Here is a 57,671-nt window from a genome sequence, read left to right as displayed (position 1 = left end):
GCGGGCCGTGCTCAGCGCCCTGCAGGGCTTCGGCCCCGGCGGCTGGCCGCGGCTGATCGCCGAGGCGGTCGCGGCGGTCCGGCAATCCGGACGCGGCGCGGTTGTTGTGGTGCCCGATTACCGGGACCTTGACCGGGTCCAGGCGGCCTTGGAGGAGCTCCTCCCGGCCTCCGACCTCGCCAGGCTCACGGCGGACGATGGCCAGACGCCGCGCTACCGCAGCTACCTCCAGGTCCTCAACGGCACCGCCGGCGTGGCCGTGGGCACCCGCTCGGCGGCGTATGCGCCCGTCCGGGACCTCGGCCTCGTGGTGTGCTGGGACGACGGCGACGACCTCCACATCGAGCAGCGCTCTCCCTACGCCCACACCAGGGAAGTGCTGCTCCTCCGCGCAGAGCAGGACGGCGCCGCCTGCCTGCTGGCCGGGCACACCCGCAGCACGGAGGCGCAGCGCCTCGTGGACGCGGGCTGGGCCATGCCCGTCGATGCCGCACGCCCGGTGGTCCGCAGGACCGTTCCCCGCGTCCTCAACACCGCCGACAGCTTTGAACAGGAACGCGATCCCCTCGCCCGGATTGCACGGCTGCCCGGCGCGGCCTGGCGGACCGCCAAGGATGGCTTGGAACGCGGCCCAGTCCTCGTCCAGGTGGCCCGCTCCGGCTACGCACCGTCCCTTGTCTGCGACAGGTGCCGTGAACCGGCCCGCTGCCAGTCGTGCCAGGGGCCGTTGGCCATTGCGGGGGCTTCCGGCAGTTCGGCCGTGCCGCAGTGCCGGTGGTGTTCAGCCCCGGCCCCGGCATGGCGGTGCGGCCACTGCAACAACACCCATCTGCGCCGCGGCGCCACCGGGGTCCTGCGCACCGCGGAGGAGCTGGGACGGGCCTTCCCGGGAAAACCCGTGGTGACGTCCTCGGGCGACCACGTCAAAGCGAGCGTTCCGGATGCCGCATCGCTCGTGGTGGCCACCGTCGGCGCCGAGCCGGTGGCCGACGGCGGGTACGCGGCGGCCCTGCTGCTCGACGGCGACTCCCTCCTGCGGCGCGAAAACCTCCGGGCGGGGGAGGACGCCGTGCGGCGCTGGTTCAACGCAGCGTCGCTGGTGCGGCCTGCAGCGGAGGGCGGGGTGGTGGTCATCACGGCTGACGACACCGCTGCCGTGGGTGCGCTGCTGCGGTGGGACCCCGCGGGTTATGCGCAGCGCGAACTGGGGCTTCGCACGGAACTGCAGCTCCCGCCTGCGGTACGCGTTGCGTCCGTGACCGGCGGCCGGACCGCCGTCGGGCATTTCACGGCCTCCGTGACCGGACGGCTGAAGGCGGAAGGAGTGGAGCTGCGCGTTGCCGGCCCGGCGCCGCTGCTGACGGGACAACCTCCTTTTCCGGCGAAGGCGGCCGGGAAGCCGGCGGTGGATGCCGGAAGTGAGGACGTCCGGACCCTGCTCTTCATTCCGTACGGGCAGGCTGGCACGGTAACCCGGGTCCTTCGGGCGGTGAAAGCCGCCAGCGCGGCGAAGCGCACCGACGATCCCGTCCAGCTGAGGCTCGACGGCGTGGACGTTCTCTAGCGGAGCTGCTTCTTGCCGCGCAGGGCCATGACTTCCGCCGCCACCCCCACCAGCTGCCGCGCTGAGGCGTCCCAACTGAAGTCGCGGGCCCGTTGCACCGAACGCCGTGACACGTCCTGCCAGTGCCGGACGTCGTCGAGGCTGCGCGCAGCAGCGGCGAAGGCCGCCGGTGAATCCGGATCCACGTAACTGGCGATGTCGGCGCCCACTTCGCGGAAGATCGGAATATCGCTGGCGATCACAGGGGTGCCCAGCGCCATGGCCTCCACGAGCGGCAGACCATAACCTTCGGCCTTCGACAGGCTGACCAGGGCGGTGGTGCGCTTGAGCAGCGCGGTGTACTCGTCGTCGGTCACGCCGTTGTGGAAGACCACCTTGGCGCCCGCCGGAATCAGGGCCTCCAGCTCGGCCCGGCGCTGCGGGGTGATCCGGCTCAGCAAATGCAGTGTATGACCGGGCAGCTCCGCCATCCCGGCAAGCATGGTCTCGACGTTCTTGTACGGCATGAACGAGCCCATGTAGAGCAGGGTCTTGTCCGCGCCCGCCTCCGGGTCGCGGGGGAGCTGCGAGGGCTGCGGCGCGTTGCTGACGATCCGGACCGGACGGTTCGTCAGCCGGTACTTGGCCATCAGTGCCTCGGTGGTGCGGCTGATGGTAGCCACCACATCGGCGCGGTTGAGCAGCAGCCGCTGGGGCCAGAACGCCTTGTGGTAGAGCCTCCACAGGATGCGGACCGGGGCCGGCAGGAAGCCGGGCGGGGCCGGGTGCTCGTAGTAGATCAGGTCGTGCAGCGTCAGCACCAGGCCGTACTTCCGCCCCCACGTGCCCATGGTCTGCATGGGGCAGACCACCACGTCGGCGCCCAGCGTGTTCACCGTCCTTGCAACGAATAGTTCCAAGGGGGAGAGCGGGCTGTTGATCAGCGTGTAGGGCACATCGGGCAGCAGGGCGAGCTGCCGGGGGTCGCTGATGAGCATGGACACGTCCGCGATTTTTGCGGTTGCGGCGATGAGGCTGGCACCGTAGCGGCTGATGCCGTCATGGTGGTCGGTCCGGGTGAAGCGGGCGTCGATGACAATTTTCACGCAGCGTGGTCCTTAAGGAAGCGGCGGATGAAACCCGCGGCGGGTTCCGGAGTTTCGTAGTGGATCAGATGCCCGACGCCGGGAATCACCTCCAGCCTGCCGTCCGGCAGGGAGCCGGCGAGTTTGTGCTGGTCACGGAGAAGCGCGATTTCGTCTTTTTCCCCGGCCACCAGCAGGACAGGCAGCGTGAGCTTGCCTGCCACCTCCGTGACATTGCTGCTGACGGACGCTGTGAAGGATTCCAGCAGGCTCTCGCGGTTGGCGAACGCGCTGAAGTAGGCGTTGTGCTGCCCGTGGATGAACCGCAGGAGCTCCTTGTCCTTGGTCTTCGCCATGGCCACGCTCATGACGCGGACAATGAGCCGGCTGCGCAGCAGCTGCAGGCCCATGCGGCGGGGGAGGCGGGCGGCGAGGCGGTAGTACAGCACCGCGAGCCGAGTCATGAGGCCTTTGGGGCCCTCGAGGGCCGGCGCCGCGATCGGGTTGATCAGGATCAGCGGCCGGATGGCCTGCGGATGGTCGGCCACGAAGTGGGCGGCGATGATGGATCCGAATGAGTGGCCCAGCAGGACCGTGTCCGGCCCCAGTCCGAGCGCCTCCATGAAGTCGCCGATGAACTGCCCGTACCGGCGGACGCTGTGTTCGCCGTCGGCAAATGCCTCAGAGCTGCCGAAACCGGGAAGGTCCGGCATGACCAGACGCATTTCAGGCAGTTGGTCCGCCACCCGCAGCAGCCCGTGGTGGTCGCCGCGGAAGCCGTGGATGACCAGGATGGTGCGCGTCTCCGGGGTGGTCCGGACCGGCTCGTAGGTCCAGTACGCCACAGTGCCGCCCGCGAGGCCTATCTCGGAGGCCCTGGTCCGGGCAGCAAGGCTGCCGCTGAAGAGGGACGGCGTGGTGGACGGCTCGGAGTCTGCTGTTTTCATTGCTGGAGGAATCCTAGTTGACGTTGTCGGGGTGGGAGCCGGTACGGTGGCCGCGGTCCAGGCCGGCGATATCGGCCATGTCCAAGGCAGACAGCTCAAAGCCGAAAATGTCGAGGTTCTGGCGGATCCGGTCCCAGGAGCTTGCCTTGGGGATGGCGACGTTTCCCAGCTGCAGGTGCCACCGCAGAATGATCTGGGCCGCCGAAACCCTGTGCTCGGCGGCGAGCGCCAGAATGTCCGGGTCCTCCAGGATCTGCCCGCGGCCCAGCGGGCTCCAGGCCTCGGTGAGAATGCCCAGCTCGCGGTGCTTTTCCCTCAGTTCCGCCTGCTGCAGCCACGGATGGAGCTCGATCTGGTTGACGGCGGGCACTACCTCGGCGGTCTCCAGGAGGCGGTCCAGGTGCTGCGGCTGGAAGTTGCAGACACCGATCGCCCGTACCTTGCCCTCCCGGTAGAGCGTTTCGAGCGCACGGTAGGTTTCCTGGAACAGTCCACGCCTGGGGCACGGCCAGTGGATCAGGTACATGTCCACATATTCCAGCCCCAGATTGATCATGGAAGTGTCGAAGGCCCGCAGCGTGGCGTCGTAGCCGTGGTCGTCATTCCAGACCTTCGTGGTGATGAACAGGTCTTCCCGCGACGTGGGCGGCGAAGATTCTCCGGAGCCGCCCCGCACGGCCTCCACGCCGTACAGGGAAACGATGCCGCGCGCGACGCCGGATTCGTTGCCGTACATTGCGGCAGTGTCGAAGTGCCGGTATCCCGCTTCGAGGGCCATGGTTACCAGCTTCGCTGTTTCGTCCCGCGGGACCTTGTAGAGGCCGAATCCCAACTGGTCGATCAGCACGCCGTTGTTCAGGCTGAGCCGGGGTGAGGTAGTCATGGCTATGACTCTACCGATACGGCCGGGCTGCCGCGCGGAGTCCGGCTCGCCACCCGGTGGCCGTGGCGCCGGTATCCTTGATAGATGAGTGACACAGCCCAGTCAGCCGTCACCTTTGGCGGCCGCTTCGCCCGGGAGTTCGCGGAGTTGGCCATTCCCTGGCGGGCGGAAGACGCTCCGGACCCGCAACTGCTGGTGCTCAACGAACCACTCGCCGCCGAACTGGACCTCGACCCCGCATTCCTGCGGAGTCCGGAAGGCCTGCTTCTGCTGATCGGGACCGAGGTTCCCGCGGAGGCCACTCCGGTGGCGCAGGCCTACGCCGGCCACCAGTTTGGCTGGTACGCCCCGCGTCTCGGCGATGGGCGCGCACTCCTGCTGGGCGAACTGGCGCACGCGGACGGCCAGCTGCGCGACATCCACCTCAAAGGCTCGGGCCGCACACCGTTCGCCCGGGGCGGTGACGGCTGGGCGGTCGTCGGACCGATGCTGCGCGAATACGTCGTGAGCGAGGCGATGCACGCCTTGGGCATTCCGACCACACGATCGCTCGCGGTGGTGGCGACAGGGCGTCCGGTGCAGCGTGAGACGGTCCTCCCGGGGGCCGTGCTCACCCGGGTCGCGAGCAGCCACCTGCGCGTTGGCAGCTTCCAGTACGCCCGGGCCACGGGCGACGTGGGCCTCGTTCGCCGTCTCGCCGATTACGCCATCACCCGCCACTACCCGGCCGCGATGGAGGCCGAGGACCGCTATGGAGCCCTGTTCCGGGCGGTGGTGGCCGCCCAGGCGAAGCTGGTGGCCCGCTGGATGCTGGTGGGGTTCGTGCACGGGGTCATGAACACGGACAACATGACGATCTCGGGGGAGACCATCGACTACGGGCCGTGCGCCTTCATGGAGGCATTCGACCCGGCCGCCGTCTACAGTTCCATCGACGAGGGCGGACGCTACGCCTACCGCAACCAGCCGGTGGTGGCGGAGTGGAACCTTGCCCGGCTCGCCGAGTCGCTCCTGCCCCTCCTCCACGAAGACCAGGAGAAGGGCGTGGAATTCGCTGTGGAATCACTCGGCGAATTCCGCCGGCAGTACAGTGCCGCCTGGTTCGCGGGAATGAAGGCCAAGCTCGGACTGCAGGAGGGCCTCGACGACGACGTGGCGTCGCCTCTCATCGACGACATCCTGGCTCTCCTGCAGGAGGGGGAGGTCGACTACACCTCGTTCTTCCGGCGCCTCGGCAGGGCCGCCCGCGGCCAGGCCGGACCTGCGCGTGACCTGTTCCCCGAACCGGCAGGGTTCGATGCCTGGGCCGAGCGCTGGCGCGCGCTGGATCCGGACGCCGGCGCGTTGGACCGGGTCAACCCTGCATACATTCCCCGAAACCACCTCGTGGAGGAGGCCCTCACTGCCGCCACCGAAGGTGACCTGGATCCGCTCCGCCGGCTCCTGGACGCGGTGTCCTCGCCCTTTGACGAGCGCCCCGGCCTGGAGCGCTACGCGGCCGCCGCCCCGGAGGACTTCGGCACCTACCGGACCTTCTGCGGAACCTGAGCCTCAGCCCGGTTACCCGCTCCTCGCCGGGCTTGCTCAGCATCGTGCGAAGATTTGCGCAGTTTGGGAGACGCTCAGGGCAAGATTTTCCGAGCTTATCCACATACGCGGCCAACGTGATTCCACCGGCCCGCCCAGCATGGTCCCATGGTAGAAACGACCGCCACGCAGCAGCATCCAGGCGGCCTTCATGGGGGAGATTCCGTTGGCAAAACATCTGGCACAGGCCGCTGCCCGGCGCGCTGCTAAGCATCGTCGACACGCCATTCGGCTGGCCGTGGCCGGCACCGCGGTCGTTGCGGCACATGCCGTTGGATTCCACGGCAGCGGCCCGGCACTTTCGTCCGGGGAGGTGGCGGCCCAGATGCCTGACACCATAGCGGTCAGATCGCCGCTCGGCTCCGCCGCCGTTGCGATGGCTGGCCGGGACTCCGTTCCCGGCGCCGCCGCTGTCTCGGCCCCGGCGGGGGCAGTCTTGTCCTACAGCCGGACCGAAGTCCTTACCAGGCCGAAGGAAGTGGTCAGGAAACTCGATGCCGCGCAGGCCCAACGGCGGCGCCCCTCCGCCGGAACCCTGATGGCGCCACTTGAGGTTCTTCATCGCAGCTCACGCTATGGGTTGCGGAAGAGTCCGATCACTGGCTCGGCAGGGGAGTTTCACTGGGGTTTGGACTTTGCCGCCGCCTGCGGAACCCGCGTTTACTCAGTGGATGCCGGCGTTGTCCGCGCAGTGGGATGGCATCGATGGGGTGGCGGCAACAGAGTGGAAGTCGATCACGGCAACGGCCTCATTACTACCTACAACCACCTGGAAGGCATCGCCGTCAAGAAGGGCCAGCCGGTAGAGGTCGGGGAAGTCATTGCCAAGGTCGGGACCACCGGTTCCTCAACAGGATGCCACCTCCATTTCGAAACGGTTTTGAACGGCAGCCATACGGATCCCGAGAAATGGACGCTGCTGCCGCTTCGCCAGGCGGAGCCCTTTGCCGACATAGCACTGACGGACTATCGGAAGGCCGGCAGGACGACGGACGAGCCCGCGTGGGCGGTTCCCCTCACAGAAAGCCACCACCATGAGGCGGCGGACCATGAGAATGAAACGCCGAAGAGCACCGCGTCAAAGAGGAAGTCCTCCTCACCCTCGGCCGCTGTCCCTGCACCGGCCCCCGTAAAGGCGACGGCCCCTGCAAAGGCGACAGCCCCTGCAAAGCCGGCCCCTGCGCCGAGCGCACCGGCTCCTGTTGCTTCTGCTGCTCCGACTCCCACCCCTTCGCGCCGGACCGCCCCGAGCTCTGCCCCGGCTCCAACGCCTGTTCCTGCCGGGGAAGTCACGCAGGAGCCCGCAGAGGAACCGCAACAGAAACCCGAACCAACCGCTGTGCCGGCCACCGCTAAGGCAGTCGCCGCGCCGGAACAATCGGCGGCGGCGCCGGCGGGTTCCCAGTCCGCCGTGCTGTGAAAGCCGTGCCGTGAAAGCCGTGCCGTGAAAGCTGGAGGCGCGGACCGTGCCGTTCAGCTGCCTTCGTCGAAACTGACCAGCCGGCGGGCGGACGCCTCGTCCAGGATCAGGTCGGTGGCGAGACCCGCCGCCAATGCTCCACGCAGCCCGTTGATCTTGGACGCACCGGACACCACGCAGATCCGCCGGCGGACCTGACGCAACTGGTCAAGGGAAGGTCCGGTGGACCGTTCGTTCAGCGTGATGCCGTCGGAGGAACCGTCGGCCCGGAAAAACACCGTGGCCACGTCGCCCACCACGTCGGAGCTGGCCAGGACGTTCAGGTCGTCCTCGTCGAGGTAGCCGCCGGCGTACACGTGGCTGGGGTAGTCCGCGTCCACGGACCCGACACCGAAGATTGCGATGCTCATCCGGGACTGCAGATCCAGGATGCGCTGAACGCTGCGCTCATTCCACATGGCGGTCTTGGTCGCCGCGTGGTCAAAGAAGGCCGGTACGGGAAACTGCTCAACCCGGGCACCGTAGGCGCTGCCGAAGCGGCGCATGATGTCGCTCGCGTACGTGATGCCCGTCGTCTGCATATTGCCCGCACCGTTCAACTGCACAACGATGGTGTCATGGGTGATCTTCCGGGTGAGGTGCCTGCTGACGGCGCTGAGCGTGGCACCCCACGCCACGCCAATGATGGCGTTCGAATCCACGAGGGGACCGATGGTCCGGGCGGCCTGCATTGCCACGCGGTCCAGGGTTTCCGCCTCATTCAGCGTGTCCAGCACCGGCACCACGTGCACATCCACCCCGTATTGGGACCGGATCAGCCGCTCCAGTTCGGGGCCGGTGTCCAGCGGACTGCGGATCTGGATCTGCACCAGTCCCGTCTCCCGGGCGGCCGAAAGGAGCCGGGAAACCGTGGACCGGGACGTGCGCAGTTCACGGGCTATGGCGTCCATGGTCAGGTCCTGAAGGTAATAGAGCTGGGCTGCCCGAAGGGCTTCGGAATGGCGTGGACGCGGCATCGCTGCTCCGTTCTGCACGTTTGTGCATTGTGCTTGACTACATTTTCCATTGCTTCGAAGAATAGGTGATGAAAGGCGGTCCGCTCCACAGCGTGCCGTTTGTAACAGCCCAAGGACCAAACCCAAAGGAGCAGTTTTGGGACTCAAGGATTCATCCGGCCATCCGTTCACCTCCGGTGCAGCGCACAGCACAGCGCGTGCATCCGTGGCCAACCTGCGGCATCGCCCCAACGCCCGTGTGCTGATCGTCGGAGGCGGCATCAACGGGGTCGGCACCTTCCGAGATCTGGCCCTGCAGGGCGTCGACGTGGCGCTCGTGGAGCGCGGCGACTACTGCCAGGGCGCCAGCGGCGCATCCTCGCACATGATCCACGGCGGCATCCGCTACCTCGAAAACGGCGAGTTCCGCCTCGTGCGGGAATCCGTGGTGGAACGCAACCGCCTCCTCCGGATCGCGCCCCACTACGTCAAGCCGCTGCAAACCACCATTCCGATTTTCAGCACCTTCTCCGGGGTCCTCGCGGCGCCGCTGCGTTTCCTGACCCACAAGCAACACGGCAAGCCCAAAGAACGCGGTGCCTTCCTCATCAAGCTCGGGCTCAGCCTGTACGACTCCTTCTCCCGCGACGGCGGCAGCGTCCCCCGCCACCAGTTCCGCGGCCGCAAGAAGGCGCTGGCTGAATTGCCACTGCTGCACCCCGGGGTCAAATACACGGCCACGTACTTCGACGCCTCCGTCCACAACCCGGAGCGACTCACGCTGGACGTCCTCCAGGACGGGGAGAGGGCCGGCGCCGCGGCGGAAGGCAGCGCGCGTGCCAGCAACTATCTCTCGCTGGCCTCGGTCAAGGCCGCCTCGGCGGGCTCAAGCACGGTGGAGCTCCGCGATGAACTGACAGGCGAGGTCTTCGACTTCACCGCGGACATCATCATCAACACCACGGGCGCCTGGGTCGACCTCACCAACCAGGCGATGGGTGCGCCGTCATCCTTCATGGGCGGCACCAAGGGCTCCCACATCGTCCTCGACCACCCTGGCCTGCTGGCGGCGTGCAACGGCCGCGAGATCTTCTTTGAGCACACGGACGGCCGGATCGTCCTGATCTACCCGATGGGCGACCGCGTCCTGGTGGGCACCACGGACGTCGACGCCGACATGTCCGAGGACGCCGTGTGCACCGACGATGAGATCGACTACTTCTTCGATCTAATCGGGCACGTCTTCCCCGACATCGCGGTGAACCGGCAACAGATCGTCTACACCTTCTCAGGCGTCCGCCCCCTTCCGCGGCACGACGCCACCCAGCCCGGCTTCGTCTCCCGCGACTACCGGATCGAGCGGCGCGCCCCGGAAGCCGGCGGCAGCGGCGCCGTCGTCCTCAGCCTCGTGGGAGGCAAATGGACCACGTTCCGGGCACTCGCGGAACACCTGAGCAACGACGTCCTCGCCGAACTGGGCATGGAACGGAAGGTTTCGACGGCGAAACTCGCCATCGGCGGCGGCGCCGGCTTCCCGGACTCTGATGCCGGGATCCAGCAATGGATCAAGGCGCACATGAACGGCTCCCGCGACGCCGACAGGGTCACCGGCCTGCTGACGAGATACGGCACCCGTGCCGAGGACGTCATCCGGTACCTCGACGGGGGCCCCGACAGCCTGCTCCGTTCAACCCGGGAACTGAGCGTCCGGGAGCTGGAATTCATGGCGGCACATGAGCAGGTCGGCCACCTCGTGGATGTCCTGGTCCGCCGGACGTCGCTGGCGTTCCGCGGGCTGGTCACGGGCGAGCTGCTGAACGAGGTCGCGGACACGTTGGCCGAACCGCTGGGCTGGGACGCGTCAGAGCGCGCCGCCGAGATCCACCACGCGGAGGAGGTGCTCAAGCGGTCCCACGGCGTCGAGGTCCACAGCCTGGTCGCCTAGGCCCGGTGCCCGGGCAGGGCAGCCCGGACACATGTGCCGGGACAGGTCACGCAGCCGACCGGTCCCGGCCGCCGCCAAGGCCAAAGCATTGGCGGCACACCCGTCCTTCAAACTCACGAAGGACCCACAACAGAAAACAAGGAGTCAAAGATGTCTCTTGGATTGGTTTTTCTTTCCGAAGTCTTCGGAACCGCGATGCTTACTCTGCTGGGTTGCGGCGTCGTGGCCAACGTCGCGCTCAAGGGCACAAAGGGCAACAACGGCGGGTTCCTGATGGTCACCTGGGGATGGGGCATCGCCGTATTCGCCGGCGTGTTTGTTGCCGCCAGGTCCGGCGCCCACCTGAACCCGGCGGTCACCCTGGGCTTGCTGGTCAACGGCAAGCAGGAGTACGCTCCGGGCGTTCCGGTGGACGCGGCGTCCACGTTCACGTACTTCGGCGGAGAAATGCTCGGGGCCTTCCTGGGCGCCGTGGTCATGTGGCTGGCGCACAAGCAGCACTTCGATGTGGAACCTGAACCGGCCAGCAAGCTCGGTGTCTTCTCCACGGGCCCGGCCATCCGCTCCACGCCCTGGAACCTGGCCACTGAAATCATCGGCACCTTCGTGCTGGTCTTCGTGATCCTCACCTTCGGCGGCACCCCCTCGGGGCTTGGCCCGCTGGCGGTGGCGCTCCTCGTCGTCGGCATCGGCGTATCCCTGGGCGGTCCCACCGGCTACGCCATCAACCCGGCCCGCGACCTCGGACCGCGCATTGCCCACGCCCTGCTGCCCATCAAGGGCAAGGGCTCCAGCGACTGGAGCTACTCGTGGATCCCCGTGGTGGGGCCGCTGATCGGCGGAACTCTGGCAGGCCTCGCCGGGCTGCTTCCGATCGTCTTCACCGCGGCCACGTAATCGCAACACGGCGGCCCTGAATTACAGCACTACCCGACCCACTCCAACTCCCAGACATACTCCACAACGACAAGGACGTCATCATGAGCCAATACATCATCGCCATTGACCAGGGCACCACCAGCACCCGGGCCATCGTGTTCGACCAGTCCGGCAACATCGTCTCCTCCGGACAAATGGAGCACGAGCAGATCTTCCCGCAGGCAGGCTGGGTGGAACACGATCCGGCAGAGATCTGGAACAACACCCGCGAGGTCATCGCCTCCGCACTGTCCAAGGCGAACCTGACGAGGCACGACATCGCCGGCGTCGGCATCACCAACCAGCGCGAGACCTCGGTGGTCTGGGACAAGACCACCGGCAAGGCCGTCTACAACGCCATCGTGTGGCAGGACACCCGGACCCAGCCGATTGTGGATGAACTGGCGAGGGACGGCGGGGCGGACCGCTTCAAGCAGAAGGTGGGCCTGCCGCTGGCAACCTATTTCTCCGGCACCAAGATCAAGTGGATACTGGACAATGTGGAGGGCGCCCGGGCGAAGGCTGAGGCCGGGGACCTGATCTTCGGCAACACGGACGCCTGGGTGCTCTGGAACCTGACCGGCGGCGTGGACGGCGGAGTACACGTCACCGACGTCACCAACGCCTCCAGGACCCTGTTCATGGACCTGGACACCCTGCAGTGGGACGAGGAGATCCTGGGCATCTTCGGCGTCCCCGCCACCATGATGCCGGCCATCAAGTCCTCCTCCGAGGTCTACGGCACCGTCCACACGTCCCAGCTGTTGCGCGAGGTTCCGGTAGCGGGCATCCTCGGGGACCAGCAGGCGGCCACCTTCGGCCAGGCGGCATTCGAGACCGGCGAGGCCAAGAACACCTACGGCACTGGCTGCTTCCTCATCTTCAACACCGGCGAGGAGATCGTCCATTCCAAGAACGGCCTCCTGACCACGGTTGGGTACAAACTGGGGGACGCCGCGCCGCACTACGCCCTGGAAGGCTCAATCGCCGTCACCGGCTCGCTCATCCAGTGGCTGCGCGACAACCTTGGCATGATCAGCAGCGCACCGGAGGTGGAAACCCTGGCGGCATCCGTGAAGGACAACGGCGGCGTGTACATTGTTCCGGCTTTCTCGGGCCTGTTCGCTCCGTACTGGCGGTCCGATGCGCGCGGCGCCATCGTGGGCCTCACGCGGTTTGTCAACAAGAACCACATTGCCAGGGCAGCGCTGGAGGCCACCGCCTTCCAGACCCGCGAGGTGCTCGATGCGGTCAACGCAGACTCGGGCGTTCCGCTCACCGAGCTGAAGGTCGACGGCGGCATGGTCGCCAACGACGCCCTTATGCAGTTCCAGGCGGACATCCTGGGTGTCCCCGTCATCCGGCCGAAGGTCGTGGAGACCACCGCGCTCGGCGCAGCCTACGCCGCCGGCCTTGCCGTCGGGTTCTGGAAGGACCTCGGCGAGCTGTCCGCCAACTGGTCCGAGGACAAGCGCTGGGAGCCGACGATGGACAAGGCGGAGCAGGACCGCCAGCTGCGGTTGTGGAGGAAGGCTGTGACCAAGTCCATGGACTGGGTGGACGAGGACGTGAAGTAGCGCTGCCGTGAGGTAGTTCCGGGCCTGGCCCCGGGCGGCCCCGGATCCGTGGAAGCCACGGGTCCGGGGCCGTTGCCGTCACTCAGTCGTCATCCTCCGGCGTCGAGACCTCGGCGCGCGGCGTCTTTGCGTACACATTCTTGCTGACCGTGTACCCATGCTTGTCAATCTTGAGCGCCTGCCGGTTGATCTCCCGCAGCTTGTCGTCGCTGAGCTTCTTGATCTTGACGAGGTCCATGGTTTCCCGTTCCACACCGCCCACGGCCGTCACCCTAACCAGCCCTATGCCTTCCGAGTAGAACTTCCGCTGGTGGCCAGCGCTGGCCGGCTCGAGCGGATTGTATTCGTCAATGACCAGCACATCTTTGTAGTGGCCGGTGGGCACCCGGACCTGCTGGTGCTTCTTCAGGACATCACCGCAATCCAGGAAATCCACTTCCGGAGCGTAGGCCTGGACATAGTGGGGAGCATTGATCCGGGGCTTGGCCTTCATGGCAATTCCCGCCTGCGCCTTGTCGAGCCCGTGGATGAACGTGCTGGGCGCGCCCACAAACTTGCCGTTTTCGAACTCTTCCGGATACTCCCCGAAGAGCCACACGTCGCCCTTCCTGGTCTGGGCGAAGAAGGCAAGTTCGGACTCCACGAGCTCGCCGTCGCTGTAGTCCCTGTCCCACATCACGAGAGTCTTCACGCCGTCCACGACCTTGGTGAGGCCTGTCACGGTGTGCACAACCGTCCGCACCGTGGTTTCGGTGGCGGTCTTAACCGTGCCGGTGGTCGTGTACTGCATGCCCGGCTTGAGTGGGAACCAATCGTTGTCGATTTTCGGTTTCTTGGGGAAAACGGAGCGGTCAAACCTGATGGCGGACCCTGGCCCGCAGAACTCCGGCGCGGCTGCCTTCGCGGCCGCCGCGGCCCCGGACGTTGACGTGAATGTGGCCAGAAACAGCATGAGCACTGAACCTACTGCAGTGAGGCGTCTCTTGTGCTGGAACATCTCGGTTGCCTTTCTCCATGGGGGATTTTGGTGCGGTTTAGAGCGGGAACTCAGGCGGGATGGGCGGCGGTGTGGGCAGCGGCGTCAACGACGGCGGACCCCAAGAGGGCAGGCCCAAAGACATGCGGGCGGCCCAGGGCGCGGCAGAATTCTGCGGGATGATTCGTTCGGGAAACGGGCAAACGGTCCACTGCAGGCTCCTCAAGCCGAGACCTTCGCCATACCCCCATACGCTTTGTTGAAATGGTGGACCCGCTTCCGCGGTTTGGCAATGGCTTTTCCGTTGCCCGCAACGCCATCTGGGGAACGCGTCCGGACGCGACTGTTTCAGCACGAATCCCGCGGAGACGCTAGAGTAGGTCTATGCGTGCGATCCTCCTGCTTAGCTAGCCGCCCGGTATCCCGGAACTACGGACTACCGAGCGGCCGCCCCTCCATGTCGAGGGGCTTTTGTGTGTCCGGGGCTCATCCCCGGCAGGCGGCAGTGGATCAGACCGTTGTGACAGACAGACGTCATGACAGAACAGAAGAGGGCAGCAGTGAGCGTTCAGCCGGAGACCGAGACCGGAACAACAGCAGGTGGAGCGGAAGCCCCCGAGGAGCGTGTCTACAGCTTCGCGGCCATGGAGGCCCGGTGGCCGCAAGTGTGGGAGGACCTGAAGGTTTTCACCCCCGCCGACGACGGCTCCCGTGAGCGCCGCTACGTCCTGGACATGTTCCCCTACCCCTCAGGCGACCTTCACATGGGCCACGCCGAGGCCTTTGCCATGGGCGACGTCGTGGCGCGGTATCTGCGCCAGCAGGGCTACGATGTCCTGCATCCGATCGGCTGGGACTCCTTCGGCCTTCCCGCCGAGAACGCGGCGATCAAGCGCAACGCGCACCCGAGCGAGTGGACTTACGCCAACATCGATACGCAGGCAGCGTCGTTCAAGCGCTATGCCATCTCGGCTGACTGGTCCCGCCGCCTGCACACGTCGGATCCCGAGTACTACCGCTGGACCCAGTGGCTGTTCAAGCGTTTCTATGAGCGCGGCCTCGCCTACCGCAAGGACTCGCCGGTCAACTGGTGCCCGAAGGACCTGACCGTGCTGGCCAACGAACAGGTGGTCAACGGTGCCTGCGAACGCTGTGGCACGGCCGTGACCAAGAAATCGCTGAACCAGTGGTATTTCAAGATCACCGAGTACGCGGACCGGCTGCTGGATGACATGTCCGAGCTTCAGGGGCACTGGCCCGAGCGGGTACTGGCCATGCAGCGAAACTGGATCGGCCGTTCCGAGGGCGCGCATGTACGCTTCGTGATCGAGGCCACAGACGGACGTGCCGAGCGGGAAGTCACCGTCTTCACCACGCGCCCGGACACGCTGTACGGTGCCACCTTCTTCGTGGTGGCCGCGGATGCGCACCTGGCCCTGGATCTGGTCACCCCCGAACACCATGACGCGCTCATGGCCTACCGCGAGAAGGTCAAGGCCCTCTCGGACATCGAACGCCAGTCCACCGAGCGCGAAAAGACCGGCGTGTTCACCGGCCGCTACGCCATCAACCCGCTGAACGGTGAAAGGCTGCCCGTCTGGGCCGCGGACTACGTCCTGGCCGACTACGGCACGGGCGCCATCATGGCCGTTCCCGCGCACGACCAGCGCGACCTCGACTTCGCCAAGGAGTTCGGCCTGCCCGTGCGGGCGGTGCTGGACACCGGCGAGGATGACCCCGGCGTCTCCGGCAAGGCAACGGCCGGGGAGGGGACGCTGATCAACTCCGGCCCGCTGGACGGCAAGCCCAAGGCAGAGGCCATCCCAGCCGCCATCAGCATTCTGGAAGAGCAGGGCACCGGAGAGAAGTTCGTGAACTTCCGGCTGCGTGACTGGCTCCTGAGCCGCCAGCGCTTCTGGGGCACCCCGATCCCCATCATTCACTGTGCCGAGTGCGGCGAAGTGCCGGTACCCGACGACCAGCTGCCGGTCACGCTTCCCGAGGACCTGCGTGGCGAGGCGCTGTCCCCGCGAGGCACCTCCCCGCTGGCCGCGGCCGCCGAATGGGTCAACGTCGAATGCCCGAACTGCGGACGCGCCGCCCAGCGCGACACGGACACCATGGACACTTTCGTGGACTCCTCCTGGTACTTCCTGCGCTTCGTCTCCCCGCACTACACTGACGGTCCGTTCGATCCCGCAAAGATCAACGAGTGGATGCCGGTGGGCCAGTATGTCGGCGGCGTCGAGCACGCCATCCTGCACCTGCTCTACGCCCGGTTCTTCACCAAGGTCATCCATGACATGGGGCTCCTCGCGGCCGACGAGCCCTTCAGTGCGCTGCTGAACCAGGGGCAAGTGCTGAACGGCGGCAAGGCCATGAGCAAGTCCCTGGGGAACGGAGTGGACCTCGGCGAGCAGCTGGACAAGTTCGGTGTGGATGCGGTCCGCCTCACCATGATCTTCGCCTCCCCGCCAGAGGACGACGTCGACTGGGCGGACGTCTCGCCGTCCGGATCTGCAAAGTTCCTGGCCCGTGCCTGGCGGCTCGGACAGGACGTGACCAGCGCGCCCGGCGTGGACGTCACCACCGGCGACCGTGCCCTGCGGTCAGTGACGCACCGCACCATCGCGGACGCCGCGGAACTCCTGGACAACAACAAGTTCAACGTTGTGGTGGCCAAGCTGATGGAACTGGTGAACGCGACGCGCAAAACCATAGATGCAGCCTCCGGGGCCGGCGGTGCGGACCCCGCGGTCCGGGAGGCTGCCGAAGCGGTGGCCGTGATTCTGAGCCTGTTCGCTCCGTACACCGCCGAGGACATGTGGAACGTCTTGGGGCACCCGGCCTCGGTTGCCAACGCCGGCTGGCCCGCCCACGATGAGGCCCTGCTGGTGCAGGACACCATCACGGCCGTGGTCCAGGTCCAGGGCAAGGTCCGGGACCGGCTGGAGGTTTCGCCAGCGATCTCCGAGGATGAGTTGCGCGAACTGGCGCTGGCTTCAGAAAACGTCCAGCGGGCCCTCGACGGCCGCGGCATCCGGACGGTCATTGTGCGTGCACCTAAACTGGTGAACATCGTCCCGGCCTAGCCGGGCCCAACTCGCTAGCAGGACTCCGGCCGCCGGTATTCCGGCGGCCGGCCAGAACCGCAGGAGGTGCCGTGATTGACCGTGAGCCCGGCGCCTGGCTGTGGTTGAAGGACCACCTGGCCCGCCTGCGCCAAGCCACCGTTCCCGGGCGGGTTCCGTCCGCGGCGGAACCGGCCGTCGTCGTACGCACCGCCGTGGTGACGGACTCCGCCGCCGCGCTTCCCGCTGACTGGGTGAGGGGCTTCTCCCTCGACGGGCGGCTCGCAGTGGTGCCCATGCCGGTTATGGTGGGCAATGAAATTTACGGTGAGGGCGAAGACGACATCGCCGAGACCATCGCGGTTGCCCTCGCAGCGGCCACGCCGGTCAAGACCTCCAGGCCCTCTCCCGGGCAGTTTGAGCAGGCATACCTGGCGGCCGCCCGGCACGGCTACGAGGCCGTCGTGTCCATCCACATCTCCGGCGACCTCTCCGGCACCGCAGACTCCGCCCGGATCGCATCCGCACGCGTGGGCATTCCTGTCGAGGTGCTGGACACCCGGACCGTCGGCATGGCCCAGGGGCTGGCCGTGCAAAGCGCTGTCGTGGCGGCAGCCGATGGGCGCAGTGCCGCGGAAGTGCGGCGGTTCGCCGAGGAGCGCCTCGCCAAGACCAAGGTCTACTTCTACGTCCCGAGCCTGGAACAGCTGCGGCGGGGTGGACGGATCGGGGCGGCCGCTTCCCTTCTGGGAACCATGTTGGCCATCAAACCAATCCTCGCGGTCGACGGCGGCAAGATCGTCCCGCTGGAAAAGATCCGTTCCGCTGCGAAGGCCGTTGCCCGCCTGGAGGAGCTCGTGGTGGCCGACGCCGCGGAGAGGCCGCATGGGGAGGCCCGGCTGGCCATTCACCACTTCGGGAACCAGTCGGAAGCCGAACTCCTGGCCTCGCGCCTTGCCGTGGCGCTGCCGGACACCCCGCCTGCACAGATCAGCTCCCTGCCGGCGGTGCTCGCGGCCCACGCTGGGCTGGGGGTCCTTGCCGTGATCGTCAGCGAAAGCACCGTCTGCGGCGCCAGTGCCCTCAGTCAAGGACCGGCCGCCGATGAGCCTTCTCCGCCCCCTCCGGCTGGTCAACCACGCCAGGCAGGTCAGGCAGGTCAGCCGGTCCAGGCGGATCCCGGGAAAGACCGCTGACGCTCTATCCACATACGGCGGTCCGGGCCTGTCGGGCAGGAAACTGCATCTCCTACGGTGGTGCGTATGTCACGCCGGACCGCTGGACCTGCAGCCAGCGCTGCGTCACGCCCCGGCGCAGGCAGGCGTTTGGGGCCTCGCAAGTCCGCGGTCCCCGGCCCTGAGCACAAGGATCCTGCCGCCAGCCGCCAACCTGCCACCCGGCTGGCAGCGCGGCTGGGTCCGCCGCAGGGGAGCGGGACCGGCGCAGGGGCCGCCGGCACGGTGTCTACTGGTGCGGTGGCTGCAGGCGCAGAGCCGGAGGGCCTGCTGCAACTCGGCGACGGCGGGGGATTCACCTACGGAAACGGACACCCGGCCGGTGACGGAGCAGCGGCGCCCCGGGCCACGGTGGCAGAGCGCGTCAGGTGGCGTCTCGGACTTCGGGCAGCCGTCCTGCTCGGCGTAATTTCGCTCGTGGCGGGCGGATGGTTCTGGTGGCGGGTTGCGGCTGCTGCTCCGGAGGTTATGCCTTTGGCTACCGTCAGCCAAACAGCCAAGGTTTCCGGTGCCGGCGCGGTGCACCCGGAAGGCGGGCAGGCGGCAGGCGGGCAGGCGGAAAGCGGTGCGCCGGGGGAGGGCGGCGGTGACGGCGGTCCGGCTGTGGGCGAGGCTGCGGGCCCGGGCATGTCCGCGGGGACGGTGGTCGTTCACGTCGCCGGAGCGGTCAAGAAAGCCGGGGTAGTCAAAGTCCCCAAGGGGAGCCGCGTCCACGACGCCATCGCAGCCGCCGGCGGCGGAACTGCCGCCGCGGACCTCAACCGGCTCAACCTCGCAGCCGTGCTGGAGGACGGCCAAAAAATCTACATACCCCGCCACGGTGAGCCGGGGCAGCCGGAGGCGGTGCAGCAGGGGGCGCCTGCTGGTGGAGGGCCTGCAGCGGCGCCGGGGGCCGGGGTCGAAGGCGGGGCCGGGGGTGCAGGCGGCGGGTCCGGCGAATCCGGGAGTACCGGCAAAATCAATCTGAACACTGCTTCCCTCGAGGAGCTGGGCAGCTTGCCGCGCGTGGGGCCGGTCCTGGCCCAGCGCATCATTGACTGGCGAACCGAGCAGGGGCCGTTCAAGACGGCCGATGAGCTCGACGCCGTGGACGGAGTGGGACCCAAGATGCTGGAAGCCCTGCTTCCGCTCGTGACGGTCTGAGATGGAACGCGGCCAGTCACGGCGAACCAGCACATGGCACCGCTATGTCGAGGCTGCCGTCAGCGACACGGCCGGGCAAAACCGGACCAGCACGGCTCCGCCGGCAGCGGCTTCGGCGCCAGGCGGGACGGCAACGGCGGGCCGCCCTATATCCGTGCCCCTGCACCGTAGCCGCGAGCTGATCCGGAGCAGGCTCTTTCCCGAGGAACGGGCTGACTCTCTGGCTGAGGGGAAACGGCGGCGGGTGGACCTGCGCTTGATTCCGCCTGCACTCCTCGTGTGGGCTGCCGCGGGCGCCGGACCCTGGATCAGTCCCGCATGGCTCCTTGGATTGTGCTGCGCCATCGCCGCGGGCGCGGCCTGCCTGGTGGTCATCGTGCTGCGCCGGCACAGGCCAGACGGGCGTGCCGGCCGAAGCTTCCTGCTCACCATGGCGGCCGCGATGCTGCTGGCCGCTGCCGCCGCGGCGCACTCGGCCGTATCGTCGGCGCAGAAGCATGACGGACCTGTGGCAGCGGCCATCGCGGCCCGCGCGCCGTGCCTGGCAGAGGTTGAAATCGCTGGTGCCCCGCGCGCCCTGACATCGCAGGGCGGCTCCGACCTGTCATCACGCTGGGCAGTGGAAGCAACCATCACATCGTTGAGCACAGGGGGCCGGCTGCTCCGGGCCGAGGCCCCGGTGGTGATCCTGGGCGGCGCGGACTGGCAGCACGTGGTTCAGGGACAGCGGGTTCGTGCCGCCGGGAACCTCCGTCCTCCCGCACCCGGCCAGGTGGAGGCCGGCATCCTGGCTGCGTCCGCGGCTCCCATAGCGCTCGAGCAAGCCAGCGCCTTGACCTCGGGGCCGGCTTCGCTGGGACGGCAGTTCTCGTCCGCCGCGGGCTGGCTGGACGCCGATGCCAGGGGGCTGCTGCCCGGCATGGTGGCCGGCGACACCAGCGGTCTGGATGAACAATTGGAGATAGCCATGCAGACCGTGGGCCTCACCCACCTGACCGCGGTCAGTGGTGCCAACTGCAGCCTCATCCTTGGAGCCCTGCTGCTGGCGGCGCGCAGCCTGCGGCTCGGACGGCTTCCCGCGGCTGCCTTGGCCCTGGCGGGCCTGGGGCTCTTCGTGCTGATGGTTGGGCCGGATGCCAGCGTCCTGCGGGCCTCGCTGATGGGTGCGATCGCCCTGGCGTCCCTTGCCGGCGGAAGGGCGGGCCGTGGACTGAGCTTCCTGTGCCTGGCCGTCATTGGACTTCTGCTCCTCGATCCGGGGCTCGGCACGAGTTTTGGATTCTTGCTGTCCGTCCTGGCCACCCTCGGCATCATCGTGCTGGGCAGGCAGATCGTGGCGTGGATTCCGCGTGCCATCCCGCGCTGGATGGCAGCCGGGGCGGCCGTGCCGTTGTCCGCCCAGCTGATGTGCGGTCCCGTCATCGTGGTGCTGCAGCCGCAGTTCGCCACGTATTCCCTGCTCGCCAACGTGCTGGCGGCCCCGCTCGTTGCCCCGGTCACGATCCTGGGGACGGCCGCCGTGCCGTTGGTGCCGCTCCTGCCGTGGCTGGCCACCGCACTGATCGGCGTGGCAGGGCTTTTCGCGGCAGGGGTGGCCGGCATCGCCAGGTTCATGGCCGGGCTGCCGGGCGCGGCGCCGCCGTGGCCCGAAGGCCCGTTCGGCCTGCTGACCATGGTGCTGTTCTCCGTCCTGAACGTGCTGCTCGTCTGGCTGGCGGTCCGTCCGGCCCGGACGTTGAGGTTGGTCTTCGCCGCGCATGGCGCCATCGCCGACACTCTGGAGCGGGTCCTGCCTGCGACCAGCCGGCTGCCCGGGCCATCCCGGCTCCGCAGGCCTGCCGCGCGCGGCTTGGTGCAGCGGGCGCGCCGTCGCAGGCTTAGAGTCTGCAATACGTACCCCGGGAGAAACCTAGAGTGGCGGCTGCCCAGACCCAACGATCCAGGACGACGTGTCCGTTATTCAGCCGATGCCCCGCGTCATTGCCGAACCATTCCAGAACCTGTTCTCGGCGATGGAGGACATCGTGGACCAAGCAACAGAACCGGTCAAGCAGCGCCTGCGGGCCTGGGCGAAGCAGCAGAGCCCGCAGGTCATCAGCAGCTGGGAACTCCCGGAACTGATCCACGCCGCTCACTTCACTGCGGCCTCGAAGGGCTGTTGAATGAACCGCGTCTCGGGGGCGGGCAAAGCTGATACTCGATGCTGGTTTGTTCAGCGGGCAACCGCGGTGATGGCCCTGTTTGGTTGCGGAGCGGGCGGCTAGGTTCGGAAGCAGAGAAGGGCGGTTTCTCACCATCGTCGCAACAGGTTCGATTTGAAGGTAACAGAGTCCCCGTTTAGCCGAACCTCGTCGCGGTCAACGGCCGAGCCTTCCGTCCAGTCAGGAACCCTCTTTTGGGACCGCGTCCCTCTATCGGACACCGCGATACCGAGGGCCCTGGTATCAGTCGGGTACGTGGTTTGCGCGCACCCGTCTCGGGACACCACGTTGCGTCGCATCGCCCGGCCGAACCCGGTGACAGCGGTTGCGACCCCGGCAGGGCCGGAAGGCTGCCCGGTCTATGTGGTTGACGATTGGCAGCGGCTATTGATCGGTCGGTGATATTTGACGGCGGCAATCTATGAGTGCAGCTGTAATATGGGCGGGCGTGCAGCATCGCTCAAGATGCGACCGTCGCCCACATGACGTCGGCGATAAGGGGGACCACCATGACAGCGAGTTCGATCATCGAGTACATCGACCGGTACGACGGTGATGTACGGCATCGGCTGCTGACCGTGTACGAACTGATCCGGTCGGCCGTGCCCGATGAAGCGGTAGAGTCGATCAGTTGGCGTATGCCGACCTTCAAACTCGGCACCGAGCCGCTGTTCTTCTTCACCGGAACAAAGCGCCATATCGGGTTCTATCCGACTTCAGACGCGATCGCGCATTTCTCGACAGAGCTGGCCGCATATGGAACCACCGAGCACGCTATCCAACTGCGCCATGATGCCACGCTCCCGACCGAGCTCATGCGCGAGATAATCGCGTGGCGGCTGCAGCAGCTGCCTTCAGACAGGGTTTTAGTCAGTCGCCTCGGCGCACCTCACCGCTCCGCCGCCGGCTAGCTGAGTGACTCGTCCCTCACCGGGCAGGTTCGATGGCCGACCGTCGAATACTCTTCGGCGCGATCGAACCAGAGTTCAGCTCGAAGTAGCCCTCGTAAGATCGTGTTCGATCAGAGAACGAACCCCGCTTACAGTTCTTCCTGGTAGTTCTGCCCTGTGGTGCTGCGTCGGGAAATGAGCATTGGACCTTTGGCATGGTGAAGGACTGCGTGGGCGGTGGAACCGATGGTGCCCTTTATGAGTCCGTGGCCTTTGGTCCCCACGACTGTGAGGCGGGCGCCTTGGGACGCGTTCAGGATGCCTCGGGGGACGGAGGTATTGGTGAGCAGCTGGCTTTGGACGGTCGTTCTGGGGGTCAGGTCGCGGGCAGTGCTGAGGGCTGAGTCCAGAAGTGCCTCTGCTGCGGGGTGAATGTCGACGGGATCCCGAAGCAACCTGTAGCCGGTCGGGGCATGTTGTACGTGAACGATGATGAGGTTCGCTCCCGTCACGGCGGCCGCGGTGCAGGCATCCTCGAGTGCGGCGGGAGAGCCTGAGCTGTCGATGGCGACGACGACGGGCCCGTCCGGGTGTTCGTCGGATCGGATGACGGCAACGGGACAGGCTGCGGTGGCTGCCATTTCCAGGCTCACGGACCCGACGAGCAGTCCCGTAAACCCACCGAGGCCGCGGCTTCCGACGACGAGCATTTCTTCGCCGGCGGAAATTTTGGGCAGATATACGCTGGGCCATCCGTAAAGAACGCTGGTTCGGACTTCCACCTCGGGTGCGGCGTGCTTCGCCTGTGCTAGGCCCTCTTCGAGGGTGACTTGCGCGGACCGTTCCAGTCCGCTGTCTACGACGCCGGGGACGGGGCCGAGGTCGTTAGTCAGCAGGGGCCACAGTGAGCAATGCACCAGATGCAGCGGACAGCTGCGCAGGGCCGCTTGTTCCGCGGCCCAGCGGACGGCCTGGGCCGCTTCAACCGAGCCGTCATAACCCACAACGATTGTCTTGGGCTCATGCATCGTTTTCCCCCTTGTTTGGTGTCTGACTCTTGGCTGCCGGATCTGGCTTTATCGGCGGCGTTGCGGAGAGCGCCGGCGGCAGTTCGGCACCATGAGCGACCAATACAGGGCATTTTGCATGTTCGGCAACCGAAGTGCTGACAGAGCCCATCAGCAGCCCCTCGAACCCTCCATGACCGCGGCTCCCGAGGATCAGCAGCTGTGCCTGCCGGGTCTCATCAATCAGGACCTTAGCGGCGGGGCCCTGTCTGATGACCTGCTCAACAGCCGGAGAATTGGCGGCGCCCAAGCCCTGCTCGACAGCTGACGAACACACCTGTTGTGCGATGTGATCCGGGTTCTGCACAGCGGGCGTCAGTCGGCCGAAGGGAATATCGAACTCCCAGGCCGTCACAGCCCTGATGCCCGCGCCCATGATGGGTGCGAGAACGACCGCCCAGCGCAGGGCGAGTATCGACTGTGGACTCCCATCGACCCCAACAACGATCGTTGGCCTATTCGGGTGTTCATTCATGGCCTGTCCTTCTTTGTGCAGAGTCGGCTGGCGGGGAAACCTCGTGTGAGGTGAGTTCGGGAGTCCAGAGCGCACCTCGAAGTCCATGTCTCATCCTATGGGCGGACGATTCAAGAAGTTTCACTGGATGCTGATGGAACGCCGCCCTAATCATCCGCAGCTGCAGGCCAGGGCCTCGAGCATCTCCCGCCTGCACGAAAAGGGACCCGGGTGTGGGAATGGCCGACGCGGCAGATCAAACGCAGCGAAGTCTAACCCCACCACCCAACCAAAGCATCGCCAAACAGCTGCTTAGACCACCATCCCCTGCCGCAAGATCGGCCTGGTGTGTAGGCTCAGCCCCATGAGCACCTCGGAGCCAGGACCTGAAACAGATGATCTCAGCGTGCATGACTGCTGGAAGTACCTTCGCTCGGCCTCTATCTGCCGGGTTGCTGTACTGAGCGGCGACAGGCCAGATATCTTCCCAGTGAACTACGTGCCCAACTACGGGACCATCATCTTTAGGACAGGCCCGGGAACCAAGCTGGATGCATTGCTGGCCTCACCTATGATCGCGTTGGAAGCGGACGGGTTGAACAGCTACGGCACTATTGCGTGGAGCGTCGTGATCAAGGGACATGCTGAGCTCGTATCAAACAACAAAGACGTCCAGGAGGCTGTAGAGGCGGGTTTATCCCCGTGGGAACCGGGCGCCAAAGACCACCTGGTCCGGGTCACCCCGGCAGAGGTCAGCGGCCGCCGCTTTGTTATCAGCCCACCATCAAGTTGGTGGCCTCCTCTGGACTCCATGTCTTCGGGGTAGGGAGACGCCGGCGAGGCCAGGTGACAGGCCAGCTCGGGTTCTTGGTCCGAACTTAGGGCGCCGTTGGCGCGGGGCATGCGTGAAAGATGTGTGCGCCGATTTGGACGGCAAGGCCGAACGTATGCTGCCGGGGTATGTTTCAGGGCCGATGACCAGGGTTGGGCTGCCTTGCGTGGGCATCGTGAGCCGACCCAGGGGCATGAATAGCAAGCGTTGAACTGTGACCGAGACCGGCATTGGCGGCAACGGTGGCCGCTCGTTCATTACAGGCTGTAGAGGGAAGCATCAATGGACCGTACTATTTGCTCATGAATGGTTCACCGAAAGACCGCAAGCTCGATTTCGACGAGTGCTGGGATCTGTTGGCCTCTTCCGTTGTGGGAAGACTGGCGCTCATCGTGGACGGCCATCCCGAGATCTTCCCCGTGAATTTCGTCCTGGAACGCCGTAGCATCGTGTTCCGCACAGCCCCAGGGACGAAGCTGTGGGAATCCAGGAAGGAAGAACCAGCGGCCTTCGAGATCGACGGCTACGAGCCGGCGACCCAGGAAGCATGGAGCGTCGTGGCAAGGGGCGCCACGGCCTTGATCGAGAACGCGGATGAACAATCCGCCGCGGACGCCCTCGGCCTGGAGCCCTGGGAACCGGGAACAAAAACCCACTACGTGCGCCTGTCACCGAACGCCCTGACCGGCCGACGGTTCAGGGCCAACGCCCCCGATGTGTGGAACACCCGGCTCAACGATCAGCGCCGCGCGTCCTTCGAATAGCCCCCCAAACGCGGGGTTGGTGTCCAGGCATAGGAATCGTTCCGAGCGGACCGTCTTGACTTCCAACTCCCAGCCGGGGGAACCGCGGAACGCTGCACCCGGGCGAGCATGTCGGCAGTAACCCTGTCCTCGGCGGACCGGACTAAAAACAAGCACCAAGATCAATGCCAGGACCAGCCCCGTTCTGACCTTCACTGGAACCCCCAATCCGTCCTTGTTCCGCGAGACTGGCCCTGCAGGACTCCTGTCTGGAGGACACGCCGAACGGCTCCGCATTGCTGTCAGTGCCCGGGAGGATGATGGATCTATGACGGCACCAACGGTGGACGCAGCGATCCATGAACTGATGGATCTCGTCTGGAATGTGGTCTACGACCTGCTCGAGGAGCGGGATCTGCTCGGTGACGGGTTCTTCGTCGAGGAGTACACCGGAATCCACTCCTGGCTGGACGGGTCTGTCCGGTACACCGTGGTCCACTCCCGGACTTTGGCTGTCCTGTTCGTAGACACCCGCCCGGTAGACGCCATCGTGTTCCACCACGAACTCCTGGGCGCCGACGACCCGGCGAGCTACTTCACACTTCCTCGGTAGAGGTACCAGCGTCAGTGCGTACCGGAATACGTGCCACTCCATCGCGGCTGGTCTCCGCCGCACATGGGTCCATCGCCGACACGCCGGAGCGGGTCCTGCCTCCGACCGGCCGGCGGCCGTGGTCGTCCCGGCTCCGCAGCCCTGCCGGGTGCGGCTTGGTGCAGCGGGTGCGCCGTGGCAGGCTTAGAGTCTGCAATACGTACCCCGGGAGGAACCTAGAGTGGCCGCTGCCCAGACCCAACGATCCAGGACGACGGCGACGAATTCGGCCACCTGGCGGGACGTGACGCCAGCCGCCGTCGTGCTGGTCACCGGCCCGGAAGAATACCTCGGCATCCGGGCCATGGACCACGTCCGGTCGCAGGTCCGGGCCGCAGCTCCGGACGTCGAGGTCACCCGGCTCAATGCTGGGAACTATGAGGCCGGGTCGCTGGCGATGAACGTCAGTCCGTCCCTGTTTGGCGAGAGCAAACTCATCGAGGTCGAAGGCCTCGAATCCATGAACGATGCCTTCCTGGCCGATGCGCTTGGCTATCTGCAGCACCCGGAGCAGGACGCGGTGCTGGTTCTTCGGCATGGAGGCGGCGTCCGGGGCAAGAAGCTGCTGGATGCCGTCAAGGCAGCGGGCTGGCCGGTTGTTGACTGCCAGCCGCTGAAGAAGGACGCAGAAAAGACGGCCTTCGTGGTGGCGGAATTCAAGGCGGCGTCGCGGCGCATCGAGCCGGACGCCGTCCAGGCGCTCGTGAACGCCGTCGGCGCCAGCCTGTCGGAGCTGGCGGCAGCCTGCAGCCAGCTGATCGCCGATGCGTCCACGGCTGTGGACGCAGCCATGGTTGACCGCTACTACGGAGGGCGGATCGAGGCCACGGCATTCAAGGTGGCGGACGCCGCCATGGCCGGCAACGCCCCGGTGGCACTGTCCACGCTCCGCCACGCCCTCGCCACCGGAGCCGACCCCGTGCCGCTGGTGGCGGCGCTGGCCGCGAAGTTGCGGACAGTGGCCAAGGTCGCCGGCGCCCAGGGATCATCGGCGCAGATCGCCAAGCAACTCGGCATGCAGCCGTGGCTGGTCGAACAGGCGCAGCGTGATGTCCGGCGGTGGACGCCCGAAGGCCTGGCCCGGTCCATTCAGGTGACGGCCGAAGCCGACGCCCAGGTGAAGGGGCTGTCCCGCGATCCTGTCTACGCCGTGGAGCATGCGGTGACCGTCATCGCCACGGCAGCCCGCGGCCGCTAGGTCCGGCCCCCGTTCGGCCCAAAGGGCGGAATGCTTAAAGAGATGTGGCCGGCACCATTGGTGCCGGCCACAAGCATCAGTTCAGTTGAACTGGAAAACCTTAGAGTGCGTTGACCTTCTTGGAGATCGCCGACTTGCGGTTTGCAGCGTTGTTCTTGTGAAGAACACCCTTGCTGACAGCCTTGTCCAGCTTACGGCTGGCAGTAACGAGCGCAGTAGCAGCGGCTTCCTTGTCAGTGGACTCAACGGCGGTGTTGACGGCGCGGATGGCAGTCTTCAGCTCGGACTTGACTGCGTTGTTGCGCAGGCGAGCCTTTTCGTTGGTCAGGATGCGCTTCTTCTGGGACTTGATATTTGCCACGTGTGAACTCTCTTTTTAATGCGGAAATGGTCTAGAGGGCTTTCAGGTTGGCCATTGACTGAGCGGCGTGGGGATACCTATGGCGGCCAACCATCAGTGGCCGTCGACCTGCACGGACACACAGCTATGAATAATAGCAGAATCCGGCCGGACGGCGCGATTTACCTGGGTGCGGCGCGTCCGGCGCCTCACTTCCAACCGCGCAGCCGCCTCAGCGCATCTTCCACGAGGGAAAACTGGTTCCGGTCCAGGATGGCACCTTCCCGCCTGATGTCCGCGGGGCGGATCTGCAGAACGCGGTCCAGCTTGGCCTCACTGGGGCGTCCCTGCCGGTCCCAGGGCCCGCTGCCGATATCGACGTAGTCGCGCTGCCCTCGCGGATGCCCGTCGTGGTCCTTGCTGGTCAGCATCAGGCCGAGGAGGTACTTCCCGTGGCTGCCGACCAGCAGCACCGGGCGGTCCTTGCCGCGTGAATGGTCCTCTTCGTAGGGCACCCAGGTCCACACGACCTCGCCGGGATCGGGCCGGCCATCGGGGGAGGGGGCATACCGCAGGGTCGCCGTGCCGTGGAAGTCGCCGGGATAGGTTCCTGACAGGCTTGTCGTGCCGGCCCGGGCCGCGGCCGTCCGCGGCGACTTTCCGGAGGCCGCCGGCGCCGCTTTGGCGGATCCGTGCTTCGACCCGCTCCTGCCGGGGCGCTTGGGGTCCGGGGAGCCTGCGAGGAAGCGCAGTGATGCGCGGACGGCGTTGCCGATGCTGCGGAGGGTCAGGGCCATGCCGCCAACGATACCGCCGGGTCATGCCGGCGTCCGGCCTCCCGGCAACCGCCGCAGCTGCAGATGTGATGCGGCTCGGAATGTATTGCGGCTTCGAGTGCGCCGCTGCTTCGAATGCACTGCCGCTTTCAATGTACTGTGGGCGCCCCGAACGTGGGAGACTAGAGGTTCAGATATGCGGCAGCAGCAGGATGGCCCGAGTTCGGCCCGGAATGACGCCGCGGAAATGCCAACAGTAAGGACCCTGCGTGTCTCCCATGGCCCGCACCGCCCCGGTGCCCGCCGCGACAGATCCGGCCATCATTCGGAATTTCTGCATCATCGCGCACATTGACCACGGTAAATCCACCCTGGCCGACCGCATGCTTCAGTACACCGGCGTCGTGCAGTCCCGCGACATGAAGGCCCAGTATCTGGACCGCATGGATATCGAACGAGAACGCGGCATCACCATCAAGTCCCAGGCCGTCCGCATGCCCTGGGACGTCGACGGCGTCAGCTACGCACTGAACATGATCGACACCCCGGGCCACGTGGACTTCACCTACGAGGTGTCCCGGTCCCTGGCCGCCTGCGAAGGCGCAGTGCTCCTGGTGGACGCGGCCCAGGGCATCGAGGCCCAGACCCTCGCCAACCTCTATCTGGCGATGGAAAACAACCTCACGATCATCCCGGTTCTGAACAAGATCGACCTGCCGGCGGCGCAGCCCGAGAAGTATGCGGTGGAACTGGCAAGCCTGATCGGCGGCGACCCCGACGACGTGCTCCGCGTCTCCGGCAAGACCGGCATGGGCGTCGAGGTTCTGCTGGACAAGATCGTCCGCGATCTTCCCGCTCCCGTGGGAGACCCGGACGCCCCCGCCCGTGCCATGATCTTCGACTCCGTCTATGACACGTACCGCGGCGTTGTCACCTACGTCCGCGTGGTGGATGGCATGCTCCACCCCCGGGAGCGCATCCAGATGATGTCCACCCGCGCCACGCACGAGCTCCTGGAAATCGGCGTCAGCTCCCCGGAACCCACGCCGTCCAAGGGCCTCGGCGTCGGCGAAGTCGGCTACCTGATCACGGGTGTGAAGGACGTCCGCCTGTCCAAGGTGGGCGACACCGTCACTAACCTTGCCAAGCCGGCCGCAGATTCTCTCCCCGGCTATGCCGATGCCAAGCCTATGGTCTTCTCCGGCCTGTATCCGCTGGATGGCACGGACTATCCGGTGCTCCGCGATGCCCTGGAGAAGCTGATGCTCAACGATGCCGCGCTTGTGTACGAGCCCGAAACATCCGCCGCGCTGGGATTCGGTTTCCGCGTGGGATTCCTGGGCCTGCTGCACTTGGAAATTACCCGCGAGCGGCTTGAGCGTGAATACAACCTGGACCTGATTTCCACTGCCCCCAACGTGGAATATGAAGTGACGCTGGAAGACAAGAAGGTCGTCCACGTCACGAACCCCAGCGAATACCCCAGCGGCAAGATCGCTGAAGTCCGCGAGCCGATGGTGTCCGCCACCATCCTTGCGCCGAACGAGTTCGTCGGCGCCATCATGGAGCTGTGCCAGAGCCGGCGCGGCGTCATGGGCGGCATGGACTACCTCTCGGAGGACCGGGTGGAAATCCGGTACCGTCTGCCCCTGGCCGAGATCGTCTTCGACTTCTTCGACATCCTCAAGTCCAAGACCCGAGGCTACGGATCGCTCGACTGGAAGGCTGACGGCGAGCAGGTGGCCGACCTGGTCAAGGTGGACATCATGCTCCAGGGCGAGCAGGTCGATGCCTTCTCCGCCATCACGCACCGGGACAAGGCCTACGCCTACGGCGTGATGATGACCGGCAAGCTGCGTGAACTCATCCCGCGCCAGCAGTTCGAGGTACCCATCCAAGCCGCCATCGGATCCCGGATCATCGCCCGCGAGTCCATCCGCGCCATCCGCAAGGACGTTCTTGCCAAGTGCTACGGCGGTGACATCTCCCGGAAGCGCAAACTGCTGGAAAAGCAGAAGGAAGGCAAGAAGCGCATGAAGATGGTGGGCCGCGTCGAGGTCCCGCAGGAAGCCTTCATCGCCGCGCTGACCACCGAAGAGTCCAAGGACAAGGCCAAGAAGTAGTGATGACCGTGGCCGGAACCACCGGAGGCCGCACCCGTGCCTAGCGTTCTTCCCCTGGGCGACCCCGCGCCGTCGGACGGTCTGCTGCCGCAGCAGGCGGCGGACGGTGCGGCGGAGCGGGCCTTCGGGCTCTACGTGCACATCCCGTTCTGCGCGGTGCGCTGCGGCTATTGCGACTTCAACACCTACACCGCCACGGAACTCGGCGGCGGCGCATCCCAGGACGCCTACGCCTCCACGGCCATTTCCGAAGTGGAGTTCGCCGCCCGCGCCCTGGAGCAGTCGGGCCTTCCTGCCCGCAAACTCCGCACCGTGTTCTTCGGCGGCGGGACGCCCACGCTGCTGCCCGCGGAGGATCTGGCCAGGATCCTCCGTGCCGCCATAGACACATGGGGGATCGAACCCGGTGCCGAAGTGACCACGGAGGCCAACCCGGATTCCGTCACTCCGGAGTCCCTGCAGCTGCTCGCCGACGCGGGCTTCACACGCGTCTCCTTCGGCATGCAGTCCGCGGTGCCCCACGTGCTGAAGGTCCTCGACCGCACCCACACTCCGAGCCGCGTACCGCAGGTGGTGAAATGGGCACGGGAAGCTGGACTGGCTGTCAGCCTGGACCTGATCTACGGCACACCGGGCGAGTCAATCGATGACTGGCGCTTTTCGCTGGAGACCGCACTGTCGTACGGTCCGGACCACATCAGCGCCTACGCGCTGATCATTGAGGACGGCACCAAGCTCGCCGCCCAGATCCGCCGCGGCGAAGTTCCGGAAATTGACGACGACGACCACGCCGACAAGTACGAACTCGCCGACCGGATGATTTCCGACGCCGGCCTGCACTGGTACGAGGTCAGCAACTGGTCCGCGACGCCGGAGCAGGCGTGCCGCCACAACCTGGCCTACTGGCGCGGGGACGACTGGTGGGGGATCGGCCCGGGCGCGCACTCGCACGTCGGCGGTGTCCGGTGGTGGAACGTGAAGCACCCCACCGCCTACGCCGGCAGGCTCGGCTCCGGCGTGTCGCCGGCGGCCGGACGCGAGACCCTCGACGCCGAGACCCGGCGTGTGGAACGCGTCATGCTTGAGGCCAGGCTGGCATCAGGGCTGGCGGTCAGCACACTGTCCGACGACGGCAGGCACGCTGTGGCCGGGCTCATCGCCGACGGCCTTGTGGTGCCGGCCGACGCCTTCCGCGGCCGGCTGGTCCTGACCCTCAAGGGCCGGCTGCTGGCCGACGCCGTGGTCCGCAGGATCCTGCCGGACTGAATCTCCCGCCCGCGGCCGCACCACCGGGGCATGGCTTAAAACCAAAGCAGCGGCCCCAGAAGCGAACAGGTCTGGGGCCGCTGCCTTGGGCGCTTACTTAATCCAGCGGAGGTTGAACTGGTACCGGTGCGGCTGGCCCCGGTTGACGTGGATGCCGGCGGACACCGCGAAGCACGTCAGTGCGATCCAGATCAGCGTGGCAATGACGGCGAAAATATTGCCCACCACCGGGAGGAGCACCAGGAGGTTGGCAAGCACGGCCGCGATGGTGGGCGGCAGCGTGAAGTTGAGGGCTTCCTTGGATTCCTGGGCCGTGAACGGACCCCGCTCCCGGAAAATCAGGTAGATCAGCAGCGCCGGAACGCAGCCGAGGATGCCGCCGAAGTGGGCCAGCGTGGCCCACTGCCGGTCCTCGCTGGCTGTCAGCGGAAGCGCATTGGCAGGCACGCCATGGTACTGGGGCACGTCAGGGCCGGACTGGTGGTCCCTGCGGTCACGAGCGTCTTCTGCCACGGTGAGTCTTCCTTAAACTTGCGTTGGTGCGTTGGTGCCGGTATTCGCCGCCAGCCGGTAACCCGGACGGCGGCAGCGCGGAAGGCGCCCTTCCAAGAATACTGGGTCGGGCGCGGAATGAACGACGCGCCGCCGAGCCGGCTCTAACCGTGTGCCGGGCCCAAGCCCTTGGCGTACGCGGCCTGCCCCACGTGCTGGAGGCAATCGGCAATAGTGCTGACCAGCCGCACGCCGAGGGTGACCGGCGGGTCCCAGTGGTAGTCGACGACGCGGTCGAAGTCCTCGTCGCCGAGAGATTTCAGAAACTCCACGGTCTGCCGGTGAACGGCGTCGTAGTATGCGCGCAACAGCTCCGGCGTGGCGTGCACGGCGCCGACCTGGTCGCTCGAATGGCCGTAGCCTGTGTCGCGGTCGGGCAGCGGCAGGCCGAAGCGGCCGGCAAACCCCTGCGAGAGCCATACCTGGTCCAGGCCGGCGGCGGCGGCGACCTGCGAGTCCTCTATCCGGCCGAGGTGCCAGACGAGCCACGCAATCGAGTTTCCGCTGCCCGCGGGCCGGCGGATCAGGGACCCGTCGTCGGTCCCGTCCAGGGTGGCGGTCACGGTGTCATGGATCCGGCCGAAGGCGTCCAGCAGCAATTCGTTGGATTTCATCGGGTCCCCTTACTGATCGCCGGCTCGCCCGCCGGTGTGTAACCGGTCACGTGCGCAGCCCACAACGGCGGACAGATCGAGCCCGTAGGTTGGTCCCTCGCCGGAACTGTACTCCTCGAGCCGTGCCGCGCCGCGCTCGACGAGCCGGAGCGCGCCAACGCTGTTCCCGCGGGCGGCGTGGGTGAGCCCGACACAGATCTGGGCGAGCCCCTGCCAGAGGTTGCGTTCTTCGGCCGGCCCGGCTTTCCAGCGCGCCTCGAGTACTTCATGGGCGGCGAAGGGCCGGCCGGCGTCCACCAGGCTCCGGGCCGAGACTAACGTCTGCTCCGGCGGCAGCGGCTCCTCCGGGACCGGCTCGACTCCAACGCTTCCGTACGGCAGCGGCCGGCCAAGTGCGTCACGTGGCCGGGCCTGCCGCGGGCGCCGGAAAGCATCCCGATCCCGGTCGCCGGTCATTGCCGTTTCCGCCCTGAACGTCTCTGCTGCCTGCCCGCCTTCATACACCCCATGCTACGGTCCGCCCCTTCGAAAGGTCCCGACGGAATTGTTGATCCGTGCTGCGATGACAAGCCCGGCTCGACTAAGGCACGGTGAGGAAGTCGATGACCTCCTCCACCCGCCCCAGCAGGGCAGGCTCGAGATCGGCGTAGGTCCGCACCGCACCCAGGAGCTTCTGCCAGCCCAGGCCGACATCCTCCTTCGTGGCGTGCGGCCAGCCGAAGGCGGCCAGGATCCCGGTCTTCCAGTCGGTGCCCCTGGGCACCACCGGCCACTGCGCGATCCCCAGGACGGAGGGCCGGATGGCCTGCCAGACATCCACGTAGGGGTGGCCCACGATGAGCACGTTCCCCGCGGCGCCGGGCGAGGCCATGACGGCCTCCGCGATACGGGACTCCTTGGAATCCGGGACAAGGTGGTCCACGAGGACCCCCAGCCTGCGGCCCGGTCCCGGCCGGAACGCGGCGACCGCCCCGGCCAGGTCGTCGATGCCGTGAAGGGGCTCGACGACGATTCCCTCCACCCGGAGGTCATCGCCCCAGACCTTCTCCACGAGTTCAGCGTCGTGCTTGCCTTCAACCCAGATCCGGCTGGCTTTGGCCACCTGGGCGCGCTGGCCCTCCACGCGGACGGAGCCCGACGCCGTCCGTCCGGCCGGGCCGGAACCTGGCCGTTTGGCGGCCGGGGCCGGCGGCATCAGCCGGATGGGCTGGCCCTCCAGCAGGAACCCGAAGCCAAGCCGGAAGGAACGGGACTTGCCGCGGCGGTCCTCAAGGGCCACCACATGCATCCCGCCGGACTTCTCGACCCGCGTCACGGCCCCCACCCAGCCGGACTGCACGTCTTCCAGCACCATTCCGCGCTCAACCGGCACTTCCGGCAAATTGTTCTTGGCGGGCGCGGCAATCTCCTGCGGACCCCAGGTCTGGTACTGCATAGTTAAACACCGCTTTGCGCTAGGAGGCTGCCGCCTGGCCGGTAAACAGCCTCCGGCCGGACGCGGGCCCGGAATTTCGCCCGGAGCGGTACCAATGCTAACAACGGGCCGTCTCATATTAGACTTGTTAGCACTTAGGGATGTCGAGTGCTAACCATGCGCTGCCTGCCCTTGCCCGCAAAAACAGTTGATCGGAGGTGGATTGTGAGCGAACCACGCAAGCTTGAGGTGCTGCGCGCCATTGTGGAGGACTACGTCCATTCCCGCGAGCCTGTCGGATCCAAGGCGCTGGTCGAGCGCCACCATTTGGGGGTTTCCAGCGCCACCATCCGCAATGACATGGCTGCGCTCGAGGACGAGGGACTCATCACCGCCCCGCACACGAGCGCCGGCAGGATTCCCACCGACAAGGGCTACCGGCTTTTTGTGGACCAGATTTCGGCGGTCAAGCCACTGTCTCCGGCCGAGCGCCGCGCCATCCAGTCATTGCTGGAGGGGTCCGACGATCTCGACGACGTCCTGGAGCGCACGGTAAGGCTCCTGGCGCAGCTGACCAACCAAGTGGCCGTGGTGCAGTACCCGCACCTGAGCCGGGCCGTGGTGCGCCACATTGAATTCGTCCAGTTGGCGCCGCGCAAGGTCCTCATCGTGCTGATCGCCGACTCGGGCAAGGTCGAGCAGCGCGTCGTCGACGTCGGCCAGGAACTCAGCGACGACACGCTGTCGGCGTTGCGGACCAGGTTCCTTGCAGGCGTCGCAGGCACGGCGCTGACCATGCTGCCCCAGTACCTCGCCGCCGTGGTGGCCGGCTGCGCTCCGGCCGAGCGGCCGGCTGCCGTCGCCCTCAGCAGGGCTCTCGAGGCCCTCTCGCACAGCAGCAGGGAAGACCGCATGGTCTTGGCCGGCACCGCGAACCTGGCACGGTCCAACGTGGACTTCCCCCTCAGCATCGGACCCGTCCTCGAGGCCCTCGAGGAACAGGTGGTCATGCTGCGGCTCCTCAGTGACATGGCACAGGATCCCCGCGGAGTCGCCGTGAGCATTGGCCGGGAGAACCCCTACGACGGACTCGCCGAGGCGTCGGTGGTTGCCACCGGCTATGGACCCGACGCCACCGCCAAGATCGGCATCCTTGGGCCCACCCGCATGGACTATCCCACCACAATGGCCGCCGTCCGCGCGGTGGCCCGCTACCTTTCGAGGATTCTCGGTCCGTGATCCCGCGGCCGAACGAATCCGATACCCAGGCACCATAACCAGGAAGAGATACGAACTTTGAGCAGCCACTACGACGTTCTCGGAGTCTCCCCGGAAGCCACCGGAGAAGAGATCAAAAAGGCCTACCGCAAGCTGGCCCGCACCCTGCACCCGGACGTGAACCCGGGAGCTGAAGCGTCTGACCGATTCAAGGCCGTCACCCATGCCTACGAAGTGCTGTCCGATCCGCAGAAGCGCAGGGTTTATGACACCACGGGCAACGAGAACGGCACGGACAACGGCTTCGGCGGCGGCAGCTACGCCGGCCAGGGATTCGCGTTCCAGGACATCTTCGACACCTTCTTCGGGGCAGGCGGAACCGCAGGCCCGGCGTCGCGGGTCCGGCGGGGGCAGGACGCCCTCATCAGCGTCCGGATCGACCTGCGCGACGCCGTCTTTGGCGCCAACAAGAAGCTCGAAGTCGATACCGCCGTCGTTTGCCCCACGTGTGATGGCTCCTGCTGCCGCGAAGGCACGCATCCCGAACGCTGCGACATCTGCGGCGGCAGCGGCCAGGTCCAGCGGGCCGTGCGTTCCATCCTCGGCCAGGTCATGACGTCCGCACCCTGCGGATCCTGCGAGGGCTTCGGAACCGTCATCAAGGATCCCTGCAACGAGTGCAGCGGCCAGGGCCGCATCCGCAGCCGGCGGTCGCTGACCATCAAGGTTCCCGCCGGTGTGGCCACGGGCACCCGGATCCAGCTGTCCGGGCAGGGCGAAGCCGGTCCGGCCGGCGGTCCGTCCGGCGATCTCTACGTTGAAATCCGCGTCAACAACGACCCCACCTACGTCCGCGACGGCGACGACCTCCACGCCACGCTCAACATCCCCATGACGGCTGCGGCCCTGGGTACCGAGCTGAGCCTGGACACCTTCGACGGCAAGCAGGACATCGACGTCAAGGCGGGCACGCAGTCGGGCGAAGTCATCACCCTCCGCGGGCTCGGCGTCACGCACTTGCGGGGCTATGGCCGCGGGGACCTCAAGGTCCACCTGCAGGTCGAGACGCCTGCCAAGCTCGACCCGGCTCAGGAAGACCTGCTGCGTCAGCTCGCCAAGCTCCGCGGTGAACAGTTCTCCGAGGGCAAGCTCGCCGCGAGTGGCGGCGTTTTCGCGAAGCTCCGGGACCGCCTCGGTAACCTGTAGCGGTGAGCAACCCCGTATTTTTCACCGCTGCCGGAACACTGGACAACACACAGCCCGGCTCGGTTTTTGTGCTGGACGGCGCCGAGGCGCGCCATGCGGTGACAGTCAAACGTCTGGGTGTGGGGGAGCCGGTCGACATCGCCGACGGCGCGGGCCGGCGCATCACCGGATCCGTGCAGCACACAGCGCCCGCGGAACTGACCGTGATGTGTACGTCCGTCACGGTGGAGGACCGGCCCGGTGTGCGCCTGGTGCTCGTCCAGGCCCTTGCCAAGGGCGACCGGGACGAACTGGCCATCGAGACGGCCACAGAGCTCGGCATCGACGCCGTCATCCCCTGGCAGTCGGAACGGTCGATTGTGCGCTGGAAGGGCGACCGCGCCGCCAAAGCCCACGCCAAGTGGCAGTCGGCGGTCTCCGCAGCGGCGAAGCAGGCACGGCGGGCATGGATCCCCGAGGTGCGTCCCGCCGTCGACACCCAGGGCCTGGCGGCTCAGGTGGCGGGCGCCGCCCTGGCGGTGATCCTGCACGAAGACGCAGTGAAGCCCCTGCGCGGAGTCCTCGAGGGATGGCACAGCGCAAACCAGTCCGGGGAGGCGCCCCGGGAGATCCTGCTGGTCGTCGGACCGGAAGGCGGCATCAGCCCGCGGGAGGTCACCAAACTGTGCAGCGCCGGCGCCGTGACGGCACTCCTGGGACCGCACGTGCTGCGGTCGTCCACGGCCGGGCCGGCCGCCGTAGTTGTCGCCAGTGATGTGCTGGGGCGCTGGTAGCCGCCGCGACCGCTGCTAGCGGACCGAGAAGCCCCGCGTGTCCACGTTCGGTTCGTCCTCGGCGCGTCCGGGATCGATCTGCGATATCCGGATCTCGTAATTGCCGGGGCCGAGCTTCACGGCGAGGCTGAAGATCCCGGAAGAGTCAGCCTCTGCTGCCGCAGTGGCCTCGCCATTCAGGTACTTCTCCTTATCGCCGTTCTCCTGGACCTTCAGGATCTGCCAGCGCAGCTTGCCGCCTGGATCCGTGCTGCGCCCGTTGATCTTCACCCGTCCGTCGGCAACTTCGATGCCTTCCTGGGGGTCAATGATCCACACCGGGGCCACCATGCCCACACTGCGCGACATGGGGGCGCCCAGCTTGACGTGCTTGAACGCCTGGTAGTCGGTGTGCCCGTCCACCAGGATCGCCACCTCGATCTGCTGGGCGGCGTCGACCAGGCCAGAGCTCGCGCCGGCGGCTGTCGCCGTGTACACGAGCTGCTGGATGGCCCGCTGCGCCATGTCCGCGTCAAGGTTGCTGTTGAATGCGTCGGCCGAGACATCCACGGTAATCACGTTCGTACCGGAAATGGACGTGGCAAGGCTCTTGGGGTTCTGCCAGGGCGTGAAGTAGTCCGGGTCCAGCGGGGTCTCGGACATCATGGCCCGAAGCGCCTTCGTGATCGGATTGTCCTCGCCCGGCACGTCCCGGAATTCGCGGTAAAGGTACACGTCCGTGTTGCTCCGGCCGATCCAGTACACCGGGGCTTTATTAGACGATTGCATCGTTTCCAGCGGCGCGCTGGTGGTCGGAGCGCTGTCAACGCCGGCTGACCGCCGCGCCTGGGACGGAACATCCGACGGGGCGGCCGCGGGATCAGGGTCAGCGATGCATCCGGTCAGGAGCAAAGCGGCAGGAAGCAGCCAAAGCGCCAGCACGGAACGGATCCGCGCAGCTGCTTTCGGGCCGGACAATCCTGGCTGCCTGATGTCGATGCTCCCTCCGGAATAGCGTTGGACCGCCCGCCGCGACGCGGCAGGCAGCGGGTCTTCCCCACGGCGGCGGGCATGCCTCACCGGTGCCCGCTCTCTGTATTTCCAGCATTACACAAGGCCGCGGGGCGCCGGGCGCCCATTGCGCGTCGGGGCCCGAACTGCAACGGGAACGATATGAGGCCGAGACAAAGTTGATACCTAATTGCGGGAACCCGTCATCCAAGAGCCGGCCTGCCGGGCTGCTGGCTGCCGGACGGCACTGCCAGACGGCGCTGCCTGGTGGCGCGGCCGGACGGTGAGTGCGGCCGCTTGCTGGCGTAAGATAGAAGGACTTTGAGGGGTAATCCACAAAGGGTAATCCACACTGGAGGGAACCAGAGGCCTGCGGGCCGGCACCATGACTGAATCAGCAAACGGAAAGCGCCGCCTCAACACCGGGGACCGCACCGCGGGAGAATTCCCGCATACACTGCCCGGTATCCGAACGGAGGTGGTCATCTTCGACAACTCTGATCAGATGGTGCAATCCCTCGGCAGCCACGACGAAGCCCTCCGCTTTATCGAGGACCAGTTTCCGTCCGTCAGCTTCCATGTCCGAGGCAACGAGCTCTCCATCAGCGGACCATCGGCCGACGTCCCCCGCATCATGCGGCTCCTGCACGAAGTGCGGGGCCTGGTGGCGCGCGGCACCGTGATTACGCCCGCCGTGCTTCAGCAGCTCGTCCTGTTGCTGCGCAGCCAGTCGCTGCAGAATCCGGTTGACGTTCTAACCCACGACATCCTGTCCAGCCGCGGAAAGACAATCCGCCCGAAGACGCTGAACCAGAAGAACTACGTGGACGCGATCGATGCCAACACGGTGATCTTCGGCATCGGCCCGGCCGGCACGGGCAAAACCTACCTGGCGATGGCCAAGGCCGTGCAGGCGCTGCAGCAAAAGGAAGTCAGCCGGATCATCCTCACCCGTCCGGCAGTGGAAGCGGGGGAGCGCCTCGGGTTCCTCCCGGGCACGCTCAGCGATAAAATCGATCCCTACCTGAGGCCGCTGTACGACGCCCTGCACGACATGATCGACCCCGAATCCATTCCGCGGCTCATGGCGGCCGGCACCATTGAAGTGGCGCCGCTGGCGTATATGAGGGGCCGGACGCTCAACGACGCCTTCATCATCCTCGACGAGGCACAGAACACCACGCCCGAACAGATGAAGATGTTCCTGACCCGCCTGGGCTTTGGCTCGAAGATGGTGGTCACCGGTGACGTCACCCAGGTGGACCTGCCGTTCGGGACGCGCTCGGGCCTGCGGATAGTCGAAGAAATCCTGCAGGGCATCGACGACGTCAATTTCTCGGTTCTGGACGCCGCGGACGTGGTGCGCCACCGGCTGGTCGGCGACATCGTCAACGCCTACGGCATCTGGGACGAGGCACAGCGAAACCGGGTCAAGCATTCCGTTCCCCGGGAGAAACGGGGAGAGCACGCATGAGCATCGAAGTGAACAACGAATCAGGCGTCCAGGTGGACGAGGCCCAGCTGGTGGCGCTGTCCCGGTTCATCTTCGAACAGCTGTACATCCACCCCCAGGCCGAGCTGTCGATCCTGCTCGTGGATGAGCCCGCTATGGAAAAGCTCCACATCGAGCTCATGGATGAACCCGGCTCCACCGACGTGCTCTCCGTTCCCATGGACGAACTCACGCCGGGCACCCCGGACAAGCCGACGCCGCAGGGGATGCTGGGCGACATCGCCATCTGCCCCCAGGTGGCGGAGGTCCAGGCACGCAACGCCGGCCACTCCACGCAGGATGAGATGTTGCTGCTGACGACGCACGGCATCCTGCACCTCCTGGGCTACGACCACGCGGAACCGGAAGAAAAAGAAGAAATGTTCGGCCTGCAGCGTGAGCTGCTGGCAGAGTTCACCGGCAAAGAAGCTCCCTCCGAGACCATCCAGTGACATCACCGCTCCTTGTCTGCATGGCGCTGCTGTTCCTTGGTGCCGCAGCGTTGCTGACGGCCGCCGAGGCGGCGTTCAGCTTCCTCCCGCGGCACGATGCCGAGCAGGCGCTCCTGAAGAGCCGCGGGACTGCGCTCCGCCGGATCCTGGACCAGCCGATGACGCACATGCGCGCGCTCAGGTTCTGGCGTATCTGGTTCGAGACTGCGTCCGCGGTTGCCGTGGCGGTGCTCTTCTACAGCCTGCTGGACAATGTGTGGCTCGCAGGCCTCGCGGCTACGGGCATCATGGCCGTCCTGGGCTTTGTGATCGTGGGCGTCTCGCCCCGGCAGTTGGGCCGTTCGCATGCGGCCGGAGTGGTGCTGTTCTCGGCTTCCATGATCAGGTTCCTGGCCTGGGTCCTCGGACCCATTCCGGGCTGGCTGGTCAGGCTCGGCAGCACGGTGGCTCCCGGCTCGCCCGGCGGAGACGACGCGTTCTTCAGCGAGGAAGAATTCCGGGAGCTCGTGGACAGGGCCACCGAATCGGACATGATCGAGGACAACGAGGCCGAACTCATCCAGTCGGTCTTCGACTTCGGCGACACCCTGGTCCGTTCCGTCATGGTGCCCCGCACGGACATCCTGAGCATCGACGCCGGCTCCAGCCTGCACCGGGCCATGTCCCTGTTCCTGCGTTCAGGGTACTCACGCATTCCGGTCATCGGGGAAAATTCCGACCAGATTTTGGGGATCGTCTATCTCAAGGACGTGGCCGCTGTCCTCCACGGCCTGGCGCCGGATGAAGAGCCGCCGCTGGTGGAAGAGCTGGCGCGCGACGTGCGGTACGTCCCCGATTCCAAGTCGGTGAGCGACCTGCTGCGGGAGCTGCAAAAAGAGTCCACGCACGTCGCGATAGTTATCGACGAGTACGGCGGAACGGCCGGGCTCGTCACCCTTGAAGACCTGATCGAAGAGCTCGTCGGTGAGATCGTGGATGAATACGACACCGAAAGCGCCGAAGTGGTGGACCTGGGGGACGGCACGTACCGCGTCAGCGCGCGAATGAGCATCGACGACCTCGGCGAACTCTTCGACCTCGAGCTCGACGACGACGAAGTGGACACCGTGGGCGGCCTGCTGGCCAAGGCGCTGGGCCGCGTGCCGATCGTGGGCAGCGCCGTTGAAGTCGACGGCGTCTCGCTCCGCGCGGAGCGGCTGGAAGGCCGCCGAAACCGCGTCAGCCACATCATTGCGGCCGCCGTTCCCAAAGACGCTGTTCCAACCAATGCCGTTCCGATGAATACTGACCTTGAAGACCTTCTCGACGAGGCAAAACAAATGCAACAGGGAGTTCCACGTGAGCAAGCAGAATAAGGCCGACGGCGGCGCACCCTTTGGCGGCTACCACGCCGGGTTCTCGGTCCTGGTGGGCCGGCCGAACGCCGGAAAATCGACGCTGACCAACGCCCTGGTGGGCAAGAAGGTCGCCATCACCTCCGCCAAGCCGCAGACGACCCGGCACACCATCCGGGGCATCGTCCACCGGGAGGACGCCCAGCTGATCCTGGTTGACACGCCAGGTCTCCACCGGCCGCGGACCCTCCTCGGAAAGCGCCTCAACGACCTTGTCGCGGACACGCTCGCCGAGGTGGACGCCATCGGCTTCTGCCTTCCGGCCAATGAAAAAATCGGCCCCGGCGACAGGTTCATTGCCGCGCAGCTCGCAGCAGTGGGCCGCAAGCCGATAATCGCCCTCGTCACGAAGGCCGACCTCGTCGACCGGCAGGCACTGACCGAGCAGCTGCTCGCCGTCGCGGCCCTGGGCCGCGAAGTGCTGGGCGAAGAAGGCTGGAAGGACATCGTGCCGGTGTCCGCCACGGACGGTTTCCAGGTGGGCACGGTGGCCGATGTGCTGATCAGCCACATGCCGCCGTCGCCTCCTCTTTACCCGGACGGCGAGCTGACGGACGAGCCGGAAGCGGTCATGGTGGCGGAACTTATCCGCGAGGCGGCGCTCGAGGGCGTACGGGACGAGCTTCCGCACTCCCTGGCCGTGGTGGTTGATGAGATCGTTCCGCGCGAGGGCAGGGCGGAGGACAACCAGCTTCTCGACGTCCGGGTGAACCTCTATGTGGAGCGGCCCTCGCAGAAGGCGATCATCATCGGCAAGGGCGGAAGCCGGTTGCGGGAGGTCGGCACCAACGCCCGCAAGGGCATCGAAGCCCTGCTCGGCACGCGGATCTACCTCGACCTCCACGTCAAGGTGGCCAAGGACTGGCAGCGCGACCCCAAGCAGCTCGTCAAGCTCGGGTTCTAGTCCGCACCACGCTCTTTTCCCGGCGTTCCCACGCCGGAGCTGGGTGCGCTTACGGCGTTTTCCCAGACTCGGCTACTAAAATAGGCCGGATTTCGTTTTTAGAGGAAGGTACACCCTTTGGTGCTACGCCGCGACAACCGCGCCCAAGGGCCGGGCACACCTGCCCGGTCCCAGCCAGCTGCCCGGCATGCCGGAGACGCCCGCCTTGGCGCTGCCCGGCATCTGAACCCGCGCCACAGGCCCGTGTGGCTGAAAGTGACCACCGCCGTCGTCGCCGTCGTCCTGCTGGGCGGCCTCGCATTCGCCGGCTACTGGTACTTCAGGCTGCAGATGAACATTTCCTCGTCTGCCCTCGGGGCGGGCAGCAACAAGACCGACACCGTGGACGATGCGACGGGCCGCCTGCAGATTCTTATCCTGGGGTCCGATACCCGGGACGGCAAGAACTCCGGTTACGGCACCGCCGACGATTCGAAGGGCTACGGCAAGTCGGATGTCATGATGCTCATGGACATCTCGGAGGACAACAAACGCGTCAGCGTCGTCAGCTTCCCCCGCGACCTCCTCGTCGACATCCCCCGGTGTACGGACCAGAAGACGGGCAAGGAGTTTCCGGCGCGCACCGGAGTCATGATCAACGAGGCCATGGGTGAAGCGGGCATCGGCTGCGCCGTGGACACCGTGAACAAGCTCACCGGACTCGAGGTGGACCACTTCATGATGGCCGACTTCAACGCCGTCAAGGAGCTGTCAAACGCCGTCGGCGGTGTGGAGGTCTGCATCAGCGACGCCGTGTATGACCCGGACTCCCGGCTGCGGCTTCCGAAGGGCAAGTCCCAGGTCCAGGGCGAGCAGGCCCTTGCCTACCTGCGCACCCGTCACGCCTTCGCCGACGGCGGCGACCTTGGCCGCATCAAGGCCCAGCAGGGCTTCCTGTCTTCGCTGACCCGCAAGATCAAGGACGACGGCACCCTGTCCGATCCGGTGAAGATGCTCAATATCGCCGACGTGGTGACGCAGAACCTCACCGTCGACGAAGGCCTTTCGTCCGTGCCGGCGATGATCACCATCGGCAACCGCCTCAAGACGATCGATGTCAGCAAAGTGGCGTTCGTTGCGGTGCCGACGGTCCCCGCCGCAAGCGATCCCAACAGGCTGGAGCCGGCCCAGCCGGCTGCCTCGCAGCTTTTCGCCGCGCTGAAGAAGGACATCGACCTGACGGATCCGGACGGCAAGCAGAGCCCGTCGCCGTCCGCCTCGCCGAAGCCGACCACTCCGGCGGCGCCTTCCGCCACACCCACGCCCACCACTCCGGCAGCGCCGTACGACAAGTCGCTGCAGCCGGTTACCGTAGCCAACGGAACCGCGGTGCCCACACGGGCGCAGGAGATCGTGGATGCGCTGGTCACGGGCGGCTTCACGCAGACGGGACAGCTGGAAGCGGGTCCCACACCGAAAACCATGGTGTACTACGGCACCGACTTCGCCGATGTGGCGGCAGACGTCGCCGCACTGTTCGGCATTCCGGCCAGCCAGGTGGCGCCGTCGCCGGGGGTCTCCGGAGTCCAGCTGTATCTTGGTGCCGACTTCGCCTCGGGGTCCAAGTACGGCAAGGCATCGGTTCCCAAGGACATCGTCAACCAGACGGCCAAGGATGCCACCTGCCAGACGGCAAACCCGGAACTGATCGTCGCAGCCGGCGCAGGCTAACCTGATCCGACATGAACCGGTCATGAAAATGCCGGGCCAACCAATGGTTGGCCCGGCATTTTGCCGTTCTACCAGATGCTGACGCGTTCCTCCGGGGGCATCCACATCCCGTCCTCTTCGGTGACGCTGAACGCGGCGTGGAAGGCGTCCAGGTTCCTGGCGATGGCGTTGGTGCGGAATTCATTGGGGGAGTGCGGGTCCGTGGCCAGCCGCCGGATCGCCTCCTCCCCGCGGATAACCTGGCGCCAGGCCGCCGCCCACGAGGCAAAGAACCGCTGCTCGCCTGTCAGCGCGTCCAGCACCGGTGGTTCCTGCCCGTCGAGGCTGAGCCGGTATGCCTTGTAGGCGATGGTGAGGCCGCCGAGGTCGCCGATGTTTTCGCCCAGGGTCAGCCGTCCATTCACGGTGTGACCGGGTGCCGCCGACGGGGAGAGCACGTTGTACTGGTCGACCAGGCGGCTGGTCAGCGCCTCGAACGCCTTGCGGTCATCCTCGGTCCACCAGTTGCGCAGTTCGCCCGTGCCGTCGAACTGGGAGCCCTGGTCGTCGAACCCGTGGCCGATCTCGTGGCCGATCACCGCTCCGATTCCTCCGTAGTTGACGGCGTCGTCAGCGTCCGCGGTGAAGAACGGCGGCTGCAGGATCGCCGCCGGGAACACGATCTCGTTGAGCATCGGGTGGTAGTAGGCGTTGACCGTCTGCGGCGTCATGAGCCACTTGTTCAGGTCGACGGGCTTGCCCACCTCGTCAAGGTGGCGGTCGACGTCGGCATTATGGGCGCGTTCGACGTTGCCGAGCAGGTCCGAGGGATCGATGGTGACAGCCGAATAGTCGATCCACTCGTCCGGGTAGCCGATCTTGGCGCGGAAGGCCCCGAGCTTGCGGAGCGCCTCCGCTTTTGTGTCCTCGCCCATCCACGTAAGGTCCGTGATGCTCTGCCGGTAGGCCTCGATCAGGTTGGCCACGAGGGTCTGCATGCGCTCCTTGTGGCTCTCGGGGAAGTGCCGGGCAACGTAGATCTGCCCCACGGCTTCGCCCAGGGCTGCTTCGACGACCGCGACCCCCCGCTTCCAGCGGTCCTTGTTCCGGGGTGTGCCGCTGATCGTGGTGCCGTAGAACGCGAAGTTCGCGTCGACGAAGGCCGAGGAAAGGTAAGGGGCCGCAGAGTTGATAACGCGCAGGGCCAGCCACTCCTGCCACACGGGCAGGGATTCCGAGACCAGCAGCGCCGCGGCGCCGGCGAAGAAATCGGGCGTGCTGACCACGATCTCCTGGCGTTTGTCCGGAACGATGTCCGCCGCCTCGAACCAGGTGTCCAGCAGGGGGAACAGTTCATTCAGCTGCTCCGCGGACCTCAGGTTGTAGGTCTTTTGCGGGTCCCGGAGCGTGACGTTGTCCCAGTGGTGCGAGGCAAGGGCGGTTTCCAGGGCGACGACCCGGGCCGCTGCCGCCGCAGGATCGGCGATGCCCGCCATGCCGAACATGGTGCCCACGTAATCCCGGTACGCCTCCACGGTCGGGACGAACTTTTCCTCGCGGTAGTAGGACTCGTCGGGAAGCCCCAGTCCGCCCTGGCCGGTGTACAGCAGCACCCGGTCGGGATTTCCGGCGTCCGGGGCGGGGTAAATGTAGAAGAGGCCGGACACGTCCGCCCGGAAAAGCCGTCCGGCAAGGGCAATGAGCTCTGCGATGCTGGTCGTGGCGAACACCTCGTCCAGCCTGGCGCGGATCGGGTCCATCCCCTTGGCTTCGACGGCGGTTTCGTCCATGAAGCTGTTGTAGAGGTCGCCGATCTTGCGTTCAATGCCGCTGGCCGCGGGTCCCTTGCCGGCGGCTTCCTCGATAATCTCCCGGACCGCGAGTTCCGCCCCGTCCCGCAGGGCAGTGAAGGTTCCCTCCAGCGGGCGGTCATCCGGGATGGTGGTGCTCTTGAGCCATGCCCCGTTCACGTGCTGGTACAGGTCGTCCTGCGGCCGGACGCTGTGGTCGATATTTGACAGGGCGATCCCCGAATGTGGCACAGAAGCTCCTTCGATGACGGGCTGCCGCCGGCGCTGGCACCGGTGCAGCGTCTGCATGGTGGACGTTGCGAGGTGTTGCTCCTTCATCTTACGCACCCGTGTTACTGTGAAATGGTGCGCGCAGAACTGCTTCTTCTTAGCTGCCGCGGCGAGGCCTCAGACGCGATCTAGCGCAAGGCCCACCCTCGTCGCGGAGTTTGTGTTGCCCGGCCACCTTTCACTCAGGAATCACAGAAAAGGCCCCGATAGTAATGCGAAACGCACAGAAGCCCTCCGGAATGCCCGTCCACCGCTACATCCCGTTCCAGGACCAGATCACTGTTGAACTGCCGGACCGGACGTGGCCCGACAAAGTCATCACCAAGGCACCGCGCTGGTGCGCCGTGGATCTGCGGGACGGCAACCAGGCCCTGATCGACCCCATGAGCCCGGCCCGCAAGATGAAGATGTTCGAGCTGCTGGTACGCATGGGCTACAAGGAAATCGAGGTGGGCTTTCCGTCCGCCTCGCAGACCGACTTCGACTTCGTCCGCCAGCTGATCGAAGGCAACCACATCCCGGACGACGTCACCATCCAGGTGCTGACGCAAGCCCGCGAGCACCTGATCGAGCGGACCTACGAGTCCCTGGTCGGCGCCAAACAGGCCATCGTCCACCTCTACAACTCGACGTCGGTCCTGCAGCGCCGTGTGGTCTTCAACCAGGACGAGGACGGCATCCTGGACATCGCACTGCAGGGCGCACGCCTGTGCAAGAAGTACGAGGAAACGCTGGCGGATACGCACATCACCTACGAGTACTCACCGGAATCCTTCACGGGAACCGAACTCGAATACGCCGTCCGCGTCTGCAACGCTGTGGCCGATGTCTTCGAAGCGTCCGCGGACAGCCAGGTCATCATCAACCTGCCGGCCACTGTCGAGATGGCCACGCCGAATGTCTACGCGGATTCCATCGAATGGATGAGCCGCCACCTGCACCCCCGCGAGGGCATCATTTTGTCCCTGCACCCCCACAACGACCGCGGGACCGGCGTCGCCGCCGCCGAGCTCGGCTACCTGGCCGGAGCCGACCGCATCGAGGGCTGCCTGTTCGGCAACGGCGAGCGGACCGGCAACGTGGACCTGGTTACCCTGGGGCTGAACATGTTCGTCCAGGGCATTGACCCGATGATCGACTTCTCCGACATCGACGAAATCCGCCGCACGGTGGAGTACTGCAACCAGCTGCCCGTGGCCGAGCGGGCCCCCTATGGCGGCGACCTCGTCTTCACGGCGTTCTCCGGTTCCCACCAGGATGCCATCAAGAAGGGCTTCGAAGCCCTGGAGAAGGACGCCGCAGCGGCAGGGACGGATGTCAGCGACTTCACCTGGCAGGTCCCGTACCTGCCGGTCGACCCGAAGGACCTGGGCCGCAGTTACGAAGCCGTCATCCGCGTGAACTCGCAGTCCGGCAAGGGCGGGGTGGCCTACCTGCTGAAGAACGAGCACAGCCTGGACCTGCCCCGCCGCGCCCAGATCGAATTCTCCGGCGTCATCCAGCGCCGCACCGACACCCACGGCGGCGAGGTCAGCGGCGCCCAGCTGTGGCAGGTCTTCCAGGACGAATACCTGCCGTCCGATTCGTCCGACCGCCAGTGGGGCCGCTACTCCCTGGGAACAGTCAAGACGGAAACCGATGACGACGGTTCCATGACCCTGCACACCACCCTCACCGTGGACGGCGTCCAGGTCAGGCGCACCGGAACCGGCAACGGCCCCATCGCTGCGTTGCTGGACATCCTCGGCCAGGACGGCGTGGATGTCCGCGTGCTGGACTACAGCGAGCACGCCCTCTCGGAAGGCGGAAACGCCCGCGCCGCGGCCTACGTCGAATGCGCCGTCGGTGAGCGGGTACTGTGGGGCATCGGCATTGACCCGAACACCAGCATGTCCTCGCTGAAGGCCGTCATTTCGGCCGTGAACCGCGCCGTCCGGGACGCCCAGGCGTAAGGGCCTGTGCAGGTGCGCCGCCGGTCCCGGCGGCGCACCTGCACACCGGAAGGCAGGGTTTTCCGGCGGACAGTGCGAAGATAAAGCGTGATCCAACAGTCATTTGCAGCGCGTGCCTACCGCGATGAGGGCGTAGTGCTGCGTACCCATAAACTGGGCGAAGCGGACCGGATCATCACGCTGCTGACGAAGCACCACGGCCAGGTGAGGGCGGTCGCGAAGGGCGTCCGCCGCACCAGCAGCCGCTTCGGCGCCCGGCTCGAACCCTTCATGGTTGCGGATCTGCAGCTCGTGTCCGGCAAATCCCTGGACATCGTCACGCAGGCCGTGGCCAAGGGGGCCTACGGCGGGAACATCGCCGCCGACTACGGCCGGTACACAGTCGCCGCCGCCATGACGGAGACCGCCGAAAAGCTGACGGACGTCGACGGCGAGGCGGGAACGGCGCAGTACAACCTGCTTGTCGGCGCGCTTGCGGCGCTGAGCCGCGGGGACCACACGCCGGAACTGATCCTGGACTCGTACCTATTGCGCGCCCTGGCCACCGGCGGCTGGGCCCCCAGCTTCACCCGCTGCGCGCGCTGCGGTGCAGCGGGACCCCACAACGCGTTCTCCGCGCCGCTGGGCGGCATGGTCTGCGGCGAGTGCCGGCCGCCCGGATCAGCTGCGCCGGCCGCCGAGACGGTGGCGCTGTTGGGTGCCCTGCTCACCGGAAACTGGACGACGGCGGATTCCTCACTGCCGCTGCACCGGCGGGAAGCGGCAGGCCTCGTGGCCAGTTATCTGCAGTGGCACCTTGAGCGTGTCCTGAAATCCCTCAAACATGTGGAGCGTACCTAACAGTGTCCTTGGGAAAGAAGACCACCCCTGCCCGGCGCCGCACCGCTCCCGTGGTGCCTCCATATCCGCACCCTTCGGGTGCCGTCGCCCCGGCGATCCCGGCGGAATTCGTGCCCCGGCACGTGGCGATCGTCATGGACGGCAACGGACGCTGGGCCAACCAGCGGGGGCTGCCCCGCATCGAGGGCCATAAGGCGGGGGAGCCCGCGCTGCTGGACGTCGTGGCCGGCGCCATTGAACTCGGCATCAAGTACGTCACCGTCTATGCGTTCTCCACGGAAAACTGGCGGCGCTCCCCGGAGGAAGTGCGCTTCCTGATGGGATTTAACAAGGATGTGCTGCGCAGGCAGCGGAACCAGCTGGACGAATGGGGCGTGCGGGTCCGCTGGTCGGGCCGCCGGCCCAAGCTGTGGGGATCGGTGATCCGCGAGCTGGAAGAGGCCGAGGCTTACACCGCCGGAAACAGCACGTGCACGTTAACCATGTGTGTTAATTACGGCGGCCGCGCCGAGATTGCCGACGCCGTAACGGCGATTGCCGAAGAAGTCGCCGCCGGACGGCTTAAGCCCGGTTCCATCACGGAGAAAACGGTCCAGAAGTTCCTCGACGAACCGGACCTGCCCGACGTCGACCTGTTCCTGCGCAGTTCGGGGGAGCAGCGGCTGTCCAACTTCATGCTCTGGCAGTCGGCGTACGCGGAGTTCGTATTCCTGGACACGCTCTGGCCGGACGTCGACCGCCGCACGCTCTGGGATGCCGTGGGCATCTACGCCCAGCGGGACCGCCGCTACGGGGGAGCGGTGGATGCCGCCCCCGACACAGGAGCGGCTGCCCACCAGGCCGGCTAGCAGCTGCAGAGCGGCAGAAAAGTCCGGTTGGCCCAGTGGATCCCTTGCCCTTCTGGGCGCAATTCACAGCCGCCTAGGGTCAGGCGTCCGCATAGCCGCGGATCCACCGAGTGAGCCGCCGGTAGGCGTCGGCCCGGACCTCGGCGCGGGAGAGGAACACGTCGTGAAGGGCGCCATCGATACGCTCCACGGACACGCTCCGGCCCAGTGACAGGGCCCGTACGGCGATGACGTTGACGTCCAGCACCGCATCCGTCCTGCGCATCTCCTCGGACCAGACCAGACCGTTCTCGCTGGCCCGCGAAATAAGGACCAGGATGGGGATGTCGATGCCGAGCCCGCGCGCCACCTGGGCTTGGCCGGCAAGGACGGCGCTGAGCCAGCCGGCACGGACCGGAAAGGCCATGGGAGGCCGGTACTTGTCATCCAGGGTCCATTCCCCTTCGGCGGAGCTGCTGATGCTGCGCCAGTAGAAGCCGCGTTCGGGCAGCCGGAGCACAGCCTCCGGCCGCAGCCGGGCGAGGGGCTCCACCATGGTCCACGCGGCCCGCCGGACCAGGGAACTGCCGTGCATTTCCAGCCACGGGCTGTTCAGGACCAGCTGTGAAACCACCCCAGGATTCCGGCTCACCCACAGGGCCGCCACGAGGCCTCCGGTGGAATGCCCCATCATGGCAAGGGACAGCGGGTCCGTGGGCTGCATCGCAGTGATCATGCCGACTGCGGTGCCGATTTCGGCGTCGTAGTTTGCGAGGTCGGCAACGTACCCGCCGTGCGTATCGGGCCGCAGGCTGCGGCCGTGGTTGTGCATGTCCAAGGCAAAGAACTCGAAGCCCTGGCCGCTCCAGAAGCGGGCCAGTTCAACATTGAAGAAGTAGTCGCTCCAGCCGTGCAGGAACAGCACCGCGCGGCGCGGCTCCCGTGGCGCCGCGGGAAGGGCGGGGTCCGTCAGCGGGGCGTACCGGACAAGCGTCGCGGTCCGTGTGACGCCGTCGGCGCCCACAGCCTCGAAGGCATGGGATTCGAACCCCTCGCCGAGGATGTCGCTCTGCCACTCCATGGCACCAGACTAGACTTTCCGCTGCTGTGTGGCCGACACGTGCCGGGACTGGTTTGGTCTGCACCGCCGAAGACGGAAAACTAGAGGCATGCGCGTATATCCCACTTTCTTCAGGCTGGCCTTTTCATGGATGGACGCCGAACGCGCCCACAAAATCGGTTTCAAGGGCATCCGGCTGGCCCATTCCTCCGGAGCGGGGCGGCTGCTGGCACGTTTTACGGCCCCGCCCGCATCCCTGCAGACGAGTGCATTCGGCCTCACGTTCCCGTCGCCGTTCGGACTCGCCGCCGGCTTTGACAAGGAAGGCCACGGCATCGAGGCCCTGACTGAACTCGGCTTCGGCCATGTCGAGGTGGGCACCATCACCGGCCGTGCGCAGCCCGGCAATGAGCAGCCGCGGCTGTTCCGGCTCATCGAAGACCGTGCAGTCATCAACCGGATGGGATTCAACAACGACGGCGCTGCGGCCGTGGCACCGCGCCTCAAGTCAGCCCGGGCTGCCCTGCAACGGCGTCATCCCAAGGTTCGTCCCCTCATCGGGGTTAACATCGGCAAAAGCAAAATCGTGGAACTCGAGGACGCCGTGGAGGACTACCTCATCAGCGCGCGCAGCCTCGCTCCGGCGGCCGACTACCTCGTAGTGAACGTGAGTTCTCCCAACACACCGGGCCTCCGGCTCCTGCAGAACGTGGAGACCCTGCGGCCCCTCTTGACTGCCGTGGGGGAGGAAGCCGACAAAGCAGCCGGGCGCCACGTGCCCCTGCTGGTCAAGATCGCCCCGGACCTCAGCGACGAGGACATCGACGACGTCGCCCGGCTCGCGCTGGACCTTGGACTGGACGGCATCATCGCCACGAATACGACCATCGGACGGACGGGCCTGAAGTCCGACAGCCAAAAGATTGAAGCCTGCGGAGCAGGCGGGCTGTCCGGGGCGCCGCTGAAGTCCCGCTCGCTGGAGGTGCTGCGCCGGCTCAAGGACGCAACGGCCGGCCAGTTGACGCTGGTTTCCGTAGGCGGGGTGGAGACGCCCCAGGACGTCCAGGACAGGCTGGATGCCGGTGCCACCCTCGTGCAGGGCTACACGGCCTTCCTCTATGAAGGGCCGTTCTGGGCAGCGCGCATCAACAGGCGGCTGGCCAAAGCCCGGCGCGCCGGCTGAGACAGCCCGCGGTTTCCTTGTGCAGGAACACAGCAGCCCCCGGCGGTAAGACCGCCGGGGGCTGCTGTGTTCTGCGTCGGATCCGGAAACGGGCCCGGAGCATGGAAAACTGTTGGTCAGGACGGGAACTGGCCGCGGCGGACCTGCGGCTTGGGGAGGCGAAGCTTCCGGAACTGCAGGGAGCGCATCGAGCCATACCAGACGGTGCCGCGCTCCACCTCGCCGAACTTCTGAATCAGCCTCTTGCGAAGCTGCCGGGACAGGATGAACACGTCCACGAAGACTGCCAGGAACATGACCCAGAACCCACCGAGGACATAAATCATCTGTTCGCTGGTGGACGGAACCACCAGCGAGATGATCACAAAGACCAACGCACCGAACATGAGGTACTCACCGAGGCTGAACCGCGCGTCGACATAGTCGCGGGCAAACCGCTTTTGCGGCCCCTTGTCGCGGATCGGGAGGAACTTCTCGTCACCGGTATCGAGCGCGTGGCGCATTTTCAGGCGCTGCTCCTGGACAGCGGCACGTTCCGCCGCCTTCGAGGCCTTGCGGTCCTCGGGCACGAGCGGCCGCTTGCGTGCCGCTTCCTGCGCCTTGCGCTTGGGCGTGGGTGCACCCTTGCCCATGACCCCGGGCTGCCGGGCAGCTGCATCGGCAGCCTGTTGGTCTACTACGTCCTGCGCCGCTGGCGCTTCTTTTTTACGTCCAAACACCAAAACAGAATACCTTGCAGGGCCCGGCTGCCCGTCATGCCTAGGGCCGGGCACTGCCCGGCGTGACACGCGCTGGCGAGGCCGGCGGCGTCTTGTACGTTGTGGGCTGCGCCACGGGTAGTGTTTTGGCCATGACTTCAACATCAGCGGCCACCCCGCAACAATCGGGCAGTTCGGTTGCCGGCGTCGACACGGACGCCCTGCGGAATGCCGTCAACGCCGGCTTTGAGGCCACCATGTCCGACCTGAAGAACCTGGTCAGCATCCCCGGTATCGCCTGGGCCAGCTTCGCTCCCGCAGAGCTGGACCGCAGCGCCGAAGCCGCTGCCGTATTGGTTCGTGGCGCCGGTTTCCAGGACGTCCGCATACTCCGGTGCAATAAAGAGGACGGAACGGCCGGGGGACCGGCCGTCGTGGCCCGCCGTGAAGCAGCAGAAGGCAAGCCGACGGTCCTGCTCTATGCCCACCACGACGTGCAGCCGCCGGGCGATCCGGCGCTGTGGGAATCAGAGCCCTTTACCGCCGTCGAACGCGAAGGGCGGCTCTACGGCCGCGGCGCCGCCGACGACAAAGCCGGAATCATGGCGCACGTCGCTGCCTACGCTGCCGTGACCCGCGTGCTGGGTGACCAATTCGGGCTGGGCGTGACCCTGTTCTTCGAAGGAGAGGAAGAAGCGGGCTCGCCGACCTTCCGCACGTTCTTGGAAACCCACCAGGAGCTGCTGCGCGCCGACGTCATTGTCGTGGCGGATTCCAGCAACTGGAAGGTGGGCGTCCCGGCGCTCACCACGAGCCTCCGTGGCCTGATCGACGGAACCATCGAAGTCCAGGTCCTCGAGCATGCGGTGCACTCGGGAATGTACGGCGGACCGGTGCTGGATGCCCCCACACTCTTGTCGCGTCTCATCGCAACCCTGCACGATGACGAGGGCAGCGTGGCCATCGACGGGCTCGTCGGCTTCGACGAGGCCACGGTGGACCTGACCGAGGCAGAGTACAGGGCGGACGCCTCGGTGCTCGACGGCGTGAAACTGGCCGGCAGCGGTTCGATTGCGTCCCGGATGTGGACCAAGCCGGCCCTGTCCATCATCGGCTTCGACGCTCCCGCAGTTGACGTGGCCTCGAATACGCTGGTGCCCCGGGCACGGGCAAAGTTCAGCCTCCGGCTCGCCCCCGGCCAGGTGCCGGCCGAAGCGATGGAGGCAGTCCGGCGCCACGTCGAGGCGAATGCCCCGTTCGGGGCGAAGGTCGTGTTCACCCCGGGGGAGAGCGGCAATGCGTACCTCACGGACAGGGGTTCGGCGGCCGCCGCATATGCGATGTGGGCGCTGGGGGAGTCCTGGGGTGTGCCGGCCGTGGAAATGGGCATCGGCGGGTCCATTCCGTTCATCTCGGACCTGACTGAGCTGTATCCGGAAGCCCAGATCCTCGTCACCGGCGTGGAGGACCCGGACTCACGGGCACACTCCGCCAACGAATCCCTCCATATTGGTGACTTTCGGAACGCGATTGTGGCGGAGGCGCTGCTCCTGGCGCGTCTCAACAGTGAGGGTCTTGGCTGAGGGCTCCGGGTTTTTCCGGCGTGCTGCGGCCTGTCCGGGAACAAGTCGGTAACGGCCTTGGTTACGCCTGTAGTTAGAGCTACGCGTCCTATCGACGTAGCATGTAGCTATAGCCCATACCGTTTCCGTAGGGGCAGGCACCGTGCACGCGGGGCCGCCAGGACCGTCGTTAGAAGGTAGGCCAATGAGCACTACGACCAATGAAAACAGCACCGAACCCACCGGCACGGCAAGTGCCGAACTGGCGAGCCACGAGGTTCAGCTGACGGACGTTGCCGCAGGCAAGGTCCGCAGCCTCCTTGAGCAGGAAGGCCGCACAGACCTCCGCCTCCGCGTTGCAGTGCAGCCGGGCGGCTGCTCCGGACTGATTTACCAGCTTTACTTCGACGAGCGCCTTCTGGAGGGCGACGCCGTCCGCGATTATGACGGCGTCGAGGTCGTGGTCGACAAGATGAGCGTGCCGTACCTCAGCGGCGCCAGCATTGACTTTGAGGACACTATCTCCAAGCAGGGGTTCACCATCGACAACCCCAACGCAGGCGGTTCATGCGCCTGCGGCGATTCGTTCCACTAACGGGCCCGTTAGCCCTTCCTCACGCTGTGGCGGCGCCGGTAATAACCGGCGCCGCCACACGGGTGAGTACATGTGGGCGAAAACGCGCGGGGAGCGGTAAGCTCTACACCGAGTAGTAAAACTTTTAGTGTGCCCGGGACGCCATAGGCCGCCTTGGCAACAGCAACAAGTAGGAAGGGCCGTCTGTGAGTTCGCAGAACCGAACCGGCAGCCGACGCAAAACGATCACTACGATCACTGGCTTGGCAATTGCCGGCGCGTTGGTTTTGACTGGATGTTCGCCAGTGGTAGAGAAGGGGTGGCTGCCTACTGAGCGTGGCACCACCAGTAATACCGACCGCATCATGGACCTCTGGGTCAACTCATGGATTGCCGCGCTCGTGGTGGGCATCATCACTTGGGGCTTGATCGTCTGGTGCCTCGTCGCGTACAGGCGCCGCAAGGGGACCGTCGGATTCCCCCGGCAGACCAGCTTCAACCTTCCGCTCGAGGTCTTCTACCTGACCATTCCGCTGTTCATGGTCCTGGTGTTCTTCTACTTCACCGACCGCGACCAGCAGGCCATCGATGACCGCTCCCAGCCGGCCGACGTCGTTGTTGACGTCCGCGGCAAGCAGTGGGCCTGGGACTTCAACTACAAGAAGGGCGAGGTCATCACCGAGGACGTCCACGAGGCCGGCGTCCAGGCACACCTGACCGGTGAAGCAGTGGACAAGGAGAAGCTCCCCACGCTCTACCTGCCCGTTGGCAAGTCCGTCGACGTGGAACTGAACTCCCGCGACGTCATCCACTCCTTCTGGGTTCCCGCCTTCCTGCAGAAGCGCGACATGATCCCGGGCAAGACCAACTACATCCGGTTCACGCCCACCAAAGAAGGCACCTATGACGGCAAGTGCGCCGAGCTCTGCGGCGAATACCACTCCGAAATGCTCTTCCGCGTGAAGGTTGTCTCGGAGTCCGAATTCCAGGCGCACATGAACCAGCTCCGCCAGGACGGCAACACGGGCCTGCTCGGCGAAGAGTACGACCGCAACCCGAGCCTGACCGAGAAGAAGTAAGGGGAGCGACGTGGCTACTTACACTCAATCCGCCGGGACCCTGGAAGCTCCCGCATCACCCGTAGTACCGAAATCCAAGGGGCGCATCGTCGTCAACTGGATCACCTCCACGGACCACAAGACCATCGGGTACATGTACCTGATCGCGTCCTTCGTGTTCTTCTGCCTCGGCGGCGTGATGGCACTGCTCATCCGCGCCGAACTGTTCGAGCCCGGCATGCAGATCCTGCAGACCAAAGAGCAGTACAACCAGCTGTTCACCATGCACGGCACAGTCATGCTGCTGATGTTCGCCACCCCGCTCTTCGCCGGCTTCGCGAACGTCATCATGCCGCTGCAGATCGGCGCCCCTGACGTTGCCTTCCCGCGGCTGAACGCCTTGGCCTTCTGGTTCTTCCTCTTCGGCTCCACCATCGCGGTGTCCGGCTTCATCACCCCGCAGGGTGCGGCCTCGTTCGGCTGGTTCGCTTACGCACCGCTGTCGAACACCACATTCAGCCCCGGCATCGGCGGTGACCTCTGGGTCTTCGGCCTGGCGCTGTCCGGCTTCGGCACCATCCTCGGCGCCGTCAACTTCATCACCACCATCATCTGCATGCGCGCCCCCGGCATGACCATGTGGCGCATGCCGATCTTCACCTGGAACACCCTGGTCACGGCTATCCTGGTCCTGATGGCGTTCCCGCCGCTGGCCGCAGCACTGTTCGCCCTCGGCGCGGACCGCCGCTTCGGAGCCCACATCTTTGATCCTGAAAATGGCGGCGCCGTCCTGTGGCAGCACCTGTTCTGGTTCTTCGGCCACCCCGAGGTGTACATCATCGCGCTGCCGTTCTTCGGCATCGTGTCCGAGATCTTCCCGGTCTTCAGCCGCAAGCCGATCTTCGGCTACAAGGGCCTGGTCTACGCAACGATTGCCATCGCCGCCCTGTCCGTGACCGTGTGGGCGCACCACATGTACGTGACCGGTTCTGTGCTGCTGCCGTTCTTCGCCTTCATGACCATGCTCATCGCGGTGCCCACCGGCGTGAAGTTCTTCAACTGGATCGGCACCATGTGGCGCGGTTCCATCACGTTCGAGACCCCGATGCTCTGGAGCATCGGCTTCCTGATCACGTTCCTCTTCGGCGGCCTCACCGGCATCATCCTGGCCTCCCCGCCGCTGGACTTCCACGTCTCCGACTCGTACTTCGTGGTGGCGCACTTCCACTACGTGGTCTTCGGCACGGTGGTGTTCGCGATGTTCGCCGGCT

The 57,671-nt window shown here is 66.2% G+C and carries 50 protein-coding genes (1 of these 50 running past the window's edge); 33 read left to right on the top strand and 17 right to left on the bottom strand.

The window, feature by feature from the left end:
- Positions 1-1,564 carry the 3' portion of a primosomal protein N' gene (locus JYA52_RS14665; protein ID WP_240460366.1) on the top strand. Its footprint begins 596 nt before the window's first position, so only the last 1,564 of its 2,160 coding nucleotides appear in the window; its start codon lies beyond the left edge, outside the window; its stop codon occupies positions 1,562-1,564.
- Here JYA52_RS14665 and JYA52_RS14660 read toward each other — a convergent pair.
- Genes JYA52_RS14660 through JYA52_RS14650 form a run of 3 tightly spaced genes read right to left on the bottom strand, consistent with a single transcriptional unit; the run spans position 1,561 to position 4,458 of the window.
- On the bottom strand, positions 1,561-2,649 hold the full coding sequence (locus JYA52_RS14660; protein WP_205653910.1) for a glycosyltransferase family 4 protein: 1,089 nt from the start codon (positions 2,647-2,649) through the stop codon (positions 1,561-1,563). The two genes, JYA52_RS14665 and JYA52_RS14660, sit on opposite strands and share 4 nt — an antisense overlap.
- Positions 2,646-3,575, bottom strand: coding sequence for an alpha/beta fold hydrolase (locus tag JYA52_RS14655; protein ID WP_205653909.1), 930 nt, complete (start codon positions 3,573-3,575; stop codon positions 2,646-2,648). The genes JYA52_RS14660 and JYA52_RS14655 overlap by 4 nt, the downstream gene beginning before the upstream one ends.
- Positions 3,576-3,588: 13 nt before the next feature.
- Positions 3,589-4,458: an aldo/keto reductase gene (locus JYA52_RS14650; RefSeq protein ID WP_205653908.1), complete on the bottom strand. Its 870-nt coding sequence runs from the start codon at positions 4,456-4,458 to the stop codon at positions 3,589-3,591.
- Between the two features lie 84 nt (positions 4,459-4,542).
- Between JYA52_RS14650 and JYA52_RS14645 the strand changes: the two genes are divergently transcribed.
- Positions 4,543-6,006 (top strand): protein adenylyltransferase SelO, encoded by a 1,464-nt coding sequence (locus JYA52_RS14645; protein WP_205653907.1) that lies wholly within the window; start codon positions 4,543-4,545, stop codon positions 6,004-6,006.
- A 364-nt stretch (positions 6,007-6,370) separates the two neighbouring features.
- Positions 6,371-7,465: a M23 family metallopeptidase gene (locus JYA52_RS14640; RefSeq protein ID WP_205653906.1), complete on the top strand. Its 1,095-nt coding sequence runs from the start codon at positions 6,371-6,373 to the stop codon at positions 7,463-7,465.
- A gap of 53 nt (positions 7,466-7,518) precedes the next feature.
- Here the strand turns inward: JYA52_RS14640 and JYA52_RS14635 are convergent, their stop codons facing one another.
- Complete coding sequence (locus JYA52_RS14635; RefSeq protein ID WP_205653905.1) at positions 7,519-8,481, bottom strand: sugar-binding transcriptional regulator; 963 nt, start codon at positions 8,479-8,481, stop codon at positions 7,519-7,521.
- 136 nt (positions 8,482-8,617) lie between these two features.
- Between JYA52_RS14635 and JYA52_RS14630 the strand changes: the two genes are divergently transcribed.
- The 3 genes from JYA52_RS14630 (at position 8,618) to glpK (ending at position 12,900) form a co-directional block, all read left to right on the top strand.
- Positions 8,618-10,405: a glycerol-3-phosphate dehydrogenase/oxidase gene (locus JYA52_RS14630; RefSeq protein WP_205653904.1), complete on the top strand. Its 1,788-nt coding sequence runs from the start codon at positions 8,618-8,620 to the stop codon at positions 10,403-10,405.
- Between the two features lie 150 nt (positions 10,406-10,555).
- Positions 10,556-11,302, top strand: coding sequence for an MIP/aquaporin family protein (locus JYA52_RS14625; RefSeq protein WP_205653903.1), 747 nt, complete (start codon positions 10,556-10,558; stop codon positions 11,300-11,302).
- 83 nt (positions 11,303-11,385) lie between these two features.
- Positions 11,386-12,900 carry a glycerol kinase GlpK gene (gene glpK / locus JYA52_RS14620; RefSeq protein WP_205653902.1) on the top strand — a complete coding sequence of 505 codons (1,515 nt, stop codon included), beginning with the start codon at positions 11,386-11,388 and terminating at the stop codon, positions 12,898-12,900.
- 82 nt (positions 12,901-12,982) lie between these two features.
- Here glpK and JYA52_RS14615 read toward each other — a convergent pair whose 3' ends face one another.
- Positions 12,983-13,852, bottom strand: coding sequence for a hypothetical protein (locus tag JYA52_RS14615; protein WP_240460390.1), 870 nt, complete (start codon positions 13,850-13,852; stop codon positions 12,983-12,985).
- 584 nt (positions 13,853-14,436) lie between these two features.
- On the opposite strand from JYA52_RS14615, the gene leuS reads away from it, so the two are divergent.
- The 5 genes from leuS to JYA52_RS14590 all read left to right on the top strand — a co-directional run bounded on the left by leuS (position 14,437) and on the right by JYA52_RS14590 (position 22,437).
- Positions 14,437-16,968, top strand: a complete 2,532-nt coding sequence (gene leuS / locus JYA52_RS14610) for a leucine--tRNA ligase (RefSeq protein ID WP_205654092.1) — start codon at positions 14,437-14,439, stop codon at positions 16,966-16,968.
- A 71-nt stretch (positions 16,969-17,039) separates the two neighbouring features.
- Positions 17,040-18,143 carry a DegV family protein gene (locus JYA52_RS14605; RefSeq protein ID WP_205653900.1) on the top strand — a complete coding sequence of 368 codons (1,104 nt, stop codon included), beginning with the start codon at positions 17,040-17,042 and terminating at the stop codon, positions 18,141-18,143.
- A 264-nt stretch (positions 18,144-18,407) separates the two neighbouring features.
- Complete coding sequence (locus JYA52_RS14600; RefSeq protein WP_307869375.1) at positions 18,408-19,325, top strand: ComEA family DNA-binding protein; 918 nt, start codon at positions 18,408-18,410, stop codon at positions 19,323-19,325.
- Positions 19,326-19,479: 154 nt separating this feature from the next.
- On the top strand, positions 19,480-21,519 hold the full coding sequence (locus tag JYA52_RS14595; protein WP_307869374.1) for a ComEC/Rec2 family competence protein: 2,040 nt from the start codon (positions 19,480-19,482) through the stop codon (positions 21,517-21,519).
- Positions 21,520-22,035: 516 nt separating this feature from the next.
- Positions 22,036-22,437, top strand: coding sequence for an iron chaperone (locus tag JYA52_RS14590; RefSeq protein ID WP_205653897.1), 402 nt, complete (start codon positions 22,036-22,038; stop codon positions 22,435-22,437).
- A gap of 128 nt (positions 22,438-22,565) precedes the next feature.
- Here the strand turns inward: JYA52_RS14590 and JYA52_RS14585 are convergent, their stop codons facing one another.
- Both JYA52_RS14585 and JYA52_RS14580 read right to left on the bottom strand, forming a co-directional pair.
- Complete coding sequence (locus tag JYA52_RS14585) at positions 22,566-23,444, bottom strand: universal stress protein (RefSeq protein WP_205653896.1); 879 nt, start codon at positions 23,442-23,444, stop codon at positions 22,566-22,568.
- On the bottom strand, positions 23,437-23,958 hold the full coding sequence (locus tag JYA52_RS14580) for a universal stress protein (RefSeq protein ID WP_205653895.1): 522 nt from the start codon (positions 23,956-23,958) through the stop codon (positions 23,437-23,439). Before JYA52_RS14580 ends, JYA52_RS14585 begins: the two co-directional genes overlap by 8 nt.
- 343 nt (positions 23,959-24,301) lie before the next feature.
- On the opposite strand from JYA52_RS14580, the gene JYA52_RS14575 reads away from it, so the two are divergent.
- From JYA52_RS14575 to holA, 4 genes are all read left to right on the top strand, one after another.
- Positions 24,302-24,763 (top strand): pyridoxamine 5'-phosphate oxidase family protein, encoded by a 462-nt coding sequence (locus JYA52_RS14575; protein ID WP_205653894.1) that lies wholly within the window; start codon positions 24,302-24,304, stop codon positions 24,761-24,763.
- 308 nt (positions 24,764-25,071) lie between these two features.
- Positions 25,072-25,533 (top strand): pyridoxamine 5'-phosphate oxidase family protein, encoded by a 462-nt coding sequence (locus JYA52_RS14570; RefSeq protein WP_205653893.1) that lies wholly within the window; start codon positions 25,072-25,074, stop codon positions 25,531-25,533.
- Positions 25,534-25,840: 307 nt separating this feature from the next.
- A complete protein-coding gene (locus tag JYA52_RS14565) occupies positions 25,841-26,125 on the top strand; it encodes a hypothetical protein (RefSeq protein ID WP_205653892.1) in 285 nt (94 codons plus the stop codon).
- A 220-nt stretch (positions 26,126-26,345) separates the two neighbouring features.
- A complete protein-coding gene (gene holA / locus JYA52_RS14560) occupies positions 26,346-27,362 on the top strand; it encodes a DNA polymerase III subunit delta (protein ID WP_205653891.1) in 1,017 nt (338 codons plus the stop codon).
- 100 nt (positions 27,363-27,462) lie between these two features.
- Here holA and rpsT read toward each other — a convergent pair whose 3' ends face one another.
- Both rpsT and JYA52_RS14550 read right to left on the bottom strand, forming a co-directional pair.
- The gene (rpsT, locus tag JYA52_RS14555; protein WP_205653890.1) at positions 27,463-27,723 is read right to left on the bottom strand and encodes a 30S ribosomal protein S20; all 261 of its coding nucleotides are present in this window, start codon (positions 27,721-27,723) and stop codon (positions 27,463-27,465) included.
- A 188-nt stretch (positions 27,724-27,911) separates the two neighbouring features.
- The gene (locus tag JYA52_RS14550; RefSeq protein WP_205653889.1) at positions 27,912-28,499 is read right to left on the bottom strand and encodes a type II toxin-antitoxin system PemK/MazF family toxin; all 588 of its coding nucleotides are present in this window, start codon (positions 28,497-28,499) and stop codon (positions 27,912-27,914) included.
- 248 nt (positions 28,500-28,747) lie between these two features.
- Between JYA52_RS14550 and lepA the strand changes: the two genes are divergently transcribed.
- Together lepA and hemW are read left to right on the top strand one after the other, a co-directional pair.
- Positions 28,748-30,601 (top strand): translation elongation factor 4, encoded by a 1,854-nt coding sequence (gene lepA, locus JYA52_RS14545; RefSeq protein WP_205653888.1) that lies wholly within the window; start codon positions 28,748-28,750, stop codon positions 30,599-30,601.
- Positions 30,602-30,637: 36 nt separating this feature from the next.
- The gene (hemW, locus tag JYA52_RS14540; RefSeq protein WP_205653887.1) at positions 30,638-31,867 is read left to right on the top strand and encodes a radical SAM family heme chaperone HemW; all 1,230 of its coding nucleotides are present in this window, start codon (positions 30,638-30,640) and stop codon (positions 31,865-31,867) included.
- A gap of 93 nt (positions 31,868-31,960) precedes the next feature.
- Here hemW and JYA52_RS14535 read toward each other — a convergent pair whose 3' ends face one another.
- From JYA52_RS14535 to JYA52_RS14520, 4 genes are all read right to left on the bottom strand, one after another.
- On the bottom strand, positions 31,961-32,380 hold the full coding sequence (locus JYA52_RS14535) for a DUF4870 domain-containing protein (protein ID WP_205653886.1): 420 nt from the start codon (positions 32,378-32,380) through the stop codon (positions 31,961-31,963).
- Between the two features lie 143 nt (positions 32,381-32,523).
- A complete protein-coding gene (locus tag JYA52_RS14530; protein ID WP_205653885.1) occupies positions 32,524-33,033 on the bottom strand; it encodes a mycothiol transferase in 510 nt (169 codons plus the stop codon).
- 9 nt (positions 33,034-33,042) lie between these two features.
- The gene (locus JYA52_RS14525; protein WP_205653884.1) at positions 33,043-33,489 is read right to left on the bottom strand and encodes a DUF309 domain-containing protein; all 447 of its coding nucleotides are present in this window, start codon (positions 33,487-33,489) and stop codon (positions 33,043-33,045) included.
- Between the two features lie 124 nt (positions 33,490-33,613).
- Positions 33,614-34,468 carry a DUF3097 domain-containing protein gene (locus JYA52_RS14520; RefSeq protein ID WP_205653883.1) on the bottom strand — a complete coding sequence of 285 codons (855 nt, stop codon included), beginning with the start codon at positions 34,466-34,468 and terminating at the stop codon, positions 33,614-33,616.
- Positions 34,469-34,672: 204 nt separating this feature from the next.
- Between JYA52_RS14520 and hrcA the strand changes: the two genes are divergently transcribed.
- The 3 genes from hrcA to JYA52_RS14505 are packed head-to-tail and all read left to right on the top strand — an operon-like array spanning position 34,673 to position 37,644.
- Positions 34,673-35,686, top strand: coding sequence for a heat-inducible transcriptional repressor HrcA (gene hrcA / locus JYA52_RS14515; protein ID WP_205653882.1), 1,014 nt, complete (start codon positions 34,673-34,675; stop codon positions 35,684-35,686).
- Positions 35,687-35,743: 57 nt separating this feature from the next.
- The gene (gene dnaJ, locus JYA52_RS14510; RefSeq protein ID WP_205653881.1) at positions 35,744-36,871 is read left to right on the top strand and encodes a molecular chaperone DnaJ; all 1,128 of its coding nucleotides are present in this window, start codon (positions 35,744-35,746) and stop codon (positions 36,869-36,871) included.
- Positions 36,872-36,873: 2 nt separating this feature from the next.
- Positions 36,874-37,644 carry a 16S rRNA (uracil(1498)-N(3))-methyltransferase gene (locus JYA52_RS14505; RefSeq protein ID WP_205653880.1) on the top strand — a complete coding sequence of 257 codons (771 nt, stop codon included), beginning with the start codon at positions 36,874-36,876 and terminating at the stop codon, positions 37,642-37,644.
- Positions 37,645-37,659: 15 nt separating this feature from the next.
- Here JYA52_RS14505 and JYA52_RS14500 read toward each other — a convergent pair whose 3' ends face one another.
- Entirely contained in the window at positions 37,660-38,601 is a 942-nt protein-coding gene (locus JYA52_RS14500; protein ID WP_240460364.1) for a GerMN domain-containing protein, read from the bottom strand.
- 418 nt (positions 38,602-39,019) lie between these two features.
- On the opposite strand from JYA52_RS14500, the gene JYA52_RS14495 reads away from it, so the two are divergent.
- The 5 genes from JYA52_RS14495 (at position 39,020) to JYA52_RS14475 (ending at position 44,586) form a co-directional block, all read left to right on the top strand.
- Positions 39,020-40,108: a PhoH family protein gene (locus tag JYA52_RS14495; protein ID WP_205653879.1), complete on the top strand. Its 1,089-nt coding sequence runs from the start codon at positions 39,020-39,022 to the stop codon at positions 40,106-40,108.
- On the top strand, positions 40,105-40,578 hold the full coding sequence (ybeY, locus tag JYA52_RS14490; RefSeq protein WP_205653878.1) for an rRNA maturation RNase YbeY: 474 nt from the start codon (positions 40,105-40,107) through the stop codon (positions 40,576-40,578). Before JYA52_RS14495 ends, ybeY begins: the two co-directional genes overlap by 4 nt.
- Positions 40,575-41,933 (top strand): hemolysin family protein, encoded by a 1,359-nt coding sequence (locus JYA52_RS14485; RefSeq protein WP_205653877.1) that lies wholly within the window; start codon positions 40,575-40,577, stop codon positions 41,931-41,933. Before ybeY ends, JYA52_RS14485 begins: the two co-directional genes overlap by 4 nt.
- Positions 41,917-42,876, top strand: a complete 960-nt coding sequence (gene era / locus JYA52_RS14480) for a GTPase Era (protein ID WP_205653876.1) — start codon at positions 41,917-41,919, stop codon at positions 42,874-42,876. Before JYA52_RS14485 ends, era begins: the two co-directional genes overlap by 17 nt.
- A gap of 117 nt (positions 42,877-42,993) precedes the next feature.
- Positions 42,994-44,586, top strand: coding sequence for an LCP family protein (locus JYA52_RS14475; protein WP_205653875.1), 1,593 nt, complete (start codon positions 42,994-42,996; stop codon positions 44,584-44,586).
- Positions 44,587-44,654: 68 nt separating this feature from the next.
- Here the strand turns inward: JYA52_RS14475 and JYA52_RS14470 are convergent, their stop codons facing one another.
- Complete coding sequence (locus JYA52_RS14470; RefSeq protein WP_307869391.1) at positions 44,655-46,607, bottom strand: M13 family metallopeptidase; 1,953 nt, start codon at positions 46,605-46,607, stop codon at positions 44,655-44,657.
- A 251-nt stretch (positions 46,608-46,858) separates the two neighbouring features.
- On the opposite strand from JYA52_RS14470, the gene leuA reads away from it, so the two are divergent.
- The 3 genes from leuA to JYA52_RS14455 all read left to right on the top strand — a co-directional run bounded on the left by leuA (position 46,859) and on the right by JYA52_RS14455 (position 50,286).
- Positions 46,859-48,598: a 2-isopropylmalate synthase gene (gene leuA / locus JYA52_RS14465; protein WP_205653874.1), complete on the top strand. Its 1,740-nt coding sequence runs from the start codon at positions 46,859-46,861 to the stop codon at positions 48,596-48,598.
- Between the two features lie 87 nt (positions 48,599-48,685).
- Positions 48,686-49,438 carry a DNA repair protein RecO gene (recO, locus tag JYA52_RS14460; RefSeq protein WP_205653873.1) on the top strand — a complete coding sequence of 251 codons (753 nt, stop codon included), beginning with the start codon at positions 48,686-48,688 and terminating at the stop codon, positions 49,436-49,438.
- 2 nt (positions 49,439-49,440) lie between these two features.
- Positions 49,441-50,286: an isoprenyl transferase gene (locus tag JYA52_RS14455; RefSeq protein WP_205653872.1), complete on the top strand. Its 846-nt coding sequence runs from the start codon at positions 49,441-49,443 to the stop codon at positions 50,284-50,286.
- A gap of 79 nt (positions 50,287-50,365) precedes the next feature.
- On the opposite strand, the gene JYA52_RS14450 is transcribed toward JYA52_RS14455, so the two are convergent.
- Entirely contained in the window at positions 50,366-51,346 is a 981-nt protein-coding gene (locus JYA52_RS14450; RefSeq protein WP_205653871.1) for an alpha/beta fold hydrolase, read from the bottom strand.
- A gap of 88 nt (positions 51,347-51,434) precedes the next feature.
- Between JYA52_RS14450 and JYA52_RS14445 the strand changes: the two genes are divergently transcribed.
- The gene (locus JYA52_RS14445) at positions 51,435-52,508 is read left to right on the top strand and encodes a quinone-dependent dihydroorotate dehydrogenase (RefSeq protein ID WP_205653870.1); all 1,074 of its coding nucleotides are present in this window, start codon (positions 51,435-51,437) and stop codon (positions 52,506-52,508) included.
- A gap of 116 nt (positions 52,509-52,624) precedes the next feature.
- On the opposite strand, the gene JYA52_RS14440 is transcribed toward JYA52_RS14445, so the two are convergent.
- Positions 52,625-53,227 carry a DUF3043 domain-containing protein gene (locus JYA52_RS14440; protein ID WP_205653869.1) on the bottom strand — a complete coding sequence of 201 codons (603 nt, stop codon included), beginning with the start codon at positions 53,225-53,227 and terminating at the stop codon, positions 52,625-52,627.
- Between the two features lie 131 nt (positions 53,228-53,358).
- On the opposite strand from JYA52_RS14440, the gene JYA52_RS14435 reads away from it, so the two are divergent.
- The 4 genes from JYA52_RS14435 to JYA52_RS14420 all read left to right on the top strand — a co-directional run.
- Positions 53,359-54,789, top strand: a complete 1,431-nt coding sequence (locus JYA52_RS14435; protein ID WP_205653868.1) for a dipeptidase — start codon at positions 53,359-53,361, stop codon at positions 54,787-54,789.
- Positions 54,790-54,973: 184 nt separating this feature from the next.
- Positions 54,974-55,363 carry a HesB/IscA family protein gene (locus tag JYA52_RS14430; RefSeq protein ID WP_205653867.1) on the top strand — a complete coding sequence of 130 codons (390 nt, stop codon included), beginning with the start codon at positions 54,974-54,976 and terminating at the stop codon, positions 55,361-55,363.
- Positions 55,364-55,548: 185 nt separating this feature from the next.
- The gene (ctaC, locus tag JYA52_RS14425) at positions 55,549-56,421 is read left to right on the top strand and encodes an aa3-type cytochrome oxidase subunit II (protein ID WP_205653866.1); all 873 of its coding nucleotides are present in this window, start codon (positions 55,549-55,551) and stop codon (positions 56,419-56,421) included.
- 10 nt (positions 56,422-56,431) lie between these two features.
- The coding region (locus tag JYA52_RS14420) for a cbb3-type cytochrome c oxidase subunit I (protein WP_205653865.1) at positions 56,432-57,671 on the top strand (1,240 nt) is incomplete at its 3' end.

The organism is Arthrobacter pascens (assembly GCF_017052465.1).
Classification (GTDB): Bacteria; Actinomycetota; Actinomycetes; order Actinomycetales; family Micrococcaceae; genus Arthrobacter; species Arthrobacter pascens.
This window is presented reverse-complemented; position numbering and strand designations above follow the sequence as displayed.

Bases quoted from the DNA above. Each gene is read 5' to 3' on its own strand.
- JYA52_RS14580 (WP_205653895.1), bottom strand. From the start codon at position 23,958: ATGAATGAACACCCGAATAGGCCAACGATCGTTGTTGGGGTCGATGGG.
- JYA52_RS14435 (WP_205653868.1), top strand. From the start codon at position 53,359: ATGACTTCAACATCAGCGGCCACCCCGCAACAATCGGGCAGTTCGGTT.
- leuA (WP_205653874.1), top strand. From the start codon at position 46,859: ATGCGAAACGCACAGAAGCCCTCCGGAATGCCCGTCCACCGCTACATC.
- JYA52_RS14590 (WP_205653897.1), top strand. From the start codon at position 22,036: ATGACAGCGAGTTCGATCATCGAGTACATCGACCGGTACGACGGTGAT.
- JYA52_RS14655 (WP_205653909.1), bottom strand. From the start codon at position 3,575: ATGAAAACAGCAGACTCCGAGCCGTCCACCACGCCGTCCCTCTTCAGC.
- JYA52_RS14635 (WP_205653905.1), bottom strand. From the start codon at position 8,481: ATGCCGCGTCCACGCCATTCCGAAGCCCTTCGGGCAGCCCAGCTCTAT.
- JYA52_RS14570 (WP_205653893.1), top strand. From the start codon at position 25,072: ATGAATGGTTCACCGAAAGACCGCAAGCTCGATTTCGACGAGTGCTGG.
- JYA52_RS14450 (WP_205653871.1), bottom strand. From the start codon at position 51,346: ATGGAGTGGCAGAGCGACATCCTCGGCGAGGGGTTCGAATCCCATGCC.
- JYA52_RS14525 (WP_205653884.1), bottom strand. From the start codon at position 33,489: ATGACCGGCGACCGGGATCGGGATGCTTTCCGGCGCCCGCGGCAGGCC.
- glpK (WP_205653902.1), top strand. From the start codon at position 11,386: ATGAGCCAATACATCATCGCCATTGACCAGGGCACCACCAGCACCCGG.
- ybeY (WP_205653878.1), top strand. From the start codon at position 40,105: ATGAGCATCGAAGTGAACAACGAATCAGGCGTCCAGGTGGACGAGGCC.
- JYA52_RS14430 (WP_205653867.1), top strand. From the start codon at position 54,974: ATGAGCACTACGACCAATGAAAACAGCACCGAACCCACCGGCACGGCA.
- JYA52_RS14530 (WP_205653885.1), bottom strand. From the start codon at position 33,033: ATGAAATCCAACGAATTGCTGCTGGACGCCTTCGGCCGGATCCATGAC.
- JYA52_RS14565 (WP_205653892.1), top strand. From the start codon at position 25,841: ATGACGGCACCAACGGTGGACGCAGCGATCCATGAACTGATGGATCTC.
- JYA52_RS14640 (WP_205653906.1), top strand. From the start codon at position 6,371: ATGCCTGACACCATAGCGGTCAGATCGCCGCTCGGCTCCGCCGCCGTT.
- JYA52_RS14495 (WP_205653879.1), top strand. From the start codon at position 39,020: ATGACTGAATCAGCAAACGGAAAGCGCCGCCTCAACACCGGGGACCGC.
- JYA52_RS14445 (WP_205653870.1), top strand. From the start codon at position 51,435: ATGCGCGTATATCCCACTTTCTTCAGGCTGGCCTTTTCATGGATGGAC.
- JYA52_RS14645 (WP_205653907.1), top strand. From the start codon at position 4,543: ATGAGTGACACAGCCCAGTCAGCCGTCACCTTTGGCGGCCGCTTCGCC.
- JYA52_RS14615 (WP_240460390.1), bottom strand. From the start codon at position 13,852: ATGCTGTTTCTGGCCACATTCACGTCAACGTCCGGGGCCGCGGCGGCC.
- JYA52_RS14520 (WP_205653883.1), bottom strand. From the start codon at position 34,468: ATGCAGTACCAGACCTGGGGTCCGCAGGAGATTGCCGCGCCCGCCAAG.
- JYA52_RS14625 (WP_205653903.1), top strand. From the start codon at position 10,556: ATGTCTCTTGGATTGGTTTTTCTTTCCGAAGTCTTCGGAACCGCGATG.
- JYA52_RS14550 (WP_205653889.1), bottom strand. From the start codon at position 28,499: ATGGCCCTGACCCTCCGCAGCATCGGCAACGCCGTCCGCGCATCACTG.
- JYA52_RS14650 (WP_205653908.1), bottom strand. From the start codon at position 4,458: ATGACTACCTCACCCCGGCTCAGCCTGAACAACGGCGTGCTGATCGAC.
- JYA52_RS14585 (WP_205653896.1), bottom strand. From the start codon at position 23,444: ATGCATGAGCCCAAGACAATCGTTGTGGGTTATGACGGCTCGGTTGAA.
- JYA52_RS14575 (WP_205653894.1), top strand. From the start codon at position 24,302: ATGAGCACCTCGGAGCCAGGACCTGAAACAGATGATCTCAGCGTGCAT.